Raw genomic sequence first — 42267 nt, forward strand, 5'->3', positions numbered from 1 at the left:
GCTCTCGGCGGGCGGGACGGCCGGGACCGCCGCGCGGCGTGCGGCCACGGCGCGGCGGGTCTCCGCCGCGACCAGGTCCGCGTTGATGGCGGCGCCCGCCCGCTGGCCTGCCGCCGCGGCGCCGATGACCTGGTCGGTGAGGGCCGACACGTTGCCGGCGACCCAGAGCCCGGGGACGGTGGTGGCCCCGGTGGCGTCGGCGGTCGCGTGGGTGCCGACGACGTGGTCACCGACCGCGAGATCGGTCACCTCGGCGCCGAGGTCGGAGAGGACCCCGGCCCGCGCCGAGAGACGCGCTCCGACGACCAGCACCTCGCGACGGAGCTGCCGCCCCGCGACGAGGACGCCGGTGAGCCGCCCGTCCTCCTCGGTCACGGCGGTCACCTCGCCCGGCACGACGTCGACACCGCGCGCGGCGAGCTGCTCCGCGTCCTCCGGCACCGGCGGCGCGGTGCCGCCGAGGAACAGCAGGTCGGCCGTCCACTGCCGCCACAGCAGCGCCTGGTGGACGGCGAGCGGGCCACCGCCGAGGACAGCGACCGGCCGGTCCCGCACCTCCCACCCGTGGCAGTAGGGGCACGACAGGACCCCGCGGCCCCATTGGGCCGCCAGGCCGGGGAGGTCGGGCAGTTCGTCCACCAGGCCGGTGGCGGCCAGGACCCGGTCGGCGGTCAGGTTCGCACCGTCGGCCAGGGTGAGAAGGAACCGGCCGTCGTCGAGCCGGGCGGCGGTGCGCACCTCCCCCGTCCGGAGAGCGCCGCCGTGGGCGGCGACCTCCGCGCGGCCCGCGGCCAGCAGCTCGGCGGGGGGCGTGCCCTCCCGGCCGAGGTAGCCGTGGACGCCTTCCGCCGGGGCGTTGCGGGGCTCCCCGCAGTCCACCACGAGGACGTCACGGCGGGCGCGGGCCAGGGTCAGCGCACCGCTGAGCCCGGCCGCGCCGCCGCCGACGACGACGACCTCGTGGTGCCGGGCGTCGGGCGGGGGTGTCGCTGTCTCGTCGATCATGGTCTCTCTCGGCTCTCTCGCTCCGGTCCGGCGTCCTGCGGCGCCGGTGTTCCCGATCGTGGACCCGACCCCCACCGCGGGCAACTCCCGTTGCCGGTCCGGCAACACCGCCGGGCGGGGGCGGTGGCGCGAGGTGGGAGAATCGCCCGGCACGACGGACGTGGGCGGAAGGGGTCGCGGAGGTATGCGGATGATCGACACGGTGGCGTGGGTGTGCCTGTCCGAGGGCAGGGTGCTCGGCACCCGCACCCGGGGGCGGGAGCTCTTCTACATCCCCGGCGGGAAGCGGCGTTCGGGCGAGAGCGACACGGACACCCTCTTCCGGGAGGTGCGTGAGGAGGTCGCGGTGGATCTGCTGCCGGGGACGGTGGAGCACTTCGGCACCTACGAGGCGGACGCCGACGGCCACGGCGCCGGCGTGCTGGTGCGGATGGCGTGCTACACCGCGGAGCACCGGGGGACGCCGGTGGCCTCCGCGGAGATCGAGGAGGTCCGCTGGTTGGAGTACGCCGATCGCGACCTGACCGCGCCGGTGGACCGGGCCGTCTTCGACGACCTGAAGGCGGCCGGCCGCCTGGTGTGAGGCCGGTCGCGCGCCATCTCCACCGGCGAGCCGGCCGGCGACCGGGGCGGCGTTCGCCGGTTCAGGAGACCGCGTCGGCCGACTCCCGGCGGCCTGCGTCGCGGCGCAGCAGCTCCGCGTAGTGGCCGTCGCGCGCCAGCAGTTCCTCGTGCGTTCCGCGTTCGACGACGTGTCCGCCGCCGAGCACGACGATCTGGTCGGAGTCGCGGACGGTGGAGAGCCGGTGGGCGATGGTGATGGTGGTCCGGCCGGCGGCGAGGGCGTCGATCGACGCCTGCACGGCGCGCTCGGTCCGGGTGTCCAGCGCGCTGGTCGCCTCGTCGAGGATCAGTACCGGCGGGTCGCGCAGGATGGTGCGCGCCAGCGCCAGGCGCTGCTTCTCTCCCCCGGAGAAGCGGTAGCCGCGCTCGCCGACGAGGGTGTCGTACCCCTGCGGCAGCCCGCTGATGTGGTCGTGGATGTGCGCGGCGCGGCAGGCCCGCTCCAGCTCGGCGGCGGTGGCGTCGGGGCGGGCGAAGCGGAGGTTGTCGGCGACGGAGGCGTGGAAGAGGTAGGTCTCCTGGGAGACGACGCCGACGCTGCGCGCCAAGGAGTCGAAGTCCAGCTGCCGTACGTCGACCCCGTCGATGGTCACGCGTCCGCTGGTCACGTCGTACAGCCGGGGGACGAGGTAGCCGAGCGTGCTCTTCCCCGAGCCGGTGGCGCCCACGACGGCGAGGCTCCCGCCGGCCGGTACGGCGAGGTCCACCGCGGTGAGTACGGGCGGCGCGCCGCCGGGGTCGTAGGAGAAGGTGACCTCCTCCAGCCGGACCTCGCCGCGGGCTCGCCGCAGGCGGACCGGTTCGGTCGGCTCGGTGATGTCGGGGGCGAGGTCGAGGTACTCGAAGATGCGCTGGAACAGTGCGAGCGACGCCTGGACGTCCACCCCGGTGGAGAGCAGTGCGACGGTGGGGCGCAGCAGCCCCTGCTGCAGGGTGACGAAGGCGACGAGGGTCCCGATGGAGGGCGCGGTCCCGCTGAACTGGAACATCAGCCCCGCGGACCAGTAGAGCAGGGCGGGGATGGCCGCCATGATCATGCCGATGGTGGCGAGTCGCCAACGCCCCGCCATGGAGGCGCGGACCTCCAGGTCGACCAGGTTCGACGACTCCCGGGAGAACGCGTCGGTGAGCGAGTCCGAGCGGCCCATGGTGCGGCCCAGCAGAATGCCGCTGACGGAGAGCGACTCGGTGACGTGCGCGGCCATCTCGGCCATCTGCTTCTGTCGCTGGGTGGTGATGCGGCGGCGCTCCCGGCCCACCCGCCGGGCGATGGCGGCGAACACGGGAAGCAGGGCGAGCGAGACCAGGGTGAGTCGCCAGTCCAGCGCGAGCATCGCCACGACGGTGGCGACGACGGCGGTGACGTTGGAGACCAGGGAGGTGGCGGTGGAGGTGACGGTGGCCTGCATGCCGCCGATGTCGTTGGCGATGCGCGACTGCACCTCGCCGGTGCGGGTCCTGGTGAAGAAGGCGAGCGGCATCTCCTGGAGCCGGGAGTAGACCCGGGTGCGCAGGTCGTGCATGACGCGCTGGCCGACGCGGGTGGAGATGAGCGTCTGCAGCACGCCGAAGACGCTGCTGAGCACCGCGGCGGCGATCATGCCGAGGGCGAGCAGCCCGAGCAGGCCCGTGCGGGCCTCGGGCAGCGCGGTGTCGATGATCTCGCGCAGCAGGAACGGGGTGGCGACGGCGACGACGGAGGAGGCCGCCACCAGCGCCCCCACCACGGCGAGCCGCCCCCGGTAGGGGCGGAAGAGGGCGACGATGCGGCGCAGCTCTGGGGGCCGCCGGTCGGCCGTCCCGTCGGGGTCCTCCGGCGGCCCGGCTGGCGTGTCGTGGTGCAATGGGATCCTTAGGGAGGGTTTGCGACGTCGGGAACAGTCCAGACTACGGCGACGGGACCACTGCCGGACCGGTACGACGGAACTGTTCACCTGCTTACGGAGCCTGTCCCCGTTTCTTCTCTTCGGCCCGCTCACGACCGCGGAGGGTCACCGTGCGGGTGGGGCGCGGCGTGCGCTCCGCGCACGGACGGCCCTGCCGGGGCGCGCGGCGCGGGTGGCCGCGGGAGCCGTGGCCGTGCTACCAACCGTCCATGGTCGATCACACGCATTACGACGCCGTCATCGTCGGCGGTGGCCACAACGGGCTCGTCGCCGCCGCCTATCTCGCGGGCGCGGGCCGCCGGGTCCTGCTGCTGGAGCGGCTGGAGCAGACGGGCGGGGCCGCCGTCTCCACCCGGCCGTTCACCGGTGTGGACGCGCGGCTCTCCCGCTACTCCTACCTGGTCAGCCTGCTCCCCCCGCAGATCGTGCGGGAGCTGGGCCTGCGGTTGGAGCTGCGGCGTCGCAGCGTCTCCTCCTACACCCCGGCGGTGCGGGACGGGCGGCCGACGGGGCTACTGGTGGGCGCGGACGAGTCCGCCACGCGCGAGTCGTTCGAGCGGTTGACCGGCTCGGACCGGGAGTTCGCTGCCTGGCAGCGGTTCTACGCGATGACCGGGCGCGTCGCGGAGCGGGTGTTCCCCACCCTCACCGAACCGCTGCCCGACCGCGCGGCCCTGCGCGGGCGGATCGGGGACCAGGCGGCGTGGCGGGCGCTGTTCGAGCGCCCCCTGGGCGAGGCGGTGGAGGACCACTTCACGGACGACCTGGTCCGCGGGGTGGTGCTCACGGACGGGCTGATCGGCACGTTCGCGGACGCCCACGACCCCTCGCTGCGGCAGAACGCCTGCTTCCTGTACCACGTGGTGGGCGGGGGGACGGGCGACTGGGACGTGCCGGTCGGCGGCATGGGCGCGGTCACCGACGCGCTGGCCGCCGCGGCGCGGACGGCGGGAGCGGAACTGCGCACCGGGCACGAGGTGGTCGCGCTGGCCACGGACGGCCGCCGAGCGGAGGTGACCTACCGCCACGAGGAGGCGGAGCGCACGGTCTCCGCCGACACGCTGCTGGTCAACGCCTCACCCCGGGAGCTGGCGCTGCTCCTCGGCGAAGAGCCACCACCGGCGGAGGACGGCGCGCAGTTCAAGGTCAACATGGTGCTGCACCGGCTCCCGCTGCTCGCGGACGCGTCGGTCGACGCGGCGGACGCCTTCGCCGGCACCTTCCACGTGGGCGAGGGGTACGACGCACTGGGCCGGGCGTACCGCGAGGCGGCGGCGGGTGCGCTGCCGCAGGCGCCGCCGTCGGAGATCTACTGCCACTCACTGACCGATCCCTCGATCCTCGGCGACGGGCACGCGGCGGACGGCTGGCACACGATGACCCTGTTCGGGCTGCACACACCGGCGGCCCTGTTCCGATCCGACAACGAGAGCGCCCGGGAGCGACTGCTCGCGGCGACACTCGCGGAGCTCGACCGGCACCTGGGGGAACCCCTGGCGGACTGCCTGGCACGGGACGCGGACGGCCGGCCCTGCGTGGAGGCCCGGACGCCGGTGGACCTGGAGCGGGAGCTGCGGCTGCCCGGCGGGAACATCTTCCACCGGGACCTGACCTTCCCGTTCGCCGACGGCGCCGCGGGCGAGGACGGTCCCGGCTCGGCGGCGGCACGCCGCTGGGGGGTGGCGACGGGTCACGACAACGTCCTGCTGTGCGGGGCGGGGGCCGTGCGGGGCGGCGGGGTGAGCGGCATCCCCGGCCACAACGCGGCGATGGCGGCGCTGGGCCGCTGACGGGTCCCGCCGGGCTCCCGGTGCGCGCCCCGGTCGGCAGCCGAAGGTCGCGCACCGGGAACGCGTGGTGTGTGCATTGGTATGGACATGTTCAAACGGCCGCACTAGCCTCGAACTTGGTCTAGACCTTCTCCGTTCGCGCGCGATCACGAGCTCACCCCCCACACACCTGGAGCGAGTCATGCGCACCAAGCTCACCGCTGCCGTCACCGGCCTCGGCCTGGCCGCCGCCACGGTGCTGGCCGCCGCCGGCGCCGCCAACTCCCACGGCTACACCACCTCCCCCACGAGCCGTCAGGCCCACTGCGCCCAGGGCGCCGCCCCCGACTGCGGCAACATCGTCTGGGAACCCCAGAGCGTCGAGGGCCCCAAGGGCTTCCCCCAGGCCGGCCCCGCCGACGGCACCATCTGCTCCGGCGGCAACGGACAGTTCTCCCAGCTGGACCAGGCCCGCAACGGCTCCTGGCCCACCACCTCCCTCACCTCGGGCGCGGGCTTCACCTTCGACTGGACCATCACCGCCGCGCACAGCACAACCGACTTCCGCTACTTCGTCACCAAGGACGGGTGGAACCCCGACACCCCGCTCACCCGCGCCGACCTGGAGCCCCAGCCCTTCCTCACCGTGCCCATGGACGGCCGGCAGCCCAACTGGTCCGAGAGCCACACCGGCACCCTCCCCCAGAAGAGCGGACGCCACCTGATCCTCGCGGTCTGGGACGTCGCCGACACCGCCAACGCCTTCTACGCCTGCTCCGACGTGCAGTTCTGACCCACTCCTCCGGTCGGTCCGCCCCACCCGCGCCGCCCCGGCGCGGCGGTCGGGCCGACCGGGGACCGGCCGGCGGCCCCCACCTATGCTGGCCTCCGACCGGCAGGTACGCCCGACACCTCCGGTCGGAGGGAGACCCACCATGCCGCTGCTGGAGCCGGACCCCGCCGCCCTGCGGCCCGCCGCCGACAACCCCGCCGCCGCGGACCGGGTCCCGCCGGAGCTGTCGGAGGGCACTCCACAGCCGCTCCGCCGCGACCTGGAGGAGCTGCTCGGCCCCGACCAGGTGCTGTGGCGCGTCACCGACCTCGTCAGCTACGCCTCGGACGCCAGCCCCTACCGGTTCGTCCCCAACGTCGTGGTGGTCGCGCGCCACGCGGACGACGTCGCCGCCGTCCTCCGGTACGCGCGGGACCACGATCGCCACGTGGTCTTCCGGGCCGGCGGCACCTCGCTCAACGGCCAGGCCCAGGGCGAGGACATCCTGGTCGACGTGCGGCGGCACTGGGCCGGGGTCACCCCGCTGGACGGCGGGGCGCGCGCCCGCGTGCTGCCCGGCACCACCGTGCAGCGCACCAACGCCGCGCTCGCCCGCCACGGCCGCGTCCTCGGCCCCGACCCCGCCAGTGCCATCGCCGCGACCCTCGGCGGTGTCGTCGCGAACAACGCCTCCGGGATGACCGCGGGTACCAGCCGCAACAGCTACCGCACCGCCGCGGCGATGACGATCGTGCTGCCCTCGGGAACGGTCGTCGACACCGCCGCTCCGGACGCCGACGCCCAACTCGCCGCTTCCGAGCCCGAGCTGACGGCCGGGCTCCTCGCGCTGCGCGAGGAGATCCTGGCCGACGGCGCGCTCGTCGCGCGCATCCGCGCCAAGCACCGGTTGAAGAACACCAACGGCTACCGCCTCGACGCCTTCCTCGACTCCGACTCCCCCACCGGCATCCTGCGCGGGCTGATGGTCGGCTCGCAGGGCACCCTCGGCTTCCTCGCCGAGATCGTCATGGACACCCTGCCGCTGCACCGGCACGCCAGCGCCGGCCTGCTGTTCTTCCCCTCGCTCGCCGCCGCTGCCGCCGCCGTGCCCCGCTTCACCGCGGCCGGCGCCCCCGCCGTGGAACTCATGGACGGCAACACGCTCCGCGCCTCGGTGGCCGTCGACGGCGTCCCCGCCGACTGGGCGCAGCTGCCGCCGGGAACCGCCGCGCTGCTGGTGGAGTTCCGCGCTCCCGACGAGGCGGCCGGAGCCGCGGCGCGCACCGCCGCCGAGGCCCTGCTGACCGAGCTCGACCTGGTCGCACCGGTCCCCTCCGTCACCAACGCCCTCACCTCCGACCCGGCGGTGATCGCCGGCTACTGGAAGGCCCGCAAGGCCTTCGTCACCGCTGTCGGCGGTGCCCGTCCGGCCGGGACCACACTGATCACCGAGGACTTCGCCGTCCCGCCCGAGCGGCTCTCCGAGGCGTGCGAGGCGCTGCTCGAACTCCAGGCGCGCCACGGTTTCGACGCCGCGGTCGCCGGCCACGCGGCCCACGGCAACCTGCACTTCCTGCTCGCTTTCGACGCCGCCGACCCCGCCGACGTCGACCGCTACGCGGCGTTCATGGCGGAGTTCTGCGCCCTCACCGTCGAACGGTTCGACGGGTCCCTCAAGGCCGAGCACGCCACCGGCCGCAACATCGCACCCTTCCTCGAACTGGAGTGGGGCGAGCGGGCCACCGCCCTGATGTGGCGGATCAAGGAGCTGGTGGACCCCACCGGTGTGCTGGCGCCGCGGATCGTGCTCGACCGCGACCCCCGCGCCCACCTGCGGGGGCTGAAGTCCATCCCCACGGTGGAGGCGGAGGCCGACCCCTGCATCGAGTGCGGGTTCTGCGAGCCCGTCTGCCCCAGCCGCGACCTGACCACCACACCGCGCCAGCGGATCGTGCTCCGGCGGGAGATGATGCGCCAGCCCGCCGGTTCCGACGTCGGGGAGAACCTGCTCGCCGACTACGGGTACGCGGCCGTGGACACCTGCGCGGGTGACTCCGGCTGCCGCGTCGCCTGTCCCGTCGGTATCGACACCGGCGCCATGATGAAGGACTTCCGCTCCCGGCGGCACACCGAACGGCAGGAACGCGCCGCGACGGCCGCCGCCCGCCGCTTCGCCGTGCTGGAACGCGCCGCCCGCCTGGCCGTCTCCGCCGCCGCGACCGCGGGTGACACCGTTTCCGGAAAGGCCACCGCGCTGGCGCGGCGTGCCGTCAGCCACGAGCTGGTCCCGCAGTGGCTCCCCGGGATGCCCCCGGCTGCGGGCCCGCTGCCGCGCACCCCGCGCGAGCGGGCCACCGCCGTCTACTACCCCGCCTGCGTCAACCGGATCTTCGGCGAGCCCGAGGGGCTGACGGGGTCCCTGCCGCTCCCCCGCGCGGTGGTCGCGCTGGCGCTGCGCGCCGACGAGCCGGTGTGGATCCCCGAGGACGTGGGCGGGACCTGCTGCGCCACCATCTGGCACTCCAAGGGCTACGAGGGCGGGAACACGCTGATGGCGAACCGCGTCGTGGAGTCCGCGTGGCGCTGGACCGACCACGGCCGGCTGCCGCTGGTGGTCGACGCCTCCTCCTGCACCCTCGGCCTCTCGGAGGAGGTGGTGCCCTACCTGACCGAGGCCAACCGGGGGCGCCACGAGCGGCTGACCGTCGTCGACTCGCTCCAGTGGGCCGTCGACCGGCTGCTGCCGCGGCTCACGGTCAGCCGCCGGGTGGACTCCGCGGTGGTGCACCCCACCTGCTCCATGCAGCACCTCGGCGACGAGGCGGCGCTGCGGCGGATCGCCGAGGCGTGCGCCGGGGAGACCGTCGTCCCGCTGGACGCGACCTGCTGCGGCTTCGCGGGCGACCGGGGCATGCTCCACGAGGAGCTCACCGCCTCCGCTACCGCCCGGGAGGCGGCCGAGGTCACCTCGCGTCCCTTCGACGCGCACCTGTCGGCCAACCGGATGTGCGAGATCGGCATGGAGCAGGCGACCGGCCGCCCCTACCACTCGGCGCTCATCGCGCTGGAGCGGGCCACCCGCCCGGCGGGACCGCCGGCGGACGGAGCCGACCCGGAGCACGGCTGAGCGGGCGGGGGCTCCGTGCCGGTGGCGCGGAGCCCCCGCCGGGCGGTGCGTGCCGGGCCCGCCCGCTACGGGATCGACACCGCGCACCCCGGTGGCGGGTAGTCGCCCGCCACCCGGAAGTCGGCGCAGGTGAAGAAGTGGTCGTTCCAGGCCCCCACCACCAGGCCGACGGCCGACACCACCGCGACGATCACGACGGAGGCGACCTTCATCCGCCGCTGCGGCAGCGCGAAGTACCCCGGCGCGAGCAGCCGGGCCACCACCCACAGCACCAGCGGCAGTGACAGCACCATCGCGCCGGTCAGCACCCCGTCGGCCACCTCGAAGGCCCGGCCCGGGGCGATCACGGGAGCGACCAGCCGGAAGACCACCCAGAGCGCCGGAAGCGCGAACAGGAAGGTGACCCAGCCGTGTTCGCGCACCTGCTGCCGGAGCGCCCAGCGTCCGAGCAGCACCACCAGCGAGAGCACCAGCAGCTGGGTGGTGCGGTTGTAGAAGACGGTCCCGTAGGCGCCCCAGGTGAACGCGAGGTCCCAGCCCACCAGCGCGGCGGAGACCGTCACCGCGAAGAACCCCCGCAGGGCGACCGCCCGCCTGCCGGTCCTGCTGAAGCCCTCCAGCAGGTCGTCCTCCTCGTGCCGCGCCGCCCTGCCGTACCGCTCCGCCATGCTCCGGCACCCTGCCGTACCTGCCGCGCCTCCCGGCGCAGACACACGGGCGTTACGCCGGGCGGGCGCACCGGTGCGCCGGGGCCGGCCACGCGCCCGACCCCGCCGGACGCCCGGGTCTCCGGCTCCTCTCCCTAAACCCGTTGAACTGGCGCCCCGCAGCGATCAGGCTGGGCAGGTTGTGACGGTGGGCCGCGGGCCCCGAACCCCAGGGACGCCATGCAGATTCGCGACCTCCCCCACGCCGACCCGGGAGAACCCGACGTCAGGTCGGGCTTCCGGTTCCTGGTGTGGCTCTTCCGCCGCCAGCTCGGCGGCCAGTTGAAGGCGGTGCTGTACGGCACCCTGCACATGACCGGCGTGGCCCTGCTGCCGGTGGCCGCCGGCGCGGCCGTCCAGGCGGTCATCGACGAGTCCGGGCGCGACCTCGCCCTGGTGGGAGTGGCGCTGCTGGGCGTGGCCCTGCTGATCGCGGGCGCCGACGGCGCCCTGCACCGTGCGGCGGTGACCAACTGGATCACCGCCGCGGCGCGCGTGCAGCAACTCCTCGCGCGGCGCACCGCCGAGCTCGGCGGCATGCTGACGCGCCGGGTGGCCGCAGGAGAGGTGGTGAAGGTGTCCACGGGCGACGTGGAGAAGATCGGCTGGTTCGTGGAGTCGTTCTCCCGCTTCGCCGGTGCCGTCCTGGTCGTCGGCGGCGTGTGCGCCGGGCTGCTGGTGTACCAGCCGGAACTCGGTCTGGTCGTCGCCCTGGGCATCCTGGCCGTCGTGCTGCCGATGCTGCCGATGCTGCCCGCCGCCACCCGCCGGGCGGACGCGGAGCGTGCGACGTCGGGTCGCGCGACGGAACTGGCCTCGGACACCGTGGCCGGGCTGCGGGTGCTGCGCGGCATCGGCGGCGAGGAGCTCTTCCTGAGCCGGTACCGCCGCGCCTCGCAGGAGGTCCGCGGTGCCTCGGTGCACAGCGCCCGGATGTGGGCGCTGATCGACGCGGTGCAGGTGGTGATGCGGGGACTGCTGCTGATCGCGGTCACCTGGCAGGGTTCGCGGCTGGCGCTCGCCGGGGACATCACCCCCGGCCAGTTGGTGACGGTCTACGGCGCGGCGATGTTCCTGCTGTTCCCGCTGCGCATTTTCCAGGAGGCCGCGATGGCCTTCGTGTTCTCGCGCCCCTCGGCTCGCCGCGCGGTGCGGGTGCTCTCGCTGCGGCGTGAGGACGGCGACGCCGCGCACGTCCCCGCGGGGGACGGCGGCCCGCCCTCCCTGCACGACCCTGCGACGGGGCTGCGCGCGGCCGGCGGTCTGCTGACCGCCGTCGTGTGCGGCGACCCCGCGACGGCCGAGCGGTTGGCCGCCCGGCTCGGGGGCCACGCCCCGCCCGAGGAGGGCGAACAGCCGCCGCCGTCCGCCCGGCTCGACGGACGGCCGCTGGACGACATGCCGCTGCGGGTCGCGCGGACGACCGTCCTGGTGCAGGACAAGGACCCGGTGCTGCTCTCCGGCACGCTGCGCGAACTGCTCGACGTGCCGTCCTCCGGCAGGGTCGAGGTCGAGCGCGCGCTGGCGGCGGCGCAGTGCGCCGACGTCCTCGACGCCGTGGCCCGTTCCGCCCCCGAGGGCGGCGGGGTGATGGACGCGAGGGTCACCGAGCGGGGCCGCTCCCTCTCCGGGGGGCAACGCCAACGCCTCGCGCTGGCGCGTTCTCTGGTGACCGACCCGGAGGTGCTTGTCCTGGACGAGCCGACCTCGGCGGTGGACTCCCACACCGAGGCGCGGATCGCTCGCGGCGTGCGCGAGCTGCGGGCCGGCCGCACCACCGTGGTGATGACCTCCAGCCCGCTGCTGCTGGACCTCGCCGACGCCGTGGTCCTCGTCCACGAGGGCACCGCCCGGCCGGCCGGCACCCACCGCGCCCTCATCGCCTCGGACCCGGAGTACCGCGCCGTGGTCACCCGTGAGCCGGACGTCGGCCCGTCCGGGGCGCCCGAGGCCGCCGGAACCACGACCCCGCGGGGCCCCGGCTCCGCTCCCGAACCCGCCGAGGAGTCCGTATGAGCCCGCGCATCGGCGTCGCCCCACCGGAGTTCGATCCGGCGGCCGGGGAGCACGCCACCACACTGCCGGTGGCGGGCGGCGCCACCGTCCGCCGGTACGTCGGCGAACTGGTCCGCCGCCACCGCACCGCGTTCCTGGTCCTGATCGCCGTCAACACGGCCGCGGTCCTGGCCTCCATGGTGGGTCCCTACCTGCTCGGTGGGGTGGTGCAGGACCTGTCGGACGGGACGACCGACCTCCCGCTGACCTGGGTGGTGTCGGTCTTCCTCGCGGCGCTCGCCGTGCAGGCGGTCTTCACCGGGCTCGTGCGGCTGCGCGGCGCGGTCCTCGGCGAGCGCATGCTGGCGGACCTGCGCGAGGACTTCCTCGTGCGGTCGGTCGGGTTGCCGCCGGGGGTGCTGGAGCGCGCCGGCACCGGCGACCTGCTGGCCCGGATCAACACCGACATCGACCGGCTGGCGCAGGCGATGCGGGAGGCGGTGCCGCAGCTGGCCATCGCCGTGGTCTGGGCGGCCCTGCTGCTGGGCGGGATCGTGCTGACCGCGCCGCCGCTGGGCATCGGCATCCTGCTGGCGCTGCCGGTGCTGCTGGTGGTCTGCCGCTGGTACTACCGCCGCGCGGGCGCGGGGTACCGCGCCGAGGCCGCCGGGTACGCCGCGGTGGCGGCGGCCCTCGCGGAGACCGTGGACGCGGGCCGCACCATCGAGGCGCACCGGCTGACCGAGCGCCGCGTCGAGCTGTCGGACCTCCGGGTGCGGCAGTGGACCCGGTGGGAGCGGTACACGCTCTGGCTGCGGACCGTGCTGATCCCCACGGTGAACATCTACCACTCCATGGTGCTGGCGGGCGTCCTGCTGATCGGCGGTGCCTTCGCCCTCCAGGGCTGGCTGACCGTCGGTCAGCTGACGACCGGCGCGGTGCTGGCGCAGATGGCCGTCGAGCCGGTCGGGATGATCCTGCGCTGGTTCGACGAGTTGCAGGTGGCGCGGGTCTCCCTCGCCCGCCTGGTCGGGGTGCACGAGATCGAGGACCCGCCCGCCGACGACGCCGAGCGGCCGACCGGGCGGGAGACGCACGCCGACCGCGTCCGGTTCGCGTACCAGGAGGGCACCGACGTGCTCCACGAGGTGTCGTTGCGGGTGCCGCCGGGGACCAGGGTGGCGCTGGTCGGACCCTCCGGGGCGGGGAAGTCGACGCTGGGTCGCCTGCTCGCGGGCGTCTACGGACCGCGGACCGGCTCCGTCACCCTCGGTGGCGCGCACCTGTCGAGGATGCCCACGGAGCGGGTGCGTCAGCACGTCGCCCTGGTCAACCAGGAGCACCACGTCTTCGTCGGTCCGCTCCGGGACAACCTGCGGCTGGCCCGGGCGGACGCGGGCGACGAGGAGATCTGGGCCGCGCTGCGCGCGGTGGACGCCGACGGCTGGGCGGCCTCCCTGCCGGACGGGCTGGACAGCGAGGTGGGGTCGGGCGCCCTGCCGGTCGGCCCGGCCCACGCGCAGCAGATCGCACTGGCGCGACTGGTGCTGGCGGACCCGCACACCCTGGTGCTGGACGAGGCGACCTCGCTGCTCGACCCGCGGGCCGCCCGCGACATGGAGCGCTCGCTGGCGAGGGTGCTGGAGGGACGGACGGTCATCGCCATCGCCCACCGGCTGCACACGGCGCACGACGCCGACGTGATCGCGGTGGTGGAGGACGGACGGATCAGCGAGTTCGGCAGCCACGACGAACTGGTGGCGGCCGACGGCGCGTACGCGTCGCTGTGGCGGTCCTGGCACGGCGGCCACCGGCGCGCCGCGGCGTACCGTCAGGCCGCGTCGAGCGCAGCGAGTTCGCGGGCCAGGGTGTCCACCGGCTGGAAGGTCGCGCCGAGCAGGGCGACGTGCTTCCAGCGCACCACACCGTCGGGGCCGATGAGGAAGACCGACCTGCGCAGCCCGAGGCCGGGCACGGCCACCCCGTAGGCTCGGGTCACCTCGCGGTCGGTGTCGGCGAGCAGCGGCATCCGCAGGCCGTGCTGCCGGGCGAACCCCTCGTGGCTGTCCAGGTCCTGCGGGCTGACGCCCCACACCCGGGCGCCCAGTTCGGTGAACCGGTCCAGCCCACCCGAGTAGGAGCAGAGCTGCTTGGTGCAGACTGCGGTGTTGTCGCCCGGGTAGAACGCGAGGACCAGCGGGGTGCCGCGGTGGTCGGAGAGCGTGTGGTCGGCACGTTCGAAGGCGCCGTCGGCGAGGACACCGCCGGGGAGGGTGAAGTCGGGGGCCGGCTCACCGACGCGGGGTACAGCCACGGGTTCTCCTGGGGTGGTGGTGGCTCCGCGCGCGGGCGGCGGCGCGGAGGTTCGGCGGGGTGCGGGGGCGCCCGCGTCACGGATGGTTCGGAGCGGGCGCGGACGCGTCAGGCTACGCCTGCCCGTGGGCGTCGGCGAGGGGAGGGCGACGCACGGCGGGGCCCGGTGCGGAGCCGGGCGCCGCGGGAAGCGCGGCGAGGAAGTCGGCGACCGCCCGGGCGAACTCCTCCGGTGCGTCGTCGTGGACCCAGTGGCCGGCACCGGCGACGGTGCGCAGCGCGGTACCGGGGCGCGACCGGCACATCCGCCGCGCGAGCTCCGCGGGCAGCAGCGTGCTGCCCGCCCCGCGCAGCACGAGCGCGGGGCAGGAGGAGCCGAGCCAGTCCTCCCACCAGTCGCCGCACCCGCCGCGCTGAACTGCCATCATCTCCTCCCAGTCGAAGAGCAGTTCAGCGGCGCCGTCCCGCTCGACGGCGCTGCGGAGGAAGTACCCCGCGTCGGGGACCCCGGCGGCCTCGATCCGTTCGGCGAGTTCACCGCGGGTGGGTGCGGAGCGCGGCCAGCCGCGCACGTCGAGGACGGGGTGGGCGATCTCGGGCCGCCGCATGACCGGGCCGACGTCCTCCACGACCAGCGCGGCGACGAGCTCCGGGTGGCGGGCGGCGAGTTGGTAGGCGGTGATCCCGCCCAGCGAGTGCCCGAGGACCACGACCGGCCCGACGTCGAGGGACCGGATCACCGCCGCGGCGTCCGCGACGTGGGAGGCGCGGTCGTGGAGCTCGGCGCTGTCGCTGTGGCCGTGGCCCCGCTGGTCGGGGGCGACCACCCTGGCCACGCCGGCGAGGTCGGCCGCGAGCCGGTCGAAGACCGTGCCGCGGCCGAAGGTGCCGTGGAGCGCCAGCAGTGGCCGCCCCGCTCCCCCGTGGTCGGCCACCACCAGCGCCCGACCGTCGAGTCGGGTGAGGGTTCGGATCTGGGACACGAGAGCTCCTCGGCGGGCGCGGTGCGGTCGGCCGCGGGAGCGCCATCCCACCGCACCGGCCCGGAGGCGCGCCACCGGGTTTCCGGGCGGCCGGCGAGCGGGATCGGCACGGGCCTCGGCGGGCGGCGCCGAGGTCGGCCGGGTCGCCGCCGTGCAGCACTCCGCGCACCAGCAGCATCAGCGTCAGGAAGGCCAGCAGGTACGGCAGGGAGCCGACGACCAGCCCGATGACGGGCGAGACCGAGGCCAGTTGCCGCGCGGCGCGGCAAGGGCGGGACCGACGGGGACCCGTGACTCGGGCGCGGCGGAGGTGACCGGGTCACGGTAGCGCCGGGTGCGCGGCGGGCGTGTCGGTGGCGGCGCCGTGACGCGGAACGCACGTGCCCCGGCGGCCGGGTGGCGGCTGCCGGGGCACGGAAGAGCGGACGGCGGTGCTGCCGCCGCGGCGCGTGGGGCTCAGTTCTCCCGGACCCCGTCGACGCGGCGGGGCAGCCCGAGCGGGTTCTCCTCGCGCAGCTCCGCGGGGAGCAGCGCGGCCGGGGTGCCCTGGTGGACCACGGGGCGCAGCCAGCGGTCGATGGCGGAGGCGCCCACCGAGGTGAAGGGGGTGGTGGTCGCGGGGTAGGGGCCGCCGTGGTGCTGGGCGGTGGCGACCGCGACGCCGGTGGGCCAGCCGTTGACGAGGAGTCGGCCCGCGAGCGGGGTGAGCGCGGCCAGCAGGTGCGCGGCGTGGCCCGCCTCCTCTGTCGCCTCCTCGGCGCCGATGTGCACGGTGGCGGTGAGGCTGCCGGCGAGCGTGGCCAGCACGGCGGCGATGTCGTCGGTGTCCCGATAGCGGGCGACGACGGTGAGCGGACCGAAGCACTCCTCCAGCAGGGTCTCGTGCGTGGGGCGCACGAGATGGCCGGCGGGCACGGAGACGAAGCCGGGGACGACGGTGCGTCCCTCGCCCGCGCCCGCGGTGACCGGGACGGTGACGTCCGGGAGCTCCGCGCGCTCGGCCACCCCGGCGACGAACCCGTCGCGGATGCGCTCGTCGAGGAGCACCCCGCCGGCGGCCTCGCCGAGCGCGCCCGTGAGCGCAGTGACGAGACGGTCCCCTGCCTCGCCCTCGGGGACGAGGACCAGACCCGGCTTGACGCAGAACTGGCCGGTGCCCAGGGTCACGGAGCCGGCGAGGCCGGTGGCGATCTCCTCGGGGCGCTCGCCCGCGGCGGCCTCGGTGACGACCACCGGGTTGAGGCTGCCGAGTTCGCCGTGGAAGGGGACGGGCACCGGACGGGCCGAGGCGCGGTCGAACAGGGCGCGACCGCCGCGGACCGAGCCGGTGAACCCGGCCGCCGAGACCAGCGGGTGGTCGATGAGGGCGACCCCGGCGTCGAAGCCGTGGACGACCGCGAGGACGTCCTCGGGCAGCCCCACCGAGGCGGCGGCCCGCCGCAGCGCGGCGGCGCAGCGCTCGGAGGTGGCGGGGTGCGCCGGGTGGACCTTGACCACGACGGGGCAGCCGGCGGCGAGCGCGCTGGCGGTGTCACCGCCGGGAACGGAGAAGGCGAGCGGGAAGTTGGAGGCCGCGTAGACGGCGACGACGCCCAGCGGCACGCGGTAGCGGCGCAGGTCGGGGCGGGGCGGGGTGAGCGAGGGGTCCGCGTGGTCGATGGCGACGCCGAGGTAGCCGCCGTCCTCGATCTCCGCGGCGAATGCCTCGAACTGACCCGCCGCACGGGCGAGTTCACCGGTCAGTCGCGGCTCGCCGAGCGCGGTCTCCCGGTTCGCGAGCCGAATGATCTCGGCGGAGTCCGCGTTGAGTTCGCGGACGACGGCGCGCAGCAGCGCGACGCGGGTGGCGCGGTCGGCCAGCGCGGCGCGGGTCTCGTGGGCGGCGCGCACCGCCTTGTCCACCGCGGTGGCGTCCGCCTCGGTGGCGGCCTGTCCGTGGCGCTCCCCGTTCCTGGGGTCGACGCTCCACACCGGCTCTGTCATCGTGCTCTCCTCGTGTTTGTGGCGGTGGGCGTCCCGTGGCCGCCGGGGTGCTTCCGCCGGGCCGGCCGGGGCGCCGCCCGGGTGTCGGCCCGGGCGGCGTCGCACGGTCAGCTCGGGGCGGGTCCGGTGGAGTCCCGGATGGTGAGGCTGGTCTCCAGGGTGGCCTGGGCGGCGGTGCGGCCACCGGCGACGGCCTGGAGCAGCAGGTCCACGGCGGTGCGTCCCGCCGCGGGGGTCGGCATGGCGATCGTGGTGAGCTTGGGCCGGTTGAGCCGGCCGGCGACGGTGTCGTCGACCCCGACGACGGAGACCTGGCCGGGGACGTCGACCCCCCGGTCGTTGAGCCCCTCGATGACACCGATGGCGACGAGGTCGTTGTAGGCGATGACGGCGGTGGCGCCGCTGTCGAGGACCTCCGCCGCGGCGGTGACCCCGCCCTGTTCGGTGGGGGCGTTCGGTCCGGTGACGACGAGGTCGACGCCGAGCCGCTCCGTGGCCGACGCGGCTGCCCGGCCCATCTGCTCGCTGCTCCAGGAGGCGCGGGGGCCGGGTGCCAGGACGATGCGGCGGTGGCCGAGGCCGGCGAGGTGCTCGACCGCCTCGGTGGTGCCGTGCCCTATGTCCATGAGTACGGCGGAGAGTCCCTTGACCCGTCGGTTGACGACCACGAACGGCAGGTCCATGCCGAGCCGTTCGATCGCCAGGTTGGTGAGGCGGGGCGCGACCAGCACGACGCCGTCCACCTGCTTGGCGAGCGTCTGGATGAGCTCTTCCTCGGACTGCGGGTCCTCGTCGGTGTCGGCGACGAACACGTGGTACTCCCGCTCGCGGGCGTACGCCTGCGCCGCCTTGATCAGCGGGGGGAAGAAGGGGTTGGCGATGTCGGCGACGATCAGCCCGAGGTTGTGGGTGCGCCCCGTCGTCAGGGCGCTCGCGGCCCGGTTGGGCCGGTAGTCCAGCCGCTGCGCGGCGGCGAGCACCCGCTCGCGGGTGGCGCTGTTGACGAGGTGGGGCGAGGAGAACGTGCGCGAGACGGTGGAGACGTGGACGCCTGCCGCCTTGGCGACGTCGCGGATGGTCACCGCCATGAGGCGCCCTCTCCCTCTGAGGTCCCGCCGGTGGCCGTGACCGCCGGGAAGCGGTAGACGGTGGTCGAGCGATACTCCTCCCCCGGCCGCAGCACGGTGCTGGGGAACTCGGGGCGGTTGGGCGAGTCGGGGAAGTGCTGGGTCTCCAGACACAGCCCGCTGCCGGGACCCCAGACGTGGTCCGCGAGCTTGTTCCCGGAGTAGAACTGCACGCCGGGCTCGGTGGTGAGGACCTCCATGACGCGTCCTGACCCCGGGCCGCGCAGCCGTCCGACGGGGCGCAGTTCACCGGCGGGCGAGCTGAAGACCATGCAGTGGTCGTACCCGTTGGCCGCCTTGACCTGGGGGTGTCCGTCGTCGAGTCGGGCACCGACCCGGTGGGGCGTCGTGAAGTCGAAGGCGGTGCCGGCGGTGGGAGCCAGTTCGCCGGTGGGGATCTGCGCCTCGTCCACCGGGAGGAAGTGCCCGGCGTCCAGTGTCAGTTCGTGGTCCAGGACGTTCGGGCCGCCGTCCAGGTTGAAGTAGCTGTGGTTGGTGAGGTTCACGTGCGTGGGCGCGTCGGTGACCGCGTGGTAGTCGATGCGCACCTCGGCGCCGTCCGGCCCACCGCTCAGGGTGTAGGTCACCCGCGCGGTGAGCCGCCCCGGGTACCCCTCCTCGCCGTCCTCGCTGATCCGGGTCAGGGTGATGGCCGCGGGACCCGCGGACTCCACCGACCAGACGCGGTTGCTGAACCCGCCGGGTCCGCCGTGGAGGCTGGCGTCGCCGTTGTTGCGCGGCAGTCGGTGCTCGCGGCCGTCGAGGGTGAAGCTGCCGCCGGCTATGCGGTTGCCGTAGCGGCCCACGACGGCACCGAAGTACCGACTGCGCGTGAGGTAGTCCTCCATGGTGTCCAGGCCGATCACCACGTTGCCGAACGCGCCGCCGGAGTCGGGTACTTCCAAGGACTGGAGTACACATCCGTAGGTCAGCACGCGGGCCCGGACACCCGGGGCAGCGAGCGTGTGGCGATGGACCGCGTTACCGCCGCCGTCCTCGCCGAAAGCTTCTCTCACGCCGTCGTCAGTCACGGCTCACACCCTATTCGGCAAACGGTTGCAGTCAATAGCTGCACGAAGTCTTGACGCGGGCCGATTTCCGAGCGAGAGTTCCGCAACCGCTTGCCGTCGAGGGGAGAAGCAGTTCCGATGAAGGTACTTGTCACCGGTAGTGCCGGGCGTTTCGGCCGCAGTGTCGTGGCCGGTCTGGCCGCCGCGGGACACGAGGTGGTCGGGGTGGATCTCCGCCCCGGCGACGCGGGCCCCTGCGCCGCGGTCCAGTCGGCGGACGTGTCCGACGTGGGCGAGGCGTTCCAGGTGGTGGCCCGCCACCGCCCGCAGGCCGTGGTGCACCTCGCCGCGATCGCCGCGCCCTTCAGCCACAGCGGTGGACTCACCTACCGGGTCAACACCCAGGCTGCCTTCGGCGTCTGCGAGGCCGCGGTGCAGCTCGGCGTGGAGCGCGTGATCATCGCCTCCAGCCCGACCGTCATCGGCTACGGGGCCCCCGGCGGCTGGACGCCGGACTACCTCCCGCTGGACGAGGACCACCCGGTTCGGCCGTGGAACGCCTACAGCCTCTCCAAGGCCGCCGCCGAGCAGGCCATGCGGTCGTTCACCCTGGCCGCCGCGGGGAAGGTCCGCTTCGCCGCCGTCCGCCCCTGCTTCGTCGTCGCTCCGGAGGAGTGGACGGGCGCCAGCACGCAGACCGGTCACACCATCGCCGAACGTCTGGACTCCCCGGAGATCTCCGGACAGGCGCTCTTCAACTACCTCGACGCCCGAGACGGCGCCGAGATGGTGGAGCAGCTGCTGCGGGCGCTGCCGGAGATCCCCAACGGCGAGGTCTTCTTCGCCGGGGCCCCGGACGCGCTCTCCCGCGAGCCCGTCGCGGCGCTGCTCCCGCGTTTCCACCCGGGCACCGAGAAGTTCGCGGAGTCCGTATCCGGGACCGACCCGGTCTTCTCCACCGCCAAGGCGGAGCGGCTCATCGGCTGGCGCCCCAAGCGCAGCTGGCGGACCGAGCTGCCCGAGCACGACGTGATCCGCACCAAGGACGAGGTCCCCAGCACATGAACCACACAGGGCCCTGGGGAGGAAGCCGCCGGCGTGCTCACAGCGCCGCCGCCACCTCCGCCCCGCGGAACCCGGCAGTCGCCGGCTCCGCCCCGGCCGTCGTGAAGGAGGGGTCATGACCGCCCCCGCGACCGCCAACGCCACCGCCTCGGCGGAGCTCCCCGTCATCACCGGTCTCCGTGCCGGCGTCAGCAGCGCGGAGCTGAGCCGCCCCTGGGGGGCGGCCGTCCCCGCCAACCATGTGGTGGTCTGCGAGGTCTCCCTCTCCGACGGCCGCACCGGCACCGGATTCGGCTGGACCCCGCAGATCGGCGCCGCCGCGGTGCACGCGCTGCTCACCACCGACGTCCGTGACGCGGTGATCGGGCTGCCCGCCCACCCGGAGACCGTCTGGGACGCCGCCTGGAAGCACGTCCACGAGGCGGGTGCGGGCGGGATCACCACCCTCGCGCTCTCCGCGGTCGACATCGCGCTGTGGGACCTGCGTTCCCGTACGGCCGGCCTCACCCTCGCCGACGCGATCGGCCGCCGCCGCGAGACCGTCCCGGTCTACGGCAGCGGGGTCAACCTCCACTACCCGCTGGCGGAGCTGGTGGCGCAGGCGCAGCGTTGGGCGGACCGCGGCCTCAAGGCCGTCAAGATCAAGGTCGGCAACCCGGACGTCGCGGTCGACGTCGAGCGGGTGACCGCGGTCCGAGAGGTCATCGGCCCGGACGCGCTGCTGATGGTGGACGCCAACCAGCGCTGGGACCTGCCGCGGGCCAAGCGGGCGCTCACCGCGCTCGAACCCCTGGACCTGCACTGGATCGAGGAGCCGCTGCCCGCCGACGACGTGCAGGCGCACGTCCGGCTGCGGGGCGACACCGGGGTGCCGGTCGCGGTCGGGGAGAACGTGCGCACCGTGCAGGGCTTCCGCGACCTGCTGGTCGCCGGCGCCTGCGACGTGGTGCAGCCCAACATCACGCGGGTCGGGGGCATCACCCCCTTCCTCCGCATCGCGGAACTGGCCCGGGTCTTCACGGTCCCGCTCCACCCGCACCTGCTGCCCGACCTGTCGGCACAGCTGGCGTGCGCCCTGCCGCTGCCGGCGATGGTCGAGGACATCGAGGACGCCTCCTTCGCGGCACTGGGACTGCTGCGCGAGCCGTACCCGATGCGCATCGAAGGCGGCACCGCGCACCTGTCCGGCGGCGCCGGGCACGGGATGCACTTCGCCGACGCACCGTGGGAGTCCACGACGCCATGAACACCACCCCAGAGCCGCAGCGCGTCGTCCTCGCGGGAGTGCACGGATACGGGCGGAACTACCTGCCCGTGCTCCGCGAACTCACCGCCGAGGGCGCCGCCACCCTGGTGGGGGTCTGCGACCTCCGCCCGGTGCCCGCCGAGATGCTGGAGGGCCTCGGGACCCCGGTCCACGGCCCGGACCTCGGTGCGCTGGTGCGCGAGACCGGCGCGGACGTCGCCGTCATCGCCACCCCGCTGCACACCCACACCGCCCTGGGGCTGGCCGCCCTGGAGGCGGGGGCGCACCTCCAGCTGGAGAAGCCCCCCGCCGTCTCACTGGCGGAGTTCGACGCGCTGCGCGAGGCCGCGGACCAGCTGGGCCGCGTCTGCCAGGTCGGGTTCCAGTCCCTCGGGTCGGGTGCCCCGGACCGGGTCCGCGACCTGGTCCGCGACGGGGCGATCGGCACGGTGCGCGGCATCGGCGCACACGCCGCCTGGTCACGGGACACGGCCTACTACCAGCGCGCGCCCTGGGCCGGCCGCCGACGCCTCGACGGCGTCGACGTCGTGGACGGCGCGCTCACCAATCCTCTGGCGCACGCGGTGGCAACCGTGCTGGCGCTGGACGGGGGCGCGGTGGAATCGGTCGAGACCGAGCTCTACCGGGCCTTCGACAACGAGACCGACGACACCTCGTGCGTGCGGGTCCACACCTCCGGCGGACTGGCCCAGGGCCGACCGCTGGTGGTGGCCGCGACGCTGGCGGCGCCGGTGCAGCAGCCCCCCGTCATCACCGTGCACGGCGACGCCGGGAGCATCTCCTACTGGTACACCGAGGACCGGGTCCGCCTCACGCGGCCGGGCGCGGAACCCGAGGAGACCACGCACGGGCGGGCCGTGCTGCTGCGCAACCTCCTCTCCCACCTGGCCGCCGCGCGTGACGGCGCGGCCGACCCGGCCCCCCTGCTGGTCCCGCTGGCCTCCACCGAGGGGTTCATGCGGGTGCTGGAGTCGGTGCGTACCGCGCCCGACCCCCGGCAGCTGCCCGCGGAGGACCTGCCGGGTGAGGGGGGTGCCCGTCGCCGGGTGATCCCCGGGATCACCGAAGTGGTGACGGAGGCGGCCGAACAGCTCGCTCTCTACTCCGAACTACCGCGGTTCGCCGCACTGGCCGGGAGGGCCGCATGACCGACATCCAGGAGAGGCCGCCCCAGGCGGACCCGGCGACGCCCCAGGCCTCGGCCGCGGGCAACCCGCCGGGCGGTGTGACCAGCCACCACACCCTGCAGATCAAGAAGCGCCGCCGCAAAGAGGCGCTGATCGCGCATCTGTTCCTCGCGCCGTGGTTCGTGGGCCTGATCGCCATCACGTCCATCCCGCTGCTGGCGTCGCTGTACCTGTCGTTCACCGACTACCACCTGATCCGGGACTGGGGGTGGGTCGGCTTCGACAACTACCGTCAGATGTTCTTCGACGACCCGCGGTTCCTCAAGGCGTTGTCGAACACCACCATCTACGTGCTGGTGTCGGTGCCGCTTCAGCTGACGTTCGCGCTGGCGCTGGCGCTGGTCCTGGACCGGGGCGTGCGGGGTCTGTCGATCTACCGCTCGGTCTACTACCTGCCCTCGCTGCTGGGTTCCAGCGTCGCCATCGCCATCCTGTGGCGGAAGGTCTTCGGCGCGGACGGCCTGTTCAACGAGTTCCTCGGCTTCTTCGGGTACGAGGGCACCAGCTGGGTGGGCGACCCCTCCACTGCGCTCGGCACCCTGGTCGTCCTGAACGTGTGGACGTTCGGCTCGCCGATGGTCATCTTCCTCGCCGGCCTGCGGCAGATCCCGCCGAGCTACTACGAGGCGGCGAGCATCGACGGCGCCGGCACGATGCGGCAGTTCTTCTCCATCACCCTGCCGCTGCTGACCCCGATCATCTTCTTCAACCTGGTGCTCCAGCTGATCGGCGCCTTCCAGTCCTTCACCCAGGCGTACGTGGTCTCCGGGGGCAACGGCAGCCCGGCCGACTCCACGCTCTTCTACACGATGTACGTCTACCAGAAGGGCTTCAACTCCTTCGAGATGGGCTACGCCTCGGCGATGGCCTGGGTCCTCGTGCTCATCATCGCCGTCCTGACCGCGGTGAACTTCCTGATGTCGAAGTATTGGGTGTTCTACAGTGACAAGTAACCACGACACCGACCGCGGCGGGCTCAAGGTCAAGGACGCCGACCGCGCGGGACTCAACGACACCGCCATGGCACGCGTGCTGCTGTGGTTCCGCGGGCGGAGGGTGTTCACCCACATCGGGCTGATCCTCTTCGGCCTGGTGATGCTCTACCCGCTGCTGTGGATGGTCTCCTCCTCGCTCAAGCCCGAGGACGTCATCTTCCGCGAGCAGGGCCTCATCCCGACGAGCATCACCTTCGACAACTTCATCGCCGGCTGGAACGCGCTGCGGCACCCCTTCAGCCACTACATGTTCAACTCCGCGATCATCACCGCGGGTGCGGTGGTCGGCAACCTCCTGGCCTGCTCGCTGGCGGCGTACGCGTTCGCCCGGCTGGAGTTCCCGTTCAAGAAGTTCTGGTTCGCGGTGATGCTCGGCACGATCATGCTGCCGCTGCACGTGGTCCTGGTCCCCCAGTACATCCTGTTCTCGGAGCTGGGCTGGATCAACACGTTCTACCCGCTCATCGTGCCGAAGTTCCTGGCCACGGACGCGTTCTTCATCTTCCTGATGGTGCAGTTCATCAGGACGCTCCCCCGTGACCTCGACGAGGCCGCCCTCATCGACGGGGCCGGTCACTGGCGGATCTTCAGCCGGATCATCATCCCGCTCTCCACGCCGGCGCTCGCCACCACCGCGATCTTCACCTTCATCTGGACCTGGAACGACTTCCTGTCCCAGTTGATCTTCCTCACCAACCCGGACATGCACACCGTCCCGGTCGCACTGCGGACCTTCCTGGACTCCAGCGGGGATTCCTCCTGGGGACCGATGTTCGCCATGTCGGTCATCGCACTGGGCCCGATCTTCGGGTTCTTCCTGGCCGGCCAGAAATACCTGGTCCGCGGTATCGCCACCTCGGGTCTGAAGTAGTTAGAGAATTCAAAGGAGAGTTCAGTGACCACTCACACCAAGCACCTGACCCGCAGAGTGCTGCCGGCCCTCGCGGTGGTCGGCGCGATGACCCTGACGGCCTGCGGCGGCGGCAACAGCGGCGGCGGCGAGGACGGCGACATCACCCTCCGCGTGGCCTGGTGGGGCAGCGACCACCGCCAGCGCATCACCGAAGAGGCGATAGCCAAGTTCGAGGAGCAGAACGAGGGCATCACGATCCAGCCCGAGTACTCCACCTTCGACTCCTACTACGACCAGCTGACGACGCAGGTCGCCTCCAACGACGCGCCCGACGTGTTCGCCGTGGAGATCCGCCGCTTCGGCGAGCTGGCCCGCGGCGGCGTGATGGCCGACCTCGGCGACAAGGTCGACACCGGGGACCTCAACGCGGAGCTGCTGGAGTCCGGCGCCATCGACGGCACCCAGTACGGCATTCCGACCGGGGCCAACGCCTTCGCCATCATGGCCAACACCAAGGTCTTCGAGGACGCCGGCCTGGAACTGCCGGACGACACCGCCTGGACCTGGGAGGACTACCTGGAGCTGAGCGCCGAGCTCACCGACGTCAGCGACAGCGGCATCTACGGCACCCAGATCAGCAACAACGACGCCTGGCTGCGCGTCTTCTCCGCCCAGCAGGGCGAGGAGTTCTACACCGACGGCCAGCTCGGCATCACCGAGGAGACCGTCACCGACTGGTTCCAGTACCAGCTGGACCAGATCGACCAGGGCGCCTCCCCCGACGGCCCCCGCAGCGTCGAGATCGGCTCCAACGTCGAGACCTCGCTGATCGCCACCAACACCGGCGGCATGGGCATGTGGTGGACCAACCAGCTGGGCACGCTCTCCTCCGGTTCCGGTGAGAACGTCGAGCTGCTCCGCATGCCGAACGCCGGCAACGGAGGCGGCGGCGGCATGTTCCTCCAGCCGACCATGTTCTGGGCCGTCAGCGGCAACTCCCCCGAGCAGGAAGCCGCCGCGAAGCTGGTCGACTTCCTGGTCAACGACCCCGAGGCCGGCGCCATCCAGGGCTCCGACCGCGGTCTCCCGATGAACTCCTCCGTGCTCGACGCCGTCCGCGACGGGCTGCCCGAGGAGGACCAGAAGTCGCTGTCCTTCCTGGAGGACATCAGCGACGAGACCGACACCCCGCCCACCGCGCTGCCCAGCGGCGCCGGTGAGATCCCCAACCTGCTGACCCGCTACAGCGAGGAGGTCTACTTCGGCCGCATGACGCCGCAGGAGGCCGCCGCGCAGTTCGTCTCCGAGGCGAACGGCACCCTCAGCTGACCGGACCCGGGGGTGGGCGGTACCGAAGCATCTCGAACCACCGCACGAGGAGAGACCACCCGTGACCCGCCGTTACGCATTCGTCGGCCTCGGCCACCGCGCGCAGATGTACGTCGACGCGCTGCTCGGTGACTGGAGCGACACCGGGGAGATCACCGCTCTCCTCGACACCAACCAGACCCGGATGGACTTCTACAACGAGCGGATCGCGGCCACCGGCCGTTCCGCCGTGCCCACCTTCCGGCCCGACGGTTTCCAGCAGATGCTGGAGCACTGCGACGCGGTCGTGGTCACCTCGGTGGACAACACCCACGCCGACTACGTGGTCGCCGCCCTCGACGCCGGCCGCGACGTGGTGGTGGAGAAGCCGCTGACCGTGGACGCCGCCGGCTGCGAGGCCATCGCCGCGGCAGCCGAACGCAGCTCCGGCGAGATCGTCGTCACCTTCAACTACCGCTACTCGCCGCGCAACACGGCGCTGCGCGAGGCGATCGCCTCCGGTCGCATCGGCGACGTCACCAGCGTCAACTTCGAGTGGACGCTGGACACCATCCACGGCGCGGACTACTTCCGGCGCTGGCACCGCGACCGGGAGTCCTCGGGCGGCCTGCTGGTGCACAAGTCGACCCACCACTTCGACCTGGTCAACTGGTGGCTGGACGCCCGCGCCGAGATGGTCTTCGCCCAGGCGGACCTGCGGTTCTACGGCGACGGCAACATCGAGGGCCCCCGGCCCGAGCGCTCCCACGGCGCGCCCGGCCTGGGCACCGACCCGTTCCTGCTGGACATCGGCGCCGACGCCCGCCTGAAGCGGCTGTACCTGGACGCCGAGGCGGAGGACGGGTACGTCCGCGACCAGGACGTCTTCGCCCCGGGCGTGACCATCGACGACAACATGGCCGTGCTGGTCCGCTACGACAACCGGGCGCTGCTGACCTACTCCCTCAACGCCCATGCCCCGCACGAGGGTTACCGGGTGACGGTCAACGGCACCAAGGGGCGGCTGGAGCTGGAGGTCTGCGAGCGGTCGTGGACCCCGCCGCAGGACGCGGTGGACCCCTCCGCCACCGGCAAGGCCAACGCGCAGGGCGCCTTCGACCGCCTGACCGTCCAGGAGCACTGGAAGCAGGCCGAGGAGCTGCCGATCCGCAACGGCGAGGGCGCGCACGGCGGCGGCGACAAGCTGCTGCTGAACGACGTCTTCCGGGGACCGGGCCAGGACCCGCTGGCCCGGCAGGCCGGCTTCCGCGACGGCATCCGCTCGGTGCTGATCGGCGCCGCCGCGAGCCGCTCGGCCCGCACCGGCGTCCCCGTCACGCTGACCGACTCCGGGACGCGGCTGACGCCGGAGGCGTCCGGCGCCTGACCCGCGGCGGCACCCGCCGACAGGTGCCGCCGCTCCGCGTTTCCCGGTGCCGTCGACGGCCGCCGGCGGCCCGTCGGGCCGCGGTGGCCGCCGGCGGCTCCGGCACGTCACCACCGGTGGCCGCCAGGCCCCGCAACCCCACGCCCCGACCGACGAAAGGCACCCCATGACCCGGCCCGACCTGCGGCTGACCCACACACCCGGCGACCGCGTCGAGCTGCGGCACCAGGACGTCACCCTCTTCTCCTACGTCTACCGCCCGGAGGCGGCCTGGGAGGCCCCCAAGCCGTACCTCCATCCGCTGCGGACCCTCTCGGGCGGAGTCGTCACCGACTACCGCCCCAACGACCACCGCTGGCACAAGGGCCTCCAGCTGACCGCCTCCCACCTCTCGGGACAGAACATCTGGGGTGGCCGCTGCTACGTCCACCCGGTCGGCTACCAGCCGTTCCCGGAGCGCCTGGGCTCGATGGAGCACGACGGGTTCGAGGGGCTGACGGAGACCGAGGACGGCGCCGTGATCGCGGAGCGGCTGACCTGGCGCAACCACGACGGCGACGGCTGGGTCGAGGAACGGCGCCGCATCGAGGCCCACCAGGTGGACCCGGATGCCGGGGCGTGGACGCTGACCTGGTCCTCGACGATGACCAACGTGCGCGGCGAGGAGCTGCGGTTCGGTTCGCCGACGACCGCCGGGCGCGAGATGGCGGGGTACACCGGGCTGTTCTGGCGCGGCCCGCGGGCCTTCCGCAACGGGAAGGTCCTCGGGCCGGAGGGCGAGGGCCAGGAGCTGATGGGCAGCCAGGGCGCCTGGCTGTCCTACTCCGGTGAGTTCGACGGCATCGACGGTCACGCCACCGTCGTCTTCGAGCACGCGCCCGCCAACGGGCAGGACGGTTCGGGGGCCGAGCACCCCTCACACTGGTTCGTCCGCAGCGACCCGTTCGCCGCGGTGGCGCCCTCCTGGGCGTTCTTCGACGAGCTGGTGCTGCCCCCGGGCGAGTCCCTGGTCCGGCGCTACCGCGTGGTGATCGCCGACGGCGCCTGGGAGCGCGAGCGCACCGAGAAGTACCTGGCGCAGCTGGCCTGGTGAACCCCGGCCGTCACCCGGCCGGTCGGCTGCCGGGTGACGGTGCAATGCCGTGGCGGCGATGGGGCACGGCCCGTTAACCTCCGCGCCATGGCCGATGCGATCTTCTCCCACCCGCGACTCGCCGCGGTCTACGACCCGCTCGATCCCGACCGCGGTGACCTGGTGCCGTACCTGCGGATGGCGGAGGAGTTCGCCGCACGTCGGGTCCTGGACATCGGTTGCGGGACAGGTGTGTTCGCACTGCTGCTCGCGGAGGACGGCGTCGAGGTGACCGGCGTCGATCCGGCGCCGGCGTCGCTGACGGTGGCCCGTGCCAAGCCCGGCGCCGACCGGGTGCGCTGGATCGAGGGAGACGCCACCGTGCTGCCGCCGCTGCGCGTGGACCTGGCGACGATGACCGCCAACGTGGCGCAGGCGATCGTCGAGCCGGACGTCTGGGCGGGCACCCTGCGCGGGGCCCGCGCGGCGCTGCGTCCCGGCGGCCGGCTGGTGTTCGAGACGCGCGTCCCCGCCCGACGGGTGTGGGAGCGGTGGACGCGGGAGCGCACCCACCGGGTGTCGGAGGTGCCGGGGGTCGGCCCGGTGGAGAACTGGGTGCAGGTCACGGCGGTCGACGGCCCACTCGTCTCGTTCCGGTGGCACTACGTCTTCGGTTCGGACGGCGTGACGCTGACCTCGGACTCCACGCTGCGGTTCCGGGAGCGCGACGAGGTCGGGGACGACCTCACCGCCGCCGGGTTCACGGTGGCGGAGGTCCGCGACGCCCCGGATCGGCCCGGCGGCGAGTGGGTCTTCGTCGCCCGCCGGTCGGGAACGGGCGGCTGAGGCTCGCGGGCCTCAGGGGGCGGCGGTGGCCCGGACCGCCGGGGTGAAGGAGCCCCAGTGGCCGTCGGGGAGCTTCGCGCGCACGGTCACCGCGTGGCGGGCGCCGGGCTCGTCCACGGTGAGCGTGTGGGTGATCCTGCTCTCCGGGGCGTCGGCTCCCCACAGCAGCGTCGTGGTGAACTCCCCGTCGAGGTGGATCTGGTACTCCAGTACCGCGGCTCCCGTCACCGGCGGGGTCCAGCTCAGCTCGACGGTCGCGGGCGCGGAGCCGGGGCGCGCTTCGAGCCCCCGGGGGGCTGTCGCGGTGCCGCTCTCCCCCGCGTCGTCCGCGCCGGGAGTGGTCAGCCGGAGTTCGGGGCCGGGCCCGGAGACGTTGTCCCCGGCGTCGCGGGCGACCACGGTGAACACGTAGTCCGTTCCGGGGCGCAGCCCGGTGACCAGGGTGCCGGTCTCCTCACCGGGAACGCTGTGGATGGCCGTTCCGCTCTGGTGGATCTCGTAGCCGGTGACGCCCACGTCGTCCTCCGCGGGCTCCCAGGTCAGGGTGACCGTCCTCGGACCGTCCGCCGTGCCGGTCAGCTCACCGGGGGGCGTCGGTGGTTCGTCGTCGTCGGTCTCGACGCCCAGGGTGGTGGTGGCGGCGGCGCGGCTCTCACCGGACTGTCCGGCGGGTCCCTTCGAGCGGACCGTGAAGTCGTAGGCGGTGGCGGGTTCCAGGCCGGTGACGTCGACCATGTACTCCTCCGCTCCGACGGTCGCCGCCTCCTCGCCGTCGCGGTGCACCGTGTACCCGGTGACGCCGGCTGCGGGGTCGGCCCGGTGCCACATGACGTGGACGGTGGAGGAGCTGGTGGCCTGCGCGGTCACCCCGGAGGGGGCGGGCGGGCGTTCCCGGCCCGCGGCATCGCCACCGCAGGCGGTGAGGGCGAGGCCCAGCAGCAGGATGAGGGCGAGCACGGCGGTGTGGGGGGTCCGTGTCACGGTCGTACCTTCCAACCGGAGTAAAGGTCTGGACCACAATGGCGGCTCGGGGGCGGCGGGGCAAGGGTCGGGGCGGCACCCGGCACCGGGCGCCGCCCCGACCTCCGCCGGGCGGGTCAGCGCAGCCAGGCGTGATGACGCACGAGGGGCGCCCGCTCCCAGGCCCGCCCCAGCCCCCAGGTGCGACCGGCCGCGCAGACGGCCATGGCCACCATCACCAGGGCGTAGACGACGTGCGCGTCGACCACCGGGTTGGGGGACATGGTGGGCGAACCGTCCGCGAGCACCCGTGCGACCGGCCACTCGGCGGTCCAGAGCATCAGCATCATCACGGTGCCGCCCGCCGCCGCGAGACGGAGACCGATCCCGGCGACCAGGGCGACTCCCAGTCCCAGCATCCCGGCCATGTAGGCGAAGTCCACCCACACCGCCCCGGCCCAGCCGTTGAACGTGCTCTGCAGCGGGCCGGCGGAGACCCCACCGAGGTAACCGGCGGCAGGAGCTCCCCCGTTGACCCAGGCTGACTCGGTCGGAGTGGCGTAGCCGAGCCCGAGCGTCTTGTCGAGGAACGCCCAGAGGAAGAGCAGGCCGGTGGCGATGCGGAGGACCGCGAGCACCCGGGCCGGGGTGGTGTGCGGCTCGGGGACCGCGGTGCCCTCGCGGCGCCGCTCGCGCGGGGCCGACGACGTGGGCGCAGGGGCAGGCTGGACTGACATGGGGGAGGTCCTTCCGGTCGGGGGGGGGCCGTCAAACGCGTGCTGAATCCGCCCTGACCAGTCGACTCCGCCCGCCGACCTGATCGCCCGTCCTGTACCCCGGCGTGACTCCCCCACACCCCCGGAACCGTCTCGGCCGGGACAGCTCCCTGCCCGGACGCGGCCATACGTCTCCCACCTGCGTCGATATCACCCCGGCGGACCCGAGGGCCACGAGGACGACCGAAAACCGCCGACCGATCGGCCCGGACCGCCGCCGGGCGCCGGCACCGGCCCGGCACGCGCCCCGTGGAACGCCGGCGGCCGGGACTGACGCCTGATCATGCGAGCTGCACAGCAGCCGAGTTACCCGGCCGACGGGCCACGGACGGGCGCGCGCCCCTCCCCGCCACGCGCGGCCGGTGGCCACCGCCGCCCACCGCAGGGAGGTGTCGGTCGCGGAAACGCGCAGAAACTCCGCCGTGAAACATCTATTGACCAGGGACATGCCTGTACATACGCTGCGCATGTTCATGGTTGTCCCCATACAAAGCGGGGTGTGCGTTCGATGCGGATCGCAGTGGTCGGTAGTTACGGAGCGGGCCTCACCATGCGGGTGCCCCGGTCACCCGCGCCGGGTGAGACCGTCTCCGGCGGAGAGTTCGACGAGGGCCCCGGAGGCAAGGGGTCGAACCAGGCGATCGGGGCCGCCCGGCTCGGTGCGCGGGTCTCGCTGCTCACCGCCGTCGGGGACGACACCTACGGCCGTGCCGCCCGCGACCTGTGGGCCCACGAGGGGGTGGACTCCTCCCACGTCGTCACGGCGGACGCCCCGACGATGGTGGGCTTCATCCTGGTCGAGCCCTCCGGCGAGAACCGCATCGCGATCGCCCCCGGCGCCCTGGACCGGTTGACCCCGGACCACCTGGCCCCCTTCCGCCCGGCGATCGCGGAGGCCGACGTCCTCGTCGTCTCCATGGAGATCCCGGCCGACGTCGTCCTCGGGGCGCTGCGCGTGGCGAGGGAGTGCGGGACGACGACCCTGCTCAACCCCGCCCCAGCCCGGCCGCTGGCCGACGAGGTCTGGCCTCTCGTCGACGTGATCACCCCCAACCAGACCGAGGCCCCCGTCCTGCTCGGTCTCGACGAGGACGCCGTGCCGACCGACCGGGAGCTGGTGGCCCGGCTGCGGGAACGCACCGGCGGGACCGCCGTACTCACCCGCGGCGGCCTCGGCGCACTCGTCGACGACGGCTCCGGGGTGCGGGAGGTACCGGCCCGGCCGGTCAGCCGCGTGGTGGACACCACCGGTGCCGGCGACGCCTTCACCGCCGCGCTGGCGGTCGCCCTGGCCGCGGGCGAGGACATCGCCGACGCCGTCTCCCGAGCCGCAGCGGCCGGGGCCCACGCCGTCACCGTCGCCGGCGTGATCCCCGCCCTGCCGACACCGGAACAGCTCACGGCCGTGCCGACCCACGACACGGACCGCACCCACGCCGAGAGGAACGACACCGCATGACCACCACCACCGCGCCGGCGCGGGGGTTCGTCCCCGACCTGCGCAGACTGCTGCACGCCCGGGAGGCGGGGGTGTTCGCCGCCCTGGTGCTGCTCTTCCTCCTCGGCGTGGTGCTCTCCCCCGGCTTCGCCTCCTCCGACAACCTGCTCTCCGTCGGGCAGCAGATATCCCAGATCGGGATCATGGCGGTCGGCGCGACCTTCGTCATCGTCAACGGCGAGATCGACCTCTCGGTCGGCTCCGTCTACGCGCTCTCCGCGATCTGCACCGGCATGGCCATCGCCGACGGGATCGCTTGGCCGATCGCGGCCCTCATCGGACTGGCCGTCGGGTCGCTGGCCGGTCTGCTGAACGGTCTCGCGGTCGTCCTGCTGGGAGTGCCGTCCTTCATCGTCACCCTGGGCACCCTCAGCGTCTACCGGGGCGTGGCGCTCCTGATCTCCGACGGTGCCCCGATCTCCCTGAACAACGGCATGCCCGGCGTCGCCGAGTTCAGCCTCCTCGGCCAGGGCCGCCTGTTCGGCGTGGTGCCCATGCAGTTCGTCATCTTCGCGGTGGTCGCCGCCATCGGCGTGGTGCTGCTCTCCCGCTCCCGGCTCGGTTTCAACAGCTACGCCGTCGGCGGCAACCAGGAGGCGGCGCGGCTGGTCGGCATCAACGTCAAACGGGTGAAGCTGAGCGCCTTCGTCCTCTCCGGATTCACCGCGGCGCTCGCCGGTGTGCTGGGACTGTCCTTCCTCTCCTACGTGCAGGGGGTCACCGGCAGCGGCCTGGAGCTCACCGTCATCTCGGCGGTGATCATCGGTGGCGCCGCCCTGTTCGGCGGGTCCGGCACCGTCTGGGGCACGGTCATCGGCGTCACCTTCATCGGACTGCTCCAGAACATCCTCAACATCAAGGGAATCTCGTCCTTCTGGCAGACCGTCGTCACCGGTCTGGTCATCGTCGCCGCCGTCGCGGCCGACACCTGGCAACGCAGACGCAAGACCCGCGCCTAGCGACCGTCCCCTCTCCTCCCCCACACCGCGCCCGGTCGCTCACGCGTCCCCGCGCCCCCGGAAACCCGCGCATGTGACACAGGAGCCGCAATGTCCTTCCGCACCACCGTCAGATCCGTCATGACGGCCGCCGCCGTCACCGCCACCGCCGCGCTCGCCGCCGGGTGCGGGGCCGTCACCGCCGCCGACAGCGGCGGCTCCGAGGAGGGCTTCGAACTCGCCTCGTACATCCAGGAGCGCGTCGACAACGGCGACCCGCTGCGGATCAAGCTGAGCTACCACGACCCCTCACTCGCCTTCGCCACGCCGATCAGCCAGGGCATGAACCGCGCCGGGGAGGAGCTCGGCACCGAGGTGCAGCTCATCGGGCCCACCGGCGGCGACGCCGGGCAGCAGGTCTCCGAGCTGCAGACCCTGATCCAGCAGAAGGCGGTCGACGGGCTGGCCGTCTCCTCGGCCTCCAGCGACGCCCTGCGACCCGTCATCGCCCAGGCGTACGACGCCGGCATCCCGGTGATCTCCTTCAACACCGACAACCCGGACTCCCGCCAGATGGGCTTCGTCGGCCAGGACCTGCGCGGCTCCGGTGAATCCCAGGCCAGGGAGCTGCTCGACGTCCTGGGCGAGGACGCGACGGGCAAGGTCGTCGTCTTCTCCGTGGACACCGGCGCGGGCTGGTCCCACGACCGGTTCGGCGGCTTCCGCGACGGGCTGGAGGGCAGCGGCCTGGAGATCGTGGGACCGGTGAACGTGGGCAACGAGCCCAACGCCGCGTACAACACCGTCGAGTCCACCATGGCGGGCCAGACGGGCGTCGCCGCCATAGCCGGCCTCGACTGCTGCTCCACCACGGCCGCCGCCAAGTGGACCGCGGAGTCGGGCAACGCCGACGGGATCGCCGTCGTCGGCTTCGACGTGCTGACCGCCACGGCCCAGTACATCGAGAGCGACGTCGTCGACTTCACCATCAGCCAGAACCCCGCCGAGCAGGGGTACCAGGCCGTCAAGGTCCTCCACGACTTCGCGGTCGACGGCACCGAGATCAGCGGCGTCGACACCGGCTCGGAGTTCGTGACCAAGGACAACCTGGACGACACCCCGGTGGAGGACTGATGACCGCCCCGGCCACGGCCGGCGCACGAGGCGGACCGGCGGTGCGCGTCACCGGCCTGGGACGGAACTTCGGACCGGTCCGCGCCCTCCACGACGTCTCCTTCGACGTCCCCGCGGGCGAGGTGACCGCGCTCCTCGGGGAGAACGGCGCCGGCAAGTCCACCCTGCTGAAGATCCTCGCCGGTCTCCAGCCGCCCAGCGCCGGCACCGTGACGGTGTTCGGGGAGGAGGTCACCTCCCACGACCCCGCCACCGTGCTCGCGCGGCACGGCGTCGCCATCGTCCCGCAGGAGCTCAGCCTCCTGCAGGACCGGAACGTCGCGGAGAACGTGCTCTCCGGCGTCGAGCCCGGCGGACGCTGGTTCCCCTCGCGCCGCGCCATGCTGCGCCGGACCCGGGAACTGCTGGCGGAGCTCGACCTCGACCTCGACCCGTCGGCGTCGGTCGGCTCGCTGGACCTCGCCACCCAGCAGCTGATCGTCGTCGCCCGCTCGGTGGCCCGCGGCTGCCGGGTGCTCATCCTCGACGAGCCCACCGCCATGCTCACCCCGGCGGAGGCGGAGCGGCTGTTCGTCCTCATGGACCGGCTCAAGGGCCAGGGCGTCACCATGCTGTACGTCTCGCACCGGATGCCCGAGGTCTTCCGGCTGGCCGACCACATCCAGGTGCTCCGCGACGGCACCCACGTCGCGGGGTGGAGCCGGGCGGAGACCAGCCCCGACCGCGCCGTCGCCGCGATGGTCGGCCGGGACCTGGCGGAGGTCACCGCCCGGGCGGGCCACCAGGGCGCCCCCGAGGGCCCGCCCGCCCTCGTCGTCCGCGACCTCAGCGGGCGGCGGCACAGCGGGATCAGCTTCGCGGTCCGTCCCGGGGAGATCCTGGGGGTCGCCGGACTGCCCGACTCCGGGCGCGTCGAGCTGCTGCACAACATCTTCGGCGGCGACCGCGGCACCGGCGGCGAGGTCGAGGTCCTCGGCAGCCCGTACGAACGGCGCGACCCGATCGCCAGCGTCGGCAGGCGGCTGGCCTTCGTCCCCGGTGAACGCCGGGCGCAGGGGCTGCTGACCACCATGAGCGTCGGCCGCAACGTCGGCGCCCTCACCACGAAGCTGTTCTCCCGGTTCGGGCTGGTACGTCGGCGGGCGTTCGACCGCAACGCCGCCGACCAGGCGAAGAAGCTGCGGGTGAAGACCGCGTCGCTGGACCAGCCCATCACCAACCTCTCCGGCGGCAACCAGCAGAAGGCCGTCCTGGCGCGCTGGCTGTCGATCAACCCCGGGGTGCTGATCCTCGACGAGCCGACGCGCGGTGTCGACGTCGGCGCCAAGGCGGAGATCTACGAGGAGCTGTTCGCCCTCGCCGACCGGGGGCTGGCGATCCTCTGCTCCTCCTCCGACCTGCCCGAACTCCTCGCCGTCACCGACCGGATCGCCGTCCTCAGCGAGGGCCGCCTGGTGGAGACCGTGGCGACGGCAACCGCCACCGAGGAATCGATCATGACCCTGGCCACCGGCGCCGGGCCCGCCGGCGCCGCCGAGGCGGCCGACGAGCAACCGGCCGCCGGACACCACGCACCGGAAGGAACCACACCATGAAGCGTCGAGGCATCCTCAACGACCGGCTCAGCGCCGCCCTCGCCACCCTGGGCCACACCGACCTCGTCCTCGTCGTGGACGCCGGGTTCCCCGTGCCCCGGGAAGCGGAGCGGATCGACCTGGCGATCAGCGAGAACCTGCCCGACCTGCGCACCGTCCTCGGGCTGGTGGCGGACGAGCTGGTCGTCGAGGGCGTGGTCCGCGCCGAGGAGGTGCCCAGCAACAACCCGCTGCTGGACTCCTGGTTGCAGGAGCGCTTCACCGACGCGGCGTTCACCACCCGGACCCACGCGGACATGCTCGGCGAGGTCGCCCGCGCGGCCAAGGTCGTCGTCCGCACCGGGGCCTTCGAGCCCTGGGGCAACATCGGCCTCTTCTGCGGCGTCGACGTGCCCCGCTGGTTCGGCGGTGAGGGCGTCGTCGCCCCCGCGTACTACGCCGACAAGCTCTGACCGCACCGCACCCCCACCCCGGCCGTCCGGGCGCGGGCCCGTCGGCCCCGCCCGCACCGCCACCGAACAGATGGAGAGAGAACCAGACATGTCCGAGACCTCGACCACCGCGCCCGCCGAGCCGGACCTCGCCGCCGCCGAGCTGGCGCGGTACATCCAGCACACCCGTATCGACTCCCGCGCCACCCGCGAGGACATGGTCGCCCACGCACGGGAGGCCGCGCAGTACGGCTTCAACGCGGCGATGGTCCCCGCCTCGTGGGTCCCCGTGGTCAGCTCCGAACTCGCCGGCACCGGCGTGGAGGTCGCCTCCGCCCTGGACTTCCCGACCGTCGGGGTGATGACCAGTGCCGGAAAGGCCGCGGAGGCCGCCGAGATCGCACGGCTCGGCGCCACCCAGCTCGACATCGGCGTCCAGATCGGCTGGCTCAAGAGCGGTCGCCACCAGGAGTTCCGCGACGACATCGCCGGTGTGGTCCGGGCGTTCGGCGGCCCGGTCAAGGTGATGCTCGAACTGCCGCTGCTCACCGACGAGGAGAAGGAGACAGCCGTCGAACTGGCGCAGGACGCGGGCGCCGCGTACCTCAAGAACGCCAGCAGCGGGCAGATCGAGACCGCGAACCCGACGAGCGTTCGGTACCTTGTGGAGCGGGCGCGCGAGGGGGTCCGGGTCAAGGCGTCCGGTGCGATCACCGGCTACCAGCAGGCCGTGGATCTGCTGCGGGCCGGGGCGGTGCTGCTCGGCACCAGCGCCGGGATCGCCCTGGTGACCTCCTCGGCCGACGCCGGGACCAAGAGCTACTGATCAGGTGAAGGGCCGTGCCCGTGCGGGCACGGCCCACGCGGGTGAACTCCCGGAAGGAGCACGGTGAGGGTGACGGCGGACGACGAGGAGCCGGCGGGCATCAAGCGCGATGTCCCGACAGCGATCCACGTCCAGATCTCGGAGCACATCCGGACCCGCATCGCCGCCGGGGAGTGGCCCGCCCACTACCGGCTCAAGAGCGAGCCGGAGTTGGCCCAGGAGTTCGGCGTCAGCCGCGGCACCGTGCGGCGGGCACTGGCCACCCTCATCGCCGAGGGGCTGTTGCGGCAGGTGCGCGGACGAGGCACCTTCGTGACCTCCACCACCATCGAACCGGCCATCGCGCAGAAACTGAGCACCCTCTCCGAGGACTTCGCCAGCCAGGGAGTGGTCACCGACACCCGCGTCCTGGAGTCGGCGACGCTGTCGCCCCCGCGGCCGGTCGCCGCCCTGCTCGACCTGGCCCCTGGCGGCCGGGTACTCAAGCTGGTCCGGCTGCGCAGCACCGAGGACGGCCCGGTGGCACTGCTCTTCAACTACGTCCGCACGGACTTCACCCCCGGCATCGAGGAGGTCGACTTCGAACGCTCCAGCCTCTTCGGGGTGCTGGAGGGCAGCTACGGGCTGAAGATCGGGGCGGCCCGCCGGACCTTCAGCGCCGAGCCGGCCTCGGCCGAGGTCGCGGCGGCGCTGGAACTGGTGGAGGGCGCACCGGTGCAGTACCTCCAGCAGGTCACCTACCTGGCCGACGACCGGCCGGTGGAGTACTCGGACGTGTGGATCCACAGCGGCCGTCTGCACCTGACCTCGCTGCTGCGCCGCCGCTGAGACGAAGCCGCCGCGCGCCCCGCGGGGGTGTGCGCGCGGCGGCTACGACAGGGACGGCGGCGCCCGTCGACGGCGGCGACCGGCGGAGGAGCTACCCGAGGTGCCCGGCGCCACGCTGTTCGGGGCGTCGGCCGAGGGGGCGGGCCCGGTCGGAGCCGGGGAGGTCGGCCCGCGGCCGACCCGGGGTGCTCGGCCCGGTACGGAGCGAGGCGAGGTAGGCGTTGTACGCCTCCAGTTCGCGGTCGCCGTTGCGGTCGGCGGCCCGGTCGCTGCGGCGCGCCCGGCGCTGCTCGGAGGCGTGCCACTGGATGACGAGGGCGATCAGCACGATGACGGTGGGGATCTCGCTGAAGGCCCAGGCGATGCCGCCGGCCGCCGTCTGGTCGGCCAGCGGATCCACGCCCAGCGAGGCCGGGGGATCCGCGTAGGTCGCGATCATCGGCGAGGTGCCCATCATCAGCGCGATGCCGAAGAAGGCGTGGAACGGCATGGTGGCGAACAGCTCCAGCATGCGCATGACGTGGCCGGGCCGGTGGGGGCCGGGGTCCACTCCCATGATCGGCCAGAAGAACACCAGGCCGATCGCGAGGAAGTGCAGCATCATCGCGAGGTGGCCGGCGGCGCTCTCCATGAGCAAGTCGAAGAGCGGGGTGAAGTAGAGCCCGTAGAGGCTGGCGATGAACATCGGGATGGTGAACAGCGGGCTGGAGATCACGCGCACGTAGCCGCTGTGCAGCAGTGAGCGCAGCAGCTCCCGCGGCCCCGTCCGCCCGCGCGGCGCGGCGGGCAGCGCCCGCAGGGCGAGCGTCACCGGTGCGCCGAGCAGCAGCAGGATCGGCGAGAGCATGCTGATGACCATGTGCTGCGTCATGTGGACGCTGAACAGCACCATGCCGTAGTCGTTGAGCGCCGTGCAGGTGACCAGCAGCACCGAGACGATGCCGAGCACGAACGAGGTGGTCCGGCCCGCCTGCCAGCGGTCGCCGCGCGATACCAGTCGGGCGACGCCCCAGAGGTAGAGCCCCAGGACCGCGAGGGACCCGATCAGGAAGACCGGGTCCGGACTGATCTCGAACGCCCGTGCGTAGCTGAACGGTGGCAGGTCCGCGCCACCGTGATCGCCGTGTCCCATCCGGCCGCTCCCGTTCCGTACCGATTGCCCGGACCAGCATAGATCGCACCGTCGCGCTCCTCGGCGCGGGGGCCGTCGGGGCCGACCGCAGCGCGGACACGTCGCCGCCCGCGCCCCGGAGCGGGGTGCGGGCGGCGGGACGCGTCGCGCGGAGTGGCGCCGCGGCTCAGGCGGGCTGGGCGGCGGACGCGATGCGCTCGGCGCGCAGCGCGTCGTACCAGCGGTCGTCCACCGGCGGCAGCGCGTTGACGTCGAGCGCGAGCTTCAGCAGGTGGTCGGCGACCAGCGGGTTCCGGGCGAGGACCGGACCGTGGAGGTAGGTGCCGAACACGGTGTCGGCCCAGGCCCCCTCGTTGCCGTCGCCGATCCCGTTGCCCTTGCCGAGCCGCACGGTCGCCAGCGGGCGGGCGCCGGGACCGATGTGGGTGACGCCCTGGTGGTTCTCGAAGCCGGTCAGCTCCGGGAGTCCGAGGGTGGGGTCCACGTCGGCGAGGACGTCACCGACGCAACGCTCGGCCTCACCGCGGACGCTGACGACGTCCAGGAGGCCGAGGCCGGGCTCGGGGTTGCCGAGGTCGTTGACGAACTCGTGGCCGAGGATCTGGTAGCCGGCGCAGACGGAGAAGACGATGGCTCCGTTGTTGACGGAGCGCTGGAGTCCGCCGTCGCGCCGCAGCCTCTCGGCGGCGAGCCGCTGCGGGCGGTCCTCACCGCCGCCGATCAGGTAGATGTCACCCGAGGTCGGGATCGGCTGGTCGGACCGGACGTCGATCCGGTCGACCTTGAGCCCGCGCCGCCGGGCGCGACGCTCCACGACGAGCACGTTTCCCTGGTCGCCGTAGGTCGACAGCAGGTCGGGGTAGATCCACACCACGCGGAGGCTGGTGTCAGTCATGGCTTGACGTCCCTTCGGGTGGTGGAGGGTCAGTTGCCCACGACGCGGCGGACGTCCTGGAAGGCGGTGTAGTTCGCGATCAGTTCGATCCTGCCGGGAGGCAGCGCGCCGATCGCCTGCTGGAGGGTGTCGTGGACCGTGAACTCCAGTCCCGCCACCTCCAGTCGGACCGCCAGGTCCAGCCGCCGGTCGCCGATCACGGCGATCGGATGGCCGGCGAGCCGGGTGTAGTCGACGTCCCACAGCCAGGAGGTGTCGGTGCCGTCGGCGCCCCGCGCGTTGACCGAGAGCACCACCGGGGTGGGCGGCGGGTCGATCAGCGAGAAGGTCTCCAGCCAGCCGGCCGGGTTCTTCGCCAGCAGCAGCCGCAGCTCGCGCTCCTGGTAGGAGACCACGTCGTAGCGGCCGGCGACGGCGGCGACGGCGTACATCCGCTCCAGGGCGACCTGCGGCGCGATACCGAAGACCGCGGCGACGGCGGCCGAGGAGGCGGCGTTGGCCTTGTTGGCGCGGCCGGGAAGCTGGAGGTGGATCGGCCAGGCGGACCCGTGCGGGTCCAACACGTGGTCGCCGGAGAGCACCCAGGTCGGCTCGGGGCGGGCGAAGCCGCACTCGCCGCAGACGAAGCCGTCGTCCGGGCGCTGGAGCACACCGCCGCAGGCGGGGCAGGACCAGGCGTCGTCCTTCCACTCCTGCCCGGCGGCCACCCACACCACATGGGCGGAGGAGGAGGCGGCCCACACGACCAGCGGGTCGTCGCAGTTGGCGACGATGGTGGCGGTGGAGCCCTCCAGGCCGGTGCGCCAGTGCTCGGCGAGCATCCGGGTCTCGGCCGCGCGGTCCAGCTGGTCCCGGGAGAGGTTGAGCAGGGCGATGACCTTGGGCGTGACGTCGCGGGCGACCCCGGCGAGGTACTTCTCGTCCACCTCGATGACGCCGTAGCGCGCCTCGGAACCCCCGGCCAGCGCCGAGGTGATGCCTGCCGGCATGTTGGCGCCCAGCGCGTTGGAGACCACCGGGCCGCCGGCGCGCAGCGCCTCGGCGATCAGCCGAGTGGTCGTGGTCTTGCCGTTGGTCGCCGAGACCAGCACCACATCGAGGTGCCCGGCCAGACGGGCGAGCAGGTCGGGGTCCAGCTTCAGGGCCACCCTGCCCCCGATCACCGACCCGCTACCGCGGCCCGCGGCCCGGGACACGGCTGCCGCTGCCTTACCCGCCGTCACTGCCAACCTGGCGCGCGGCGACAGCGGTTCAGTGCTCTCCGTCATCGTCTCTCTTCCTCCTTGCCCCTTGGTGGGGCCCACCCTATCGACCTCGGGGAGTGCCTCTGCCTCGCGGCGCCGCGGCGGGCCGAGTGGCGTGCGGCACTCGCGCCGGCCGCGACGCGCACACCTCGGGCCCGTCCACGGCTTTCGCCCCACTGGTCACCCATATGATCCGATCAACTGTTGTGCACCGATGGTGCGCATTACGGTGCGGAGAGTGACCTGCGTGCCGCAACATCAGGAGTTCCCATGATCTTGTCCGTCTCCGGCGTCGTCCTTCTCGGGATCATCATGTTCCTCTTCTTCCGCAAGGACGGCATGAAGCCGCTGCACGCGGCGGTCTGCGCCATGTTCGGCTTCTACCTCGCCGGAACCGCGATCGCACCGAGCATCCAGGCCGGGAGCGACAGCCTCGCCAGCCTCCTCGGCGGCATCGCCCCCTGACCCGTCCGATCCCGGTGGCGGGCGGGGGCAGGGCGCTCCCACCGCCGCCGGCCGGCCCCCGCGGAGGTATCCGGTGCTGGAGAAGATCCGTTCCCTGTCCACGCGGACCACCGGCCTGGTCGAGGCGGTCCGCAACCCGAACGACCTCGGCGCCCCGTCCGCCCTTCCCCGACTGCTCTGGGCCGGGCTGCGCGGACTGGGCGCCGGGGCGCTCGCCCGCTGGCGCGCGACCCCGCGCGACCGGCGGCTGCCGCTGGCCGCGGT

Annotated in this window: 36 protein-coding genes and 1 pseudogene; 24 read left to right on the plus strand and 13 right to left on the minus strand. The window is 73.3% G+C overall.

What is annotated here, in order from left to right; all coding sequences use genetic code 11:
* The coding region (locus tag HCJ92_RS04880) for an NAD(P)/FAD-dependent oxidoreductase (protein ID WP_167932167.1) at nt 1–1005 on the minus strand (1005 nt) is incomplete at its 3' end.
* 184 nt (nt 1006–1189) lie between these two features.
* Here HCJ92_RS04880 and HCJ92_RS04885 point away from each other — a divergent pair.
* Nucleotides 1190–1588: an NUDIX hydrolase gene (locus HCJ92_RS04885; protein ID WP_209310743.1), complete on the plus strand. Its 399-nt coding sequence runs from the start codon at nt 1190–1192 to the stop codon at nt 1586–1588.
* 61 nt (nt 1589–1649) lie between these two features.
* Here HCJ92_RS04885 and HCJ92_RS04890 read toward each other — a convergent pair whose 3' ends face one another.
* Nucleotides 1650–3473 carry an ABC transporter ATP-binding protein gene (locus tag HCJ92_RS04890; RefSeq protein WP_167932168.1) on the minus strand — a complete coding sequence of 608 codons (1824 nt, stop codon included), beginning with the start codon at nt 3471–3473 and terminating at the stop codon, nt 1650–1652.
* A 251-nt stretch (nt 3474–3724) separates the two neighbouring features.
* Between HCJ92_RS04890 and HCJ92_RS04895 the strand changes: the two genes are divergently transcribed.
* The 3 genes from HCJ92_RS04895 (at nt 3725) to HCJ92_RS04905 (ending at nt 9183) form a co-directional block, all read left to right on the plus strand.
* Entirely contained in the window at nt 3725–5305 is a 1581-nt protein-coding gene (locus HCJ92_RS04895; protein ID WP_167932169.1) for a phytoene desaturase family protein, read from the plus strand.
* Nucleotides 5306–5486: 181 nt separating this feature from the next.
* Nucleotides 5487–6077 carry a lytic polysaccharide monooxygenase auxiliary activity family 9 protein gene (locus tag HCJ92_RS04900; RefSeq protein WP_167932170.1) on the plus strand — a complete coding sequence of 197 codons (591 nt, stop codon included), beginning with the start codon at nt 5487–5489 and terminating at the stop codon, nt 6075–6077.
* Nucleotides 6078–6219: 142 nt separating this feature from the next.
* Nucleotides 6220–9183, plus strand: coding sequence for an FAD-binding and (Fe-S)-binding domain-containing protein (locus tag HCJ92_RS04905; protein ID WP_167932171.1), 2964 nt, complete (start codon nt 6220–6222; stop codon nt 9181–9183).
* A 65-nt stretch (nt 9184–9248) separates the two neighbouring features.
* On the opposite strand, the gene HCJ92_RS04910 is transcribed toward HCJ92_RS04905, so the two are convergent.
* On the minus strand, nt 9249–9851 hold the full coding sequence (locus HCJ92_RS04910; protein ID WP_167932172.1) for a hypothetical protein: 603 nt from the start codon (nt 9849–9851) through the stop codon (nt 9249–9251).
* 219 nt (nt 9852–10070) lie between these two features.
* Between HCJ92_RS04910 and HCJ92_RS04915 the strand changes: the two genes are divergently transcribed.
* The gene (locus HCJ92_RS04915; RefSeq protein WP_167932173.1) at nt 10071–11906 is read left to right on the plus strand and encodes an ABC transporter transmembrane domain-containing protein; all 1836 of its coding nucleotides are present in this window, start codon (nt 10071–10073) and stop codon (nt 11904–11906) included.
* A pseudogene (locus HCJ92_RS04920) lies at nt 11903–13690 on the plus strand (ABC transporter ATP-binding protein); the annotation flags it as partial. The gene HCJ92_RS04915 and the pseudogene HCJ92_RS04920, both read left to right, overlap by 4 nt.
* 26 nt (nt 13691–13716) lie before the next feature.
* On the opposite strand, the gene HCJ92_RS04925 reads toward HCJ92_RS04920, so the two are convergent.
* The 5 genes from HCJ92_RS04925 to HCJ92_RS04945 all read right to left on the minus strand — a co-directional run bounded on the left by HCJ92_RS04925 (nt 13717) and on the right by HCJ92_RS04945 (nt 19322).
* Nucleotides 13717–14199: a redoxin domain-containing protein gene (locus tag HCJ92_RS04925; protein ID WP_167932174.1), complete on the minus strand. Its 483-nt coding sequence runs from the start codon at nt 14197–14199 to the stop codon at nt 13717–13719.
* A 112-nt stretch (nt 14200–14311) separates the two neighbouring features.
* A complete protein-coding gene (locus tag HCJ92_RS04930) occupies nt 14312–15181 on the minus strand; it encodes an alpha/beta fold hydrolase (protein WP_338054025.1) in 870 nt (289 codons plus the stop codon).
* A 456-nt stretch (nt 15182–15637) separates the two neighbouring features.
* A complete protein-coding gene (locus HCJ92_RS04935) occupies nt 15638–17164 on the minus strand; it encodes an aldehyde dehydrogenase (NADP(+)) (RefSeq protein WP_209310744.1) in 1527 nt (508 codons plus the stop codon).
* A gap of 107 nt (nt 17165–17271) precedes the next feature.
* Nucleotides 17272–18252, minus strand: a complete 981-nt coding sequence (locus tag HCJ92_RS04940) for a LacI family DNA-binding transcriptional regulator (protein ID WP_167932175.1) — start codon at nt 18250–18252, stop codon at nt 17272–17274.
* Nucleotides 18243–19322 carry an aldose epimerase family protein gene (locus HCJ92_RS04945; RefSeq protein ID WP_338054026.1) on the minus strand — a complete coding sequence of 360 codons (1080 nt, stop codon included), beginning with the start codon at nt 19320–19322 and terminating at the stop codon, nt 18243–18245. The genes HCJ92_RS04940 and HCJ92_RS04945 overlap by 10 nt, the downstream gene beginning before the upstream one ends.
* 117 nt (nt 19323–19439) lie before the next feature.
* On the opposite strand from HCJ92_RS04945, the gene HCJ92_RS04950 reads away from it, so the two are divergent.
* From HCJ92_RS04950 to HCJ92_RS04990, 9 genes are all read left to right on the plus strand, one after another.
* On the plus strand, nt 19440–20366 hold the full coding sequence (locus HCJ92_RS04950) for an NAD-dependent epimerase/dehydratase family protein (RefSeq protein WP_167932176.1): 927 nt from the start codon (nt 19440–19442) through the stop codon (nt 20364–20366).
* Nucleotides 20367–20481: 115 nt separating this feature from the next.
* A complete protein-coding gene (locus HCJ92_RS04955) occupies nt 20482–21612 on the plus strand; it encodes a mandelate racemase/muconate lactonizing enzyme family protein (protein ID WP_167932177.1) in 1131 nt (376 codons plus the stop codon).
* Complete coding sequence (locus HCJ92_RS04960; RefSeq protein ID WP_167932178.1) at nt 21609–22781, plus strand: Gfo/Idh/MocA family protein; 1173 nt, start codon at nt 21609–21611, stop codon at nt 22779–22781. The genes HCJ92_RS04955 and HCJ92_RS04960 overlap by 4 nt, the downstream gene beginning before the upstream one ends.
* Nucleotides 22778–23773, plus strand: a complete 996-nt coding sequence (locus HCJ92_RS04965) for a carbohydrate ABC transporter permease (protein WP_167932179.1) — start codon at nt 22778–22780, stop codon at nt 23771–23773. The genes HCJ92_RS04960 and HCJ92_RS04965 overlap by 4 nt, the downstream gene beginning before the upstream one ends.
* A gap of 67 nt (nt 23774–23840) precedes the next feature.
* Nucleotides 23841–24686, plus strand: coding sequence for a carbohydrate ABC transporter permease (locus HCJ92_RS04970; RefSeq protein WP_167932201.1), 846 nt, complete (start codon nt 23841–23843; stop codon nt 24684–24686).
* A 24-nt stretch (nt 24687–24710) separates the two neighbouring features.
* Nucleotides 24711–25997: an ABC transporter substrate-binding protein gene (locus HCJ92_RS04975; RefSeq protein WP_338054027.1), complete on the plus strand. Its 1287-nt coding sequence runs from the start codon at nt 24711–24713 to the stop codon at nt 25995–25997.
* Between the two features lie 61 nt (nt 25998–26058).
* Nucleotides 26059–27363, plus strand: coding sequence for a Gfo/Idh/MocA family oxidoreductase (locus HCJ92_RS04980; RefSeq protein ID WP_167932180.1), 1305 nt, complete (start codon nt 26059–26061; stop codon nt 27361–27363).
* Between the two features lie 166 nt (nt 27364–27529).
* Entirely contained in the window at nt 27530–28456 is a 927-nt protein-coding gene (locus tag HCJ92_RS04985; protein WP_167932181.1) for a DUF6807 domain-containing protein, read from the plus strand.
* An 87-nt stretch (nt 28457–28543) separates the two neighbouring features.
* Nucleotides 28544–29281, plus strand: a complete 738-nt coding sequence (locus HCJ92_RS04990) for a class I SAM-dependent methyltransferase (RefSeq protein WP_167932182.1) — start codon at nt 28544–28546, stop codon at nt 29279–29281.
* Between the two features lie 12 nt (nt 29282–29293).
* Here the strand turns inward: HCJ92_RS04990 and HCJ92_RS04995 are convergent, their stop codons facing one another.
* Nucleotides 29294–30262: a fibronectin type III domain-containing protein gene (locus HCJ92_RS04995; protein ID WP_338054028.1), complete on the minus strand. Its 969-nt coding sequence runs from the start codon at nt 30260–30262 to the stop codon at nt 29294–29296.
* Between the two features lie 116 nt (nt 30263–30378).
* Nucleotides 30379–30978 (minus strand): DoxX family membrane protein, encoded by a 600-nt coding sequence (locus HCJ92_RS05000; protein ID WP_167932184.1) that lies wholly within the window; start codon nt 30976–30978, stop codon nt 30379–30381.
* Between the two features lie 547 nt (nt 30979–31525).
* Between HCJ92_RS05000 and HCJ92_RS05005 the strand changes: the two genes are divergently transcribed.
* From HCJ92_RS05005 to HCJ92_RS05035, 7 genes are all read left to right on the plus strand, one after another.
* The gene (locus HCJ92_RS05005; RefSeq protein ID WP_167932185.1) at nt 31526–32476 is read left to right on the plus strand and encodes a ribokinase; all 951 of its coding nucleotides are present in this window, start codon (nt 31526–31528) and stop codon (nt 32474–32476) included.
* Nucleotides 32473–33474 (plus strand): ABC transporter permease, encoded by a 1002-nt coding sequence (locus tag HCJ92_RS05010; protein ID WP_167932186.1) that lies wholly within the window; start codon nt 32473–32475, stop codon nt 33472–33474. Before HCJ92_RS05005 ends, HCJ92_RS05010 begins: the two co-directional genes overlap by 4 nt.
* A 90-nt stretch (nt 33475–33564) precedes the next feature.
* A complete protein-coding gene (locus HCJ92_RS05015) occupies nt 33565–34587 on the plus strand; it encodes a sugar ABC transporter substrate-binding protein (protein ID WP_167932187.1) in 1023 nt (340 codons plus the stop codon).
* Nucleotides 34587–36182, plus strand: coding sequence for a sugar ABC transporter ATP-binding protein (locus HCJ92_RS05020; RefSeq protein ID WP_167932188.1), 1596 nt, complete (start codon nt 34587–34589; stop codon nt 36180–36182). Before HCJ92_RS05015 ends, HCJ92_RS05020 begins: the two co-directional genes overlap by 1 nt.
* Nucleotides 36179–36634, plus strand: coding sequence for a D-ribose pyranase (rbsD, locus tag HCJ92_RS05025; RefSeq protein WP_167932189.1), 456 nt, complete (start codon nt 36179–36181; stop codon nt 36632–36634). Before HCJ92_RS05020 ends, rbsD begins: the two co-directional genes overlap by 4 nt.
* A gap of 88 nt (nt 36635–36722) precedes the next feature.
* A complete protein-coding gene (gene deoC / locus HCJ92_RS05030; RefSeq protein ID WP_167932190.1) occupies nt 36723–37439 on the plus strand; it encodes a deoxyribose-phosphate aldolase in 717 nt (238 codons plus the stop codon).
* A 69-nt stretch (nt 37440–37508) separates the two neighbouring features.
* Nucleotides 37509–38267: a UTRA domain-containing protein gene (locus tag HCJ92_RS05035; protein ID WP_167932191.1), complete on the plus strand. Its 759-nt coding sequence runs from the start codon at nt 37509–37511 to the stop codon at nt 38265–38267.
* Nucleotides 38268–38358: 91 nt separating this feature from the next.
* Here HCJ92_RS05035 and HCJ92_RS05040 read toward each other — a convergent pair whose 3' ends face one another.
* From HCJ92_RS05040 to HCJ92_RS05050, 3 genes are all read right to left on the minus strand, one after another.
* Nucleotides 38359–39399 carry a cytochrome c oxidase assembly protein gene (locus tag HCJ92_RS05040; protein ID WP_167932192.1) on the minus strand — a complete coding sequence of 347 codons (1041 nt, stop codon included), beginning with the start codon at nt 39397–39399 and terminating at the stop codon, nt 38359–38361.
* Between the two features lie 166 nt (nt 39400–39565).
* Nucleotides 39566–40294: a type 1 glutamine amidotransferase gene (locus HCJ92_RS05045; protein ID WP_167932193.1), complete on the minus strand. Its 729-nt coding sequence runs from the start codon at nt 40292–40294 to the stop codon at nt 39566–39568.
* Between the two features lie 29 nt (nt 40295–40323).
* On the minus strand, nt 40324–41562 hold the full coding sequence (locus tag HCJ92_RS05050; RefSeq protein ID WP_167932194.1) for a MurT ligase domain-containing protein: 1239 nt from the start codon (nt 41560–41562) through the stop codon (nt 40324–40326).
* Nucleotides 41563–41808: 246 nt separating this feature from the next.
* On the opposite strand from HCJ92_RS05050, the gene HCJ92_RS05055 reads away from it, so the two are divergent.
* Both HCJ92_RS05055 and HCJ92_RS05060 read left to right on the plus strand, forming a co-directional pair.
* Entirely contained in the window at nt 41809–42003 is a 195-nt protein-coding gene (locus HCJ92_RS05055) for a hypothetical protein (protein WP_167932195.1), read from the plus strand.
* Between the two features lie 73 nt (nt 42004–42076).
* Nucleotides 42077–42267 (plus strand): hypothetical protein (locus HCJ92_RS05060; protein WP_167932196.1); only part of this gene is annotated, 191 nt, incomplete at its 3' end.

This window comes from Streptomyces spiramenti (assembly GCF_012034385.1).
GTDB classification, from domain to species: domain Bacteria; phylum Actinomycetota; class Actinomycetes; order Streptomycetales; family Streptomycetaceae; genus Streptomyces; species Streptomyces spiramenti.

What these genes read in the sequence shown, in the direction of transcription:
- HCJ92_RS04885 (WP_209310743.1), top strand. Translation starts at nt 1,190, where the DNA reads ATGCGGATGATCGACACGGTGGCGTGGGTGTGCCTGTCCGAGGGCAGG.
- HCJ92_RS04895 (WP_167932169.1), top strand. Translation starts at nt 3,725, where the DNA reads ATGGTCGATCACACGCATTACGACGCCGTCATCGTCGGCGGTGGCCAC.
- HCJ92_RS04900 (WP_167932170.1), top strand. Translation starts at nt 5,487, where the DNA reads ATGCGCACCAAGCTCACCGCTGCCGTCACCGGCCTCGGCCTGGCCGCC.
- HCJ92_RS04905 (WP_167932171.1), top strand. Translation starts at nt 6,220, where the DNA reads ATGCCGCTGCTGGAGCCGGACCCCGCCGCCCTGCGGCCCGCCGCCGAC.
- HCJ92_RS04910 (WP_167932172.1), bottom strand. Translation starts at nt 9,851, where the DNA reads ATGGCGGAGCGGTACGGCAGGGCGGCGCGGCACGAGGAGGACGACCTG.
- HCJ92_RS04915 (WP_167932173.1), top strand. Translation starts at nt 10,071, where the DNA reads ATGCAGATTCGCGACCTCCCCCACGCCGACCCGGGAGAACCCGACGTC.
- HCJ92_RS04935 (WP_209310744.1), bottom strand. Translation starts at nt 17,164, where the DNA reads ATGACAGAGCCGGTGTGGAGCGTCGACCCCAGGAACGGGGAGCGCCAC.
- HCJ92_RS04940 (WP_167932175.1), bottom strand. Translation starts at nt 18,252, where the DNA reads ATGGCGGTGACCATCCGCGACGTCGCCAAGGCGGCAGGCGTCCACGTC.
- HCJ92_RS04950 (WP_167932176.1), top strand. Translation starts at nt 19,440, where the DNA reads ATGAAGGTACTTGTCACCGGTAGTGCCGGGCGTTTCGGCCGCAGTGTC.
- HCJ92_RS04955 (WP_167932177.1), top strand. Translation starts at nt 20,482, where the DNA reads ATGACCGCCCCCGCGACCGCCAACGCCACCGCCTCGGCGGAGCTCCCC.
- HCJ92_RS04960 (WP_167932178.1), top strand. Translation starts at nt 21,609, where the DNA reads ATGAACACCACCCCAGAGCCGCAGCGCGTCGTCCTCGCGGGAGTGCAC.
- HCJ92_RS04965 (WP_167932179.1), top strand. Translation starts at nt 22,778, where the DNA reads ATGACCGACATCCAGGAGAGGCCGCCCCAGGCGGACCCGGCGACGCCC.
- HCJ92_RS04970 (WP_167932201.1), top strand. Translation starts at nt 23,841, where the DNA reads ATGGCACGCGTGCTGCTGTGGTTCCGCGGGCGGAGGGTGTTCACCCAC.
- HCJ92_RS04985 (WP_167932181.1), top strand. Translation starts at nt 27,530, where the DNA reads ATGACCCGGCCCGACCTGCGGCTGACCCACACACCCGGCGACCGCGTC.
- HCJ92_RS04990 (WP_167932182.1), top strand. Translation starts at nt 28,544, where the DNA reads ATGGCCGATGCGATCTTCTCCCACCCGCGACTCGCCGCGGTCTACGAC.
- HCJ92_RS05000 (WP_167932184.1), bottom strand. Translation starts at nt 30,978, where the DNA reads ATGTCAGTCCAGCCTGCCCCTGCGCCCACGTCGTCGGCCCCGCGCGAG.
- HCJ92_RS05005 (WP_167932185.1), top strand. Translation starts at nt 31,526, where the DNA reads ATGCGGATCGCAGTGGTCGGTAGTTACGGAGCGGGCCTCACCATGCGG.
- HCJ92_RS05010 (WP_167932186.1), top strand. Translation starts at nt 32,473, where the DNA reads ATGACCACCACCACCGCGCCGGCGCGGGGGTTCGTCCCCGACCTGCGC.
- HCJ92_RS05015 (WP_167932187.1), top strand. Translation starts at nt 33,565, where the DNA reads ATGTCCTTCCGCACCACCGTCAGATCCGTCATGACGGCCGCCGCCGTC.
- HCJ92_RS05020 (WP_167932188.1), top strand. Translation starts at nt 34,587, where the DNA reads ATGACCGCCCCGGCCACGGCCGGCGCACGAGGCGGACCGGCGGTGCGC.
- rbsD (WP_167932189.1), top strand. Translation starts at nt 36,179, where the DNA reads ATGAAGCGTCGAGGCATCCTCAACGACCGGCTCAGCGCCGCCCTCGCC.
- deoC (WP_167932190.1), top strand. Translation starts at nt 36,723, where the DNA reads ATGTCCGAGACCTCGACCACCGCGCCCGCCGAGCCGGACCTCGCCGCC.
- HCJ92_RS05040 (WP_167932192.1), bottom strand. Translation starts at nt 39,399, where the DNA reads ATGGGACACGGCGATCACGGTGGCGCGGACCTGCCACCGTTCAGCTAC.
- HCJ92_RS05045 (WP_167932193.1), bottom strand. Translation starts at nt 40,294, where the DNA reads ATGACTGACACCAGCCTCCGCGTGGTGTGGATCTACCCCGACCTGCTG.
- HCJ92_RS05050 (WP_167932194.1), bottom strand. Translation starts at nt 41,562, where the DNA reads ATGACGGAGAGCACTGAACCGCTGTCGCCGCGCGCCAGGTTGGCAGTG.
- HCJ92_RS05055 (WP_167932195.1), top strand. Translation starts at nt 41,809, where the DNA reads ATGATCTTGTCCGTCTCCGGCGTCGTCCTTCTCGGGATCATCATGTTC.